The 57,671-nt window shown below is 53.4% G+C and carries 50 protein-coding genes and 1 tRNA gene (2 of these 51 cut by a window edge); 26 read left to right on the forward strand and 25 right to left on the reverse strand.

Annotation, left to right across the window (positions count from 1 at the left end; all coding sequences use genetic code 11):
• Positions 1 to 605, reverse strand: the 5' portion of a protein-coding gene (locus tag QQM41_RS09205; RefSeq protein WP_339076943.1) for a hypothetical protein. The gene continues 58 nt to the left of window position 1, outside the view; only the first 605 of its 663 coding nucleotides appear in the window; the start codon lies at positions 603 to 605; the stop codon falls past the left edge of the window.
• Between the two features lie 132 nt (positions 606 to 737).
• Between QQM41_RS09205 and QQM41_RS09210 the strand changes: the two genes are divergently transcribed.
• Positions 738 to 950, forward strand: coding sequence for a heavy-metal-associated domain-containing protein (locus tag QQM41_RS09210; protein ID WP_003623174.1), 213 nt, complete (start codon positions 738 to 740; stop codon positions 948 to 950).
• Between the two features lie 173 nt (positions 951 to 1,123).
• Positions 1,124 to 1,423, forward strand: a complete 300-nt coding sequence (locus QQM41_RS09215; protein ID WP_339076945.1) for a hypothetical protein — start codon at positions 1,124 to 1,126, stop codon at positions 1,421 to 1,423.
• A gap of 15 nt (positions 1,424 to 1,438) precedes the next feature.
• Here QQM41_RS09215 and QQM41_RS09220 read toward each other — a convergent pair whose 3' ends face one another.
• Positions 1,439 to 2,002 carry an HNH endonuclease gene (locus QQM41_RS09220; RefSeq protein WP_050818347.1) on the reverse strand — a complete coding sequence of 188 codons (564 nt, stop codon included), beginning with the start codon at positions 2,000 to 2,002 and terminating at the stop codon, positions 1,439 to 1,441.
• Between the two features lie 192 nt (positions 2,003 to 2,194).
• On the opposite strand from QQM41_RS09220, the gene gluQRS reads away from it, so the two are divergent.
• Genes gluQRS through QQM41_RS09235 form a run of 3 tightly spaced genes read left to right on the forward strand, consistent with a single transcriptional unit; the run spans position 2,195 to position 5,682 of the window.
• Positions 2,195 to 3,106: a tRNA glutamyl-Q(34) synthetase GluQRS gene (gluQRS, locus tag QQM41_RS09225; RefSeq protein ID WP_339076946.1), complete on the forward strand. Its 912-nt coding sequence runs from the start codon at positions 2,195 to 2,197 to the stop codon at positions 3,104 to 3,106.
• Between the two features lie 8 nt (positions 3,107 to 3,114).
• Positions 3,115 to 4,473, forward strand: coding sequence for a pyridoxal phosphate-dependent aminotransferase (locus QQM41_RS09230; protein WP_003623165.1), 1,359 nt, complete (start codon positions 3,115 to 3,117; stop codon positions 4,471 to 4,473).
• Between the two features lie 3 nt (positions 4,474 to 4,476).
• Positions 4,477 to 5,682, forward strand: a complete 1,206-nt coding sequence (locus tag QQM41_RS09235) for a pyridoxal phosphate-dependent aminotransferase (RefSeq protein ID WP_050818345.1) — start codon at positions 4,477 to 4,479, stop codon at positions 5,680 to 5,682.
• Positions 5,683 to 5,733: 51 nt separating this feature from the next.
• Here QQM41_RS09235 and QQM41_RS09240 read toward each other — a convergent pair whose 3' ends face one another.
• On the reverse strand, positions 5,734 to 6,768 hold the full coding sequence (locus QQM41_RS09240; protein ID WP_339076947.1) for an ABC transporter substrate-binding protein: 1,035 nt from the start codon (positions 6,766 to 6,768) through the stop codon (positions 5,734 to 5,736).
• Positions 6,769 to 6,889: 121 nt separating this feature from the next.
• Between QQM41_RS09240 and QQM41_RS09245 the strand changes: the two genes are divergently transcribed.
• A tRNA-Asn gene (locus QQM41_RS09245) sits at positions 6,890 to 6,965 on the forward strand.
• A gap of 114 nt (positions 6,966 to 7,079) precedes the next feature.
• On the opposite strand, the gene QQM41_RS09250 is transcribed toward QQM41_RS09245, so the two are convergent.
• Positions 7,080 to 7,436 carry a RidA family protein gene (locus QQM41_RS09250; protein ID WP_128105726.1) on the reverse strand — a complete coding sequence of 119 codons (357 nt, stop codon included), beginning with the start codon at positions 7,434 to 7,436 and terminating at the stop codon, positions 7,080 to 7,082.
• A 45-nt stretch (positions 7,437 to 7,481) separates the two neighbouring features.
• Positions 7,482 to 8,321: a pantoate--beta-alanine ligase gene (gene panC, locus QQM41_RS09255; protein WP_339076948.1), complete on the reverse strand. Its 840-nt coding sequence runs from the start codon at positions 8,319 to 8,321 to the stop codon at positions 7,482 to 7,484.
• A 205-nt stretch (positions 8,322 to 8,526) separates the two neighbouring features.
• Between panC and dnaE the strand changes: the two genes are divergently transcribed.
• From dnaE to parC, 9 genes are all read left to right on the forward strand, one after another.
• Positions 8,527 to 11,946: a DNA polymerase III subunit alpha gene (dnaE, locus tag QQM41_RS09260; RefSeq protein ID WP_339076949.1), complete on the forward strand. Its 3,420-nt coding sequence runs from the start codon at positions 8,527 to 8,529 to the stop codon at positions 11,944 to 11,946.
• A 2-nt stretch (positions 11,947 to 11,948) separates the two neighbouring features.
• The gene (locus tag QQM41_RS09265) at positions 11,949 to 13,334 is read left to right on the forward strand and encodes an anthranilate synthase component I family protein (RefSeq protein WP_339076950.1); all 1,386 of its coding nucleotides are present in this window, start codon (positions 11,949 to 11,951) and stop codon (positions 13,332 to 13,334) included.
• Positions 13,331 to 14,131 (forward strand): aminotransferase class IV, encoded by an 801-nt coding sequence (locus QQM41_RS09270; protein WP_339076951.1) that lies wholly within the window; start codon positions 13,331 to 13,333, stop codon positions 14,129 to 14,131. Before QQM41_RS09265 ends, QQM41_RS09270 begins: the two co-directional genes overlap by 4 nt.
• Before the next feature lie 71 nt (positions 14,132 to 14,202).
• Positions 14,203 to 14,598 carry a hypothetical protein gene (locus QQM41_RS09275; protein WP_128105721.1) on the forward strand — a complete coding sequence of 132 codons (396 nt, stop codon included), beginning with the start codon at positions 14,203 to 14,205 and terminating at the stop codon, positions 14,596 to 14,598.
• Between the two features lie 309 nt (positions 14,599 to 14,907).
• Positions 14,908 to 16,035, forward strand: coding sequence for an aromatic ring-hydroxylating dioxygenase subunit alpha (locus QQM41_RS09280; RefSeq protein ID WP_050818336.1), 1,128 nt, complete (start codon positions 14,908 to 14,910; stop codon positions 16,033 to 16,035).
• Positions 16,036 to 16,202: 167 nt separating this feature from the next.
• Positions 16,203 to 17,009: a 30S ribosomal protein S2 gene (gene rpsB / locus QQM41_RS09285; protein ID WP_050818335.1), complete on the forward strand. Its 807-nt coding sequence runs from the start codon at positions 16,203 to 16,205 to the stop codon at positions 17,007 to 17,009.
• A 134-nt stretch (positions 17,010 to 17,143) separates the two neighbouring features.
• Positions 17,144 to 18,049, forward strand: a complete 906-nt coding sequence (gene tsf, locus QQM41_RS09290) for a translation elongation factor Ts (protein ID WP_050818334.1) — start codon at positions 17,144 to 17,146, stop codon at positions 18,047 to 18,049.
• Between the two features lie 15 nt (positions 18,050 to 18,064).
• Entirely contained in the window at positions 18,065 to 18,856 is a 792-nt protein-coding gene (gene recO, locus QQM41_RS09295) for a DNA repair protein RecO (protein ID WP_339076952.1), read from the forward strand.
• 78 nt (positions 18,857 to 18,934) lie between these two features.
• A complete protein-coding gene (parC, locus tag QQM41_RS09300; protein ID WP_050818332.1) occupies positions 18,935 to 21,139 on the forward strand; it encodes a DNA topoisomerase IV subunit A in 2,205 nt (734 codons plus the stop codon).
• Between the two features lie 10 nt (positions 21,140 to 21,149).
• On the opposite strand, the gene QQM41_RS09305 is transcribed toward parC, so the two are convergent.
• From QQM41_RS09305 to QQM41_RS09315, 3 genes are all read right to left on the reverse strand, one after another.
• Entirely contained in the window at positions 21,150 to 21,923 is a 774-nt protein-coding gene (locus QQM41_RS09305) for an arginyltransferase (RefSeq protein ID WP_339076953.1), read from the reverse strand.
• 74 nt (positions 21,924 to 21,997) lie between these two features.
• Entirely contained in the window at positions 21,998 to 23,002 is a 1,005-nt protein-coding gene (gene hemB / locus QQM41_RS09310; protein WP_339076954.1) for a porphobilinogen synthase, read from the reverse strand.
• Between the two features lie 116 nt (positions 23,003 to 23,118).
• The gene (locus QQM41_RS09315) at positions 23,119 to 24,600 is read right to left on the reverse strand and encodes an amino acid permease (protein WP_339076955.1); all 1,482 of its coding nucleotides are present in this window, start codon (positions 24,598 to 24,600) and stop codon (positions 23,119 to 23,121) included.
• 181 nt (positions 24,601 to 24,781) lie between these two features.
• Between QQM41_RS09315 and glyA the strand changes: the two genes are divergently transcribed.
• Complete coding sequence (gene glyA, locus QQM41_RS09320; protein ID WP_339076956.1) at positions 24,782 to 26,074, forward strand: serine hydroxymethyltransferase; 1,293 nt, start codon at positions 24,782 to 24,784, stop codon at positions 26,072 to 26,074.
• A 46-nt stretch (positions 26,075 to 26,120) separates the two neighbouring features.
• Here glyA and QQM41_RS09325 read toward each other — a convergent pair whose 3' ends face one another.
• The gene (locus QQM41_RS09325) at positions 26,121 to 27,173 is read right to left on the reverse strand and encodes a succinylglutamate desuccinylase/aspartoacylase family protein (protein ID WP_408874560.1); all 1,053 of its coding nucleotides are present in this window, start codon (positions 27,171 to 27,173) and stop codon (positions 26,121 to 26,123) included.
• 164 nt (positions 27,174 to 27,337) lie between these two features.
• Between QQM41_RS09325 and QQM41_RS09330 the strand changes: the two genes are divergently transcribed.
• A complete protein-coding gene (locus QQM41_RS09330) occupies positions 27,338 to 28,546 on the forward strand; it encodes a glycosyltransferase family 4 protein (protein ID WP_339076958.1) in 1,209 nt (402 codons plus the stop codon).
• A gap of 15 nt (positions 28,547 to 28,561) precedes the next feature.
• Positions 28,562 to 29,671, forward strand: a complete 1,110-nt coding sequence (locus QQM41_RS09335; RefSeq protein ID WP_339076959.1) for a glycosyltransferase — start codon at positions 28,562 to 28,564, stop codon at positions 29,669 to 29,671.
• Here QQM41_RS09335 and QQM41_RS09340 read toward each other — a convergent pair.
• Positions 29,622 to 30,824 carry a DEAD/DEAH box helicase gene (locus QQM41_RS09340; RefSeq protein WP_339076960.1) on the reverse strand — a complete coding sequence of 401 codons (1,203 nt, stop codon included), beginning with the start codon at positions 30,822 to 30,824 and terminating at the stop codon, positions 29,622 to 29,624. The two genes, QQM41_RS09335 and QQM41_RS09340, sit on opposite strands and share 50 nt — an antisense overlap.
• 129 nt (positions 30,825 to 30,953) lie before the next feature.
• On the opposite strand from QQM41_RS09340, the gene QQM41_RS09345 reads away from it, so the two are divergent.
• Positions 30,954 to 31,985, forward strand: a complete 1,032-nt coding sequence (locus QQM41_RS09345; RefSeq protein WP_339076961.1) for a mitochondrial fission ELM1 family protein — start codon at positions 30,954 to 30,956, stop codon at positions 31,983 to 31,985.
• A gap of 23 nt (positions 31,986 to 32,008) precedes the next feature.
• Here the strand turns inward: QQM41_RS09345 and QQM41_RS09350 are convergent, their stop codons facing one another.
• Both QQM41_RS09350 and serB read right to left on the reverse strand, forming a co-directional pair.
• Entirely contained in the window at positions 32,009 to 32,203 is a 195-nt protein-coding gene (locus tag QQM41_RS09350) for a hypothetical protein (RefSeq protein WP_003623125.1), read from the reverse strand.
• Positions 32,204 to 32,239: 36 nt separating this feature from the next.
• Positions 32,240 to 33,130 (reverse strand): phosphoserine phosphatase SerB, encoded by an 891-nt coding sequence (gene serB, locus QQM41_RS09355; RefSeq protein ID WP_339076962.1) that lies wholly within the window; start codon positions 33,128 to 33,130, stop codon positions 32,240 to 32,242.
• 30 nt (positions 33,131 to 33,160) lie between these two features.
• Here serB and miaA point away from each other — a divergent pair, with 30 nt between their 5' ends.
• The 4 genes from miaA (at position 33,161) to ilvC (ending at position 37,704) form a co-directional block, all read left to right on the forward strand.
• Entirely contained in the window at positions 33,161 to 34,174 is a 1,014-nt protein-coding gene (gene miaA, locus QQM41_RS09360) for a tRNA (adenosine(37)-N6)-dimethylallyltransferase MiaA (protein WP_408874561.1), read from the forward strand.
• Between the two features lie 14 nt (positions 34,175 to 34,188).
• Complete coding sequence (ilvB, locus tag QQM41_RS09365; RefSeq protein ID WP_196332571.1) at positions 34,189 to 36,039, forward strand: biosynthetic-type acetolactate synthase large subunit; 1,851 nt, start codon at positions 34,189 to 34,191, stop codon at positions 36,037 to 36,039.
• Positions 36,040 to 36,106: 67 nt separating this feature from the next.
• The gene (gene ilvN / locus QQM41_RS09370) at positions 36,107 to 36,625 is read left to right on the forward strand and encodes an acetolactate synthase small subunit (RefSeq protein ID WP_003623117.1); all 519 of its coding nucleotides are present in this window, start codon (positions 36,107 to 36,109) and stop codon (positions 36,623 to 36,625) included.
• 59 nt (positions 36,626 to 36,684) lie between these two features.
• Entirely contained in the window at positions 36,685 to 37,704 is a 1,020-nt protein-coding gene (gene ilvC, locus QQM41_RS09375; protein ID WP_035362122.1) for a ketol-acid reductoisomerase, read from the forward strand.
• A gap of 83 nt (positions 37,705 to 37,787) precedes the next feature.
• Here the strand turns inward: ilvC and QQM41_RS09380 are convergent, their stop codons facing one another.
• Genes QQM41_RS09380 through QQM41_RS09390 form a run of 3 tightly spaced genes read right to left on the reverse strand, consistent with a single transcriptional unit; the run spans position 37,788 to position 40,995 of the window.
• Complete coding sequence (locus QQM41_RS09380; protein ID WP_339076963.1) at positions 37,788 to 38,783, reverse strand: copper resistance protein B; 996 nt, start codon at positions 38,781 to 38,783, stop codon at positions 37,788 to 37,790.
• Positions 38,780 to 40,525: a copper resistance system multicopper oxidase gene (locus QQM41_RS09385; RefSeq protein ID WP_339076964.1), complete on the reverse strand. Its 1,746-nt coding sequence runs from the start codon at positions 40,523 to 40,525 to the stop codon at positions 38,780 to 38,782. The genes QQM41_RS09380 and QQM41_RS09385 overlap by 4 nt, the downstream gene beginning before the upstream one ends.
• 44 nt (positions 40,526 to 40,569) lie before the next feature.
• Positions 40,570 to 40,995 (reverse strand): hypothetical protein, encoded by a 426-nt coding sequence (locus QQM41_RS09390; RefSeq protein WP_339076965.1) that lies wholly within the window; start codon positions 40,993 to 40,995, stop codon positions 40,570 to 40,572.
• A 123-nt stretch (positions 40,996 to 41,118) separates the two neighbouring features.
• Here QQM41_RS09390 and QQM41_RS09395 point away from each other — a divergent pair, with 123 nt between their 5' ends.
• Entirely contained in the window at positions 41,119 to 43,491 is a 2,373-nt protein-coding gene (locus QQM41_RS09395; RefSeq protein WP_339076966.1) for a heavy metal translocating P-type ATPase, read from the forward strand.
• A 5-nt stretch (positions 43,492 to 43,496) separates the two neighbouring features.
• Here the strand turns inward: QQM41_RS09395 and QQM41_RS09400 are convergent, their stop codons facing one another.
• The 6 genes from QQM41_RS09400 to QQM41_RS09425 all read right to left on the reverse strand — a co-directional run bounded on the left by QQM41_RS09400 (position 43,497) and on the right by QQM41_RS09425 (position 49,985).
• Positions 43,497 to 44,801, reverse strand: a complete 1,305-nt coding sequence (locus QQM41_RS09400; RefSeq protein WP_339076967.1) for a lipoprotein pyruvate-formate lyase — start codon at positions 44,799 to 44,801, stop codon at positions 43,497 to 43,499.
• Between the two features lie 33 nt (positions 44,802 to 44,834).
• A complete protein-coding gene (locus tag QQM41_RS09405; protein ID WP_339076968.1) occupies positions 44,835 to 45,464 on the reverse strand; it encodes a nicotinamidase in 630 nt (209 codons plus the stop codon).
• A 12-nt stretch (positions 45,465 to 45,476) separates the two neighbouring features.
• Complete coding sequence (gltX, locus tag QQM41_RS09410) at positions 45,477 to 46,805, reverse strand: glutamate--tRNA ligase (protein WP_339076969.1); 1,329 nt, start codon at positions 46,803 to 46,805, stop codon at positions 45,477 to 45,479.
• A gap of 56 nt (positions 46,806 to 46,861) precedes the next feature.
• A complete protein-coding gene (locus tag QQM41_RS09415) occupies positions 46,862 to 47,281 on the reverse strand; it encodes a hypothetical protein (protein WP_339076970.1) in 420 nt (139 codons plus the stop codon).
• Positions 47,278 to 48,525, reverse strand: a complete 1,248-nt coding sequence (locus tag QQM41_RS09420) for a nicotinate phosphoribosyltransferase (RefSeq protein WP_080986698.1) — start codon at positions 48,523 to 48,525, stop codon at positions 47,278 to 47,280. The genes QQM41_RS09415 and QQM41_RS09420 overlap by 4 nt, the downstream gene beginning before the upstream one ends.
• A gap of 80 nt (positions 48,526 to 48,605) precedes the next feature.
• Entirely contained in the window at positions 48,606 to 49,985 is a 1,380-nt protein-coding gene (locus QQM41_RS09425; protein ID WP_050818311.1) for a class II 3-deoxy-7-phosphoheptulonate synthase, read from the reverse strand.
• Between the two features lie 291 nt (positions 49,986 to 50,276).
• Between QQM41_RS09425 and QQM41_RS09430 the strand changes: the two genes are divergently transcribed.
• Positions 50,277 to 50,681: a hypothetical protein gene (locus tag QQM41_RS09430; protein ID WP_003623098.1), complete on the forward strand. Its 405-nt coding sequence runs from the start codon at positions 50,277 to 50,279 to the stop codon at positions 50,679 to 50,681.
• Here QQM41_RS09430 and QQM41_RS09435 read toward each other — a convergent pair.
• Positions 50,678 to 51,277 carry a YigZ family protein gene (locus QQM41_RS09435; protein WP_339076971.1) on the reverse strand — a complete coding sequence of 200 codons (600 nt, stop codon included), beginning with the start codon at positions 51,275 to 51,277 and terminating at the stop codon, positions 50,678 to 50,680. The genes QQM41_RS09430 and QQM41_RS09435 overlap by 4 nt on opposite strands.
• Before the next feature lie 172 nt (positions 51,278 to 51,449).
• Between QQM41_RS09435 and QQM41_RS09440 the strand changes: the two genes are divergently transcribed.
• Positions 51,450 to 51,908: a hypothetical protein gene (locus tag QQM41_RS09440; RefSeq protein ID WP_087651874.1), complete on the forward strand. Its 459-nt coding sequence runs from the start codon at positions 51,450 to 51,452 to the stop codon at positions 51,906 to 51,908.
• Positions 51,909 to 51,958: 50 nt separating this feature from the next.
• Here QQM41_RS09440 and QQM41_RS09445 read toward each other — a convergent pair whose 3' ends face one another.
• The 3 genes from QQM41_RS09445 to ligA form a co-directional block, all read right to left on the reverse strand.
• Positions 51,959 to 52,783 carry a pyruvate, water dikinase regulatory protein gene (locus tag QQM41_RS09445; RefSeq protein ID WP_050818308.1) on the reverse strand — a complete coding sequence of 275 codons (825 nt, stop codon included), beginning with the start codon at positions 52,781 to 52,783 and terminating at the stop codon, positions 51,959 to 51,961.
• Positions 52,784 to 52,833: 50 nt separating this feature from the next.
• Positions 52,834 to 55,509 carry a pyruvate, phosphate dikinase gene (gene ppdK / locus QQM41_RS09450; RefSeq protein ID WP_339076972.1) on the reverse strand — a complete coding sequence of 892 codons (2,676 nt, stop codon included), beginning with the start codon at positions 55,507 to 55,509 and terminating at the stop codon, positions 52,834 to 52,836.
• 223 nt (positions 55,510 to 55,732) lie between these two features.
• On the reverse strand, positions 55,733 to 57,671 hold the 3' portion of the coding sequence (ligA, locus tag QQM41_RS09455; RefSeq protein ID WP_408874562.1) for an NAD-dependent DNA ligase LigA. Its footprint extends 149 nt past the window's final position; 1,939 of the gene's 2,088 nt are visible here — the last part of the coding sequence; its start codon lies off the right edge, out of view; the stop codon is at positions 55,733 to 55,735.

Genomic DNA, 57,671 nt, shown 5'->3' on the forward strand with positions numbered 1-57,671 from the left:
ACCACACAAAAGGCTTGCCCTGTTTGCGTGCGCAACACCGCCATATGGCGGAAGAGATAGGGTGGCAGGTCAATAGGTCGGTCAGAACCTGCAGGTATTCCATTCCGCTCCCAGTGTTCAGGAAGAGGGAACCACAAGCTTTCCCGTTTGATGAGTTGGCGGGAAAAGTTAAGGGCCGCCACAACAAGTCCAAAGGGCTTATCTGTTGTGTTCAGCTGTGTAGCCATTTCCGGAGATAATCTTGCCGGAACGTACCAGTTTTCGGCTTCTGAAAAAACCTTCCCATGTGCGGTAAGCTGTACTTTCCTGTAATGCACATCCTCTGTTTGCGTATCAGAAGCGCCCAATAGCGTTTTCAGCAGGAATGGCGGGCAAGGCATACTGCCTTCTGTTTGGCGGTGGGCATGTAAGTTGTTATCCGGCGCCAGATTGTAAGTATTTATCCACTGTTCCAGCACACGTGTGGCGCTGGGGTTGGCAAGCAGTCTGTTTTCCAGTTTTTCTATAAGTGTTGCCAGCATCAGGCGGTGGAGCGGCGTATCCCGCCACTGAGTTGAGGTGTTGTGCATTTTGCTGGGGCCAGAAGGCGCGGAAAGGCTGCTCATGCACGCAATATAGCATGAGAATGCAGGATGGCAGACTGCCTATATGCTTATTCCGTCTGGGCCAGAGCTGCGCTATAAGGCGCGCAACGTATGATGCGGCGTAAATATGTTATTTAAGAAAGGTACAGATAAATGACCCAAACCACAGCAAGCTTTATGGTGGATGGTATGTCGTGCGATGGCTGTGTGTCTGCTATCAAGCGCGCCCTTGCTGCTATTGATGGTGTAGAAGCCACAGATGTTAATCTGGCAACGCGTGAAGTGAAAGTAACGTATGATCCAACTCGGGCTGGCGTTTCTTCCCTGCAGAACGCAATCCGTGGCGCAGGCTACGAAGTAAGCTAAAAGCGGATCTTGGTATTAAAGCCGGTTCTGCCATGCGGCTGGCAGACAGGGGGCGTGATGTTCCCTGTCTAGCTGAGGTAGGTAGAAACTGGCAGTATGCATATTTCCGAATGACACATCAGCGCGGCCAGCAGCCGCTGCAAGATATGCTGAAGCAAGGTGGCTGATCCGTTATGCAGATGAAAAATACATTACGCCTTGGGTTTGTAGCGGTAGGCCTAGCCCTGCTGGGTGGCTGCTCTTCCGAGGTTGGGCGTCTGCCATTGGTTGATACGGATATTACCTGCCTGCGCAAGCAAATGGCCAGGCCGATGTATCTTAGCTTTCCGCTTGCGGCCAATACATGCCAGCGTATGACCAACCACGGCTTTATGTTTGGTGAGAAAAACGCAAAGCCGATTCCGCTAAACCTGAAAGATGCCCCGGATCTTCAGAAACTGGCGGATGAATACGGCTACAGCTATACGCGCTGAAAAGCGGCTGCCTGATCAGTTTTCCAGTTCAGTGTCCCAATACAGATAATCGCGCCAGCTCTCATGCAGGTAGTTAGGCGGAAAGGCACGCCCGTTTTCCTGCAACTGCCAGGATGAGGGGCGTTCTGGCCGATGCCGCGGCAACATGCCAATAACATGCGGAAGGTGCGAACCTTTGCGCAGATTGCAGCAACCGCATGCGGTTACAATATTTTCCCAGCTTGTTTTGCCACCTTTGCAACGTGGGATAACGTGATCAAACGTGAGTTCCTGCGTAGGGTGGCGTTCACCACAATACTGGCAGGAAAAGTTATCACGCAGAAAAACATTAAAGCGGGTGAAGGCTGGCTTACGTGCTGCTGGAATATAATCTTTTAAGGCAATCACACTGGGGAGGCGGATAGTATGATGCGGAGAATGAACTTCGGTATCGTATTCACTCAGCACAGAAACCCGATCCAGCCACACAGCTTTAATGGCATCCTGCCATGCCCATAGGGAAAGAGGGTAGTAGGAGAGAGGCCGGAAATCTGCATTGAGAACCAATGCAGGAAAGTTGAGGGTACTACCGTCAGGCAAGACTTGTCTCCTCGGCTTATCTTCGAGGGCGCATCTTTCTGCGATCGTAAAACTCGGAGCCGATTGCCTGCAAAAGGTGCGTCGTCGAGGTAATTACTGCATGCAGTATTGCAGAGGTTCTGGAGGGAGGCAACAAAACGGCTGTCTGTTTGGCGCCTCTTTTTAGATTTTAGTAATAGTTTCACGAAAAACATGAACAATTTATTACATAATAGTCAAACAAACCCTGAGGGATGGGTTACACGCTTTGCGCCTAGCCCCACGGGCTTTCTGCATCTGGGGCATGTGGCTTCGGCTTTGTATGGCTGGCAAAAGGCGCAGCCGGATGGAGAATGGTTTGTGCGGCTGGAGGACATTGATATCCAACGCTGCAAACCTGCATTTATTCCCGCCATTCTGGAAGATCTGGAATGGTTGGGGTTGCACTCTGGGCGGCCCGTTTTAAGGCAATCAGCCAATATGCCAGCGTATCAGGTTACGTTGGCAACATTGAATGCAATGGGGGTGCTGTATCCCTGCTTTTGCACGCGGTCTGATATCATGCGTGAAAGTGCTGCCATATTCTCAGCACCTCATACGGCTCCAGATGGTAGTTTGTGTTACCCCGGAACGTGTCGCCATCTTTCAGGTCAAGAACGGCAGGATCGTATTAGCCAAGGGCAGCCCCACGTGCTGCGGCTGGATATGGGTAAAGCCTTGCAATGGGTGCATCAGCACACACAAGGCGCACCATTAACGTATCAGGATCAAGAGCGCGGAACAGTTATGTGTCATCCTGAATTGTTTGGGGATGTGGTTCTTGCACGCAAGGATATTCCCGCATCCTACCATCTCTGCGTGACGCATGATGATGCAGCCCAAGGTGTTACGCTGGTAACGCGAGGGGAAGATTTACGGCCAGCAACAGATCTGCATCGGGTATTGCAAACACTTATGGGGTGGAGCGTGCCGGCATACAGTTTTCACCCTCTATTGTGTAACGCAGAAGGGCGCAGATTGGCCAAGCGGGATGGGGCATTGGCTGTGCGCGCTATGCGTGAAGCAGGCCTTTCGGCGGAAGATGTGCGTTGCAAAGCGGGTTTCCCTCATATTTTTGAGAGATAAACCCTGAATTGCGTACAAAAAACGCGGCGTATGAGAAATCTCCGGTTCCGCCAGAGGCCGAACAGGATTACTGTGCCGCCCCAGAACCAAATGTCTGTTTCTGGGGCATGGGTGATGTCCTGGTTATTGGCATGAAAAACATAGTGTCGGAAAGTAAGAGAACCATGAGCATTGTTGCTGACCGCATGAACAGGATCAGCCCGAGCCAGACGATTGTCATTTCGACACGGGCCCGCGCACTCAAAGCCGAAGGCCGGAACATCATCAGCCTTTCTGCCGGTGAGCCAGATTTTCGCACGCCCGAAAACATCTCCCGCGCAGCGGCCAAGGCCATTGAAAACGGCCAGACCCGTTATACCGATGTTGCTGGCACGCCAGAACTGCGTAAGGCCGTAGCAGAGCGCTTTAAGCTTGATAGTGGTCTGGATTACACGCCAGAGGAAGTTATTGTTTCCACTGGCGGCAAGCAGATTATCTATAATGCCATGATGTCCACCCTTAACCCGGGTGATGAGGCAATTATTCCCGCACCTTGCTGGGTTTCTTACCCTGATATTGTCACGCTGGCAGAAGGCACACCTGTTATTGTGCCCTGCAAACGTGAAAATGGTTTTCGGATTACGGCAGAACAGCTGGAAGCCGCTATTACACCACGCACAAAATGGTTTTTCCTGAATTCACCCTGTAACCCAACAGGTGTTGCCTATTCAGCCGAAGATCTGCGCCCGCTGTGTGATGTTCTGCTCCGCCACCCGCATGTGTGGATCTTTACAGACGATATCTACGCCAAGCTGGTTTACGATGGCTTCCGCCCCGCCACCTTTGTGGAAGTGGAGCCGCTGCTGCGTAGCCGCACCGTTACCATGAATGGCGTTTCCAAGGCGTATGCCATGACAGGCTGGCGTATTGGTTTTTCCGGCGCTCCGGTGGAACTGACAAAAGCCATGAACAAACTGCAGGGGCAGTCCACCTCCAACACCTGTTCCATCGCGCAGGCTGCGGCTGTGGAAGCACTCACCGGCCCGCAGGACTTTATTCAGGAAATGGTTGCCACCTATCAGGGGCGGCGTGACATGGTTGTTTCCATGCTGAATGAAGCCGAAGGGATGGAATGCGATATGCCACAAGGTGCATTCTATGTGTTCCCGTCGGTGGAAAAATGTTTGGGCAAAACATCTCCGGGCGGCAAAAAGCTGGAAACGGATGAAGATTTTGTAACAGCCCTTCTGGAAGAAGAAGGCGTTGCTGCCGTGCATGGTTCGGCCTTCATGTTCCCCGGCCATATCCGTATTTCCTATGCAACGGATACAGATAGCCTGCGCGAAGCCTGCACGCGTATTCAACGTTTTTGCAAAGGGCTGCTGTAAAATATGGCGCGGTCTTTTGCGAACAGACTAAAAGGTTTGCCTGCGCCTGCCACTATTGAAATGGCACGCCGTGCACGCGCTCTTAAGGCGGAGGGCAAGCCCGTTATCTCCCTTGCGTTGGGGGAGCCGGATTTTGCCACGCCGCCTGCCGTGGTGGAGGCAGCCCATCAGGCAGCCTTGGCCGGGCAGACCAAATATCCACCCGTAGATGGCACGCCTGCACTTAAGGCGGCCATTGCCCGCAAGTTCACGCGTGAAAACGGGCTGGATTACAAGCCGGAGGAGATTATGGTCTCCAACGGTGGCAAGCAGGTTATTTTTAATGCGTTCATGGCCACGCTGAATGCGGGTGATGAAGTGGTGGTGCCCACACCTTACTGGGTGAGCTATCCGCTTATTGCCCGTATGTTTGGTGGCACGCCTGTTTATGTTTCCTGCCGGGAGGAAGACGGCTTTCGCCTGAAGGCAGATGAACTGGCAAAAGTGCTAACACCCCGCACGCGTTGGGTGGTGCTGAACTTCCCCAATAACCCAACAGGTGGTGTGTGCTCAGCGGATGATCTGCGCGCTATTGCGGAAGTGCTACGGCAGTATCCAGATATCTGGATACTTTCAGATGAGATTTACGAACATCTGGTGTTTGATGGTGCAAAATCAGCATCCATCGCGGCGGTTGCGCCTGATCTGAAAGACCGCACCATTACCCTTAACGGTGTTTCCAAAGCGTATGCCATGACAGGCTGGCGCGTTGGTTTTGCGGGTGGCCCGGCAGATCTTATTGCCACCATGCGGGGTGTTCAGGGTAATGCCACGTCTGGTGTGTGTTCCATAGCGCAGGCAGCTGCTGCTGCTGCCTTGGATGGCCCGGCAGATCTGGTGCAGGAAATGGTGGCAACATATGGCCGCCGCCGCCGGATGGTGGTGGAAGCCTTGCGCGCTATTCCGGGCTTTACCTGTGCTATGCCAGATGGTGCGTTTTATGCGTATCCGGGTGTTGCTGGGTGCCTTGGCCGCACGACAGCAGCGGGCAAACGGCTGGAAACAGACCATGACTTTGCATTGGCCTTGCTGGAAGAGGCTTTTGTAGCCACCGTGCCGGGAAGCGCCTTTGGGCATTCACCTTATTTGCGCCTGTCCTGCGCAACGGCAGATGAAACACTGCAAGAGGCCTGCCAGCGTATTGCTCAGTTTGTAGAAGGCTTGCAGTAAGGCTTTTAAGTAAAAACGCAGGCTTATTTGAGAATAAGTCCTGCGTTTTTACTATTCTTTTAAAACGTTGCGGGCATAATGATGTGCAAGTGCCGTGCTGTCTTCCGTTTCCGGTAGCAGCCCTACCAGTTGCAGTTCATCACAATACTGCGCCAGTTGATCGCGTAATGATTTGCCAATAACAGGCCGGATAGCTGGTTCGCTGTGTAGCATTGCGCGTATGCTGGCTGCAGAAAGATCCGAAACATCTGGGGCAATCAGGGTTGCGGCATCATCACGGTGGGTGTCTGTCCATCGGGCAGCATCACGCAGGGCCAGCACAAGGGCAATGGCAGCATCCGGGTCATCTTGCAGCACAGAGCTGGAGGCACCAAGCACCATGCTTGTGCGCTCGGCATAATGGCCTGTGTTGCTGCCAGCCAGTTCAATAAACAGATCAGGGAATGATTGGAGCAGCCACCAAGCCTGATAATCATGCGCGACAACAGCATCAATTCTTTGGTTGCGCGCGGCATCATCAATTTGCGGAAGCGGCAAGTCCAGCCAGTTGATGCGGTTCATGGCGTCCAATCCCTTGCGACGCATCATGATGGCAAAAAACAGCTTATCTGCCGCGTTCTGGTCCATAACGGCTACTGTGTGGCCCATAAGCTGGTCCAGCCGTGTAATATGGCTACTGCGGCGCACGAGCAGGCGGAAGTTGCCGGGCTGCACGCCAATCAGCAATTGCGCATTAAGCCCTGCATAAAGATGCCTGAGCCACGTAAGGGCAGGGGCTACGGCGTAGTGAATGTCACCTCTGGCCAGTGCATTAATGGTGTCTTCTCCATTAATGGTGGCAAAGGGTAAATCTACATCCAGGCTATAATGCGCAAAAAACCCTTTTTGCGCGGCGACAGCCAATACGGGTGCCGATCCAGAATTGGGCCAACCTATTTTGATCTGCCGATAAGTGCCATCTGGCTGTTTGTGTGGATGATGTTTGCCACGCGTTGCCAGAAAGGTTCCTCCACCAATGGCGGCAATACCGCCCATGCCAGCAAGCAGGAGGTTACGACGTGTTTGGGAAGGACCTTGGGCGCTCATTTCTGTAGGTTTACTATGTCTTGCTGTGTCTGTCGCTTTATGAGTGATGGAGGGAATATGAAAAAAAATAAAAAAGGGGGTTTACGGCGCGATTTAGGTTAGCTATATGCTCCCTCGCTGGTCCCGAATAGCTCAGTTGGTAGAGCAAGCGACTGTTAATCGCTGGGTCGTAGGTTCGAGTCCTACTTCGGGAGCCAGCCTTAATTTCCTTCTAAAATTTATAAAATGCAGCAATGCTTTAGAGCATTTGTTTTGCGTGTAAGCTTGTGTCGTGAGCAGCTGTTAAAAAACAACTGCCCACCTAAACACAATTACGGCTGAGGCAATGCAGCAATACCGGTTAATTCCACCTTCCATGTGGGGTCGGCCAGTTTGGCTTCTACCGTTGCGCGGGCTGGTTTGTTGTTTCTGTCTAGCCACGCATCCCATGCACGGTTCATGCCAGCCATATCATTCATGTCAGCCAAAAAGATCTGAACAGAAATAAGATGGCTTTTATCTGTGCCTGCTTCAGCCAATAAGGCATCTACTTGCCGTAGAATATCAGCCATTTGGCCTTCAGCATCCAACGAGGAATCGTCGGCAATCTGGCCAGCTAGATAAACAAGGCCATTATGAACAACGGCGCCTGTCAGACGTTCTTCAGGGGCAAGGCGTTTAATGCTCATGATTTTGGGCTCTTTGCTGTTGTGAATAGAGTGTTGCGGAAAGTGTTAGGCAAACGGCATATTATCAATAAGCCGAATGCTCCCTAGGCTGGCAGCCACAAACAGGCGCGTATCTTTGCCTGCAATAGGGGCGGGTGCCAGATTTTCCGCATGGCGGAGTTCCAGATAATGGACGTAAAAGCCCGCTTTCTTCAATGTCTCACGGCATGTGTCTAAGCTGCTTTCTACGCTTGTACCATTCTTCATGGCTGCAAGGCATGCAGCCAGGGCTTGGGGTAGCAGAGCGGCCTGTTGGCGTTGTTCTGGGGTAAGCCTGCGGTTGCGGGATGAAAGCGCCAACCCGTCTGTTTCCCGCAAGGTCGGCACGGGCAGTATATCTACTGGTAAATCCAGATCCTGCACCATGCGTTTGATGAGGCAGAGCTGCTGGTAGTCTTTTTCACCAAAAGCCGCGATATTGGCGCGTGTTTGTAAAAACAGCTTGGTAACCACTGTGGCAACGCCATCAAAATGGCCGGGTCTGTCTCTTCCACACAGCATGTTGTCCAGCCCGGAAACACTTATGCGGGTTGCAAAGCCGGGTGGGTACATCTGACTTTCATCTGGCGCATAAAGCACATCCACTTTGCCAGTCTTGCGTAACAAGGAGGCATCGTCTTCCAGCCCACGTGGGTAATGCTGGAAATCACTGGTGTTATTGAATTGAATGGGGTTTACAAAAATGGATACAATCCGACGAGAGGCTTTGCCATCCAGCGCATTAATGAGTGAAAGATGGCCTGCATGAAGTGCGCCCATAGTTGGCACAAATCCAATAGTTTGACCCTCTTTCTGCCAACTGGAACTTAAAGCTGCCAGTTCTGCTTTGGTTTTTATAATCTGCATAATGGAAGTCCTGAACGGTCAGTAATTTTGCAAGCCGGAACACAGCGCCAAGCTTTGTTAGGCTGTAATGTATCGTTGAAACTGTCTTACTGCCAGAACTGACCAGAAAGCCTTCTGGGGAGGGTCTCTTTTATGCATATCCAGGCACGCCAAAACAGAGCTTTTAGACAGAGTGAAAAGGCCCAAGTCTGTGCTATAAAGGCGCATGTCTTACGCTGATTTCGTCCACCTTCGTGTTCATTCTGCCTATTCGCTCAGCCAAGGGGCCATTCGCGTGCCCGATATTGTGGGGCTAGCGAAGGAAATGCATATGCCTGCTGTGGGCATTGCTGATTCAGGTAATTTGTTCGGGGCGTTGGAATTTTCTCAGTATTGTACAAAAAGCGGCATCCAACCCATTATTGGCAGCCAGATTGGCCTGCCTGCGCGTAATGACAAACCCGGCTCTCCAGCTGAACCTGTTGTGCTTCTGGCGCAGAACGAGGCAGGGTTGGCTAATCTCCAGTTTCTTTCTTCAGCCGGGTTTCAGAACTCAGATCCGGCAGATCCTTTTGTCTCGCTAGACCTGCTGTGTGAAAAAGCAGAGGGGCTGCTGCTGCTAACCGGTGGCACACGTGGGCCACTGTTCCAGATGCTGGCGGAAGGGCAAACGGAAGACGCTGAAAAATGGCTGTCCCGTGTGCATGAGGCATTTGGTGACAGGCTGATTGTAGAACTGCACCGGCATGGTCTGGCTATTGAAAAAGCCGTGGAACCGGGCGTGCTCACATTGGCAGATCGGTTCGGGCTGCCTTTGGTGGCCACCAATGAATGCTTTTTTCCTACGCCAGAAATGTACGAAGCGCAGGATGCTCTGTTGTGCATTGCCCAAGGGCGCACCATGGCAGAAAAAGATCGCTTCCGCGTTACGCCGGAACATTGGTTCAAGCCGCCGGAAATGATGCGCGCACTTTTTGCCGATCTGCCAGATGCGTGTGACAACACATTGGAAATTGCGCGCCGTTGCGCCATTAAAGTAGAAACCCGCAAACCACTTCTGCCTGTTTGCCCCAAGGTAAGAGAAGGCGCGACAGAAGATGAAACCCTGCGCGCCATGGCGTGGGAAGGGTTGGAACGCCGCATGTCCGGCATGAAGCTGGATGCCGAAACCGTAGAAAAATACAAGGAACGTTTGCGTTTCGAGCTGGATATTATCTCCAAGATGGGGTTCCCCGGTTACTTCATGATCGTGGCGGACTTTATCCAGTGGGCCAAGGCGCATGGCATTCCGGTTGGGCCGGGCCGTGGTTCTGGTGCGGGGTCCTTGGCCGCGTGGGCGCTTACCATTACGGATATTGACCCTATTCCGTTCAATCTGCTGTTCGAACGTTTTCTAAACCCAGAACGCGTTTCCATGCCTGACTTTGATATCGATTTCTGTCAGGATCGGCGAGACGAAGTAATTGCCTATGTGCGGCGTGAATATGGGGCAGATCGCGTTGCGCAGATTATTACCTTCGGTAAGCTGCAAGCGCGTGCTGCTGTGCGCGATGTTGGGCGCGTGCTGGGCCTGCCATACGGTATGGTTAACCGTGTGGCAGAGCTTATTCCCAACAACCCCGCTAAGCCGGTTACTCTGAAGGAAGCTATTGCAGGCGAGCCTAAGCTGCAGGAAATGCGTGATAATGATGAGGCCCTGCGCAGATTGCTGGAAATTGCCCAGCAGCTAGAAGGGCTTTTCCGTCATGCCAGTACGCATGCGGCGGGTGTGGTTATTGGGGATAGGCCGCTTGTGCAGCTTGTACCGCTGTACCGAGACCCCAAAAGTGATACGCTGGTTACCCAGTATAACATGAAGTTTGTTGAGCAGGCGGGCCTCGTCAAGTTTGACTTTCTTGGCTTAACAACACTTACCATTCTCAAACGGGGTGTCGATTTTATACGCCGCATGGGTAAGGATGTGGATATCAGCCACATACCGTTGGATGACCCCAAAACGTATGAAATGCTGGGGCGGGGTGATACCGCCGGCGTGTTCCAGTTTGAAGGCGCGGGCATGCGCGATGTTCTCAAACAGATGCGCCCCACCCGAATAGAAGATCTTATTGCTGCTGTGGCGCTGTATCGCCCTGGCCCAATGGCCAACATTCCCGATTACTGCCGCAGAAAACACGGTGAGGCCTGGGAACCCCCGCACGAGGAAATCCGTGATATTCTTGAAGAGACCTATGGCATCATGGTCTATCAGGAACAGGTTATGCAGATTGCCCAGAAAATGGCTGGCTACAGTCTGGGTGGCGCAGATTTGCTACGCCGAGCCATGGGTAAAAAGATCCGTTCAGAAATGGATCACCAGCGCGAAATCTTTACAGAAGGCGCAACCAAACGCGGGATTGACCGTGATAAAGCCGTTGAGGTGTTTGACCTCATGGCCAAGTTTGCAGACTATGGTTTTAATAAATCCCATGCTGCAGCTTACGCTTTTGTTTCCTACCAAACAGCATGGATGAAGGCTAACCACCCGGTAGCCTTTTTGGCAGCCTGTATGTCTCTGGCGCGAGAGCGTACAGAAAAACTTGCCGCTTTGCGGCAGGAAGCAGAGCGCATGCACATTGCTGTTTTGCCGCCGAATATCAATAAATCAGAAGCTGATTTCTCGGTAGAAAAACAACCAGATGGCACATATGCCATCCGTTATGCGCTGGCTGCCATTAAAAAGGTTGGCTATGGTGCAATGGAAGCACTGGTAGATGCAAGGGGAGAAAAACCCTTTAAAAATCTGGCAGATTTTGCAATCCGTATTGACCCGAAGCACATCAACCGGATGCAGTTGGAAAATCTGGCAAAAGCTGGTGCGTTTGAATGTATTGATAAAAACCGGGCACGCGTTTTCAGGTCCGCAGATGTTATCTTGCGGCGGGCGCATAGCCAGGCACAGGAGGCTGCTTCTGGCCAGATTGGGTTGTTTGGCGGACCGGGTGAAGTTGAGCCCTTGCGGTTAGTGGAAGGCCATGATTGGCCAGAGTTTGAACGTCTGGCGATGGAGGCCGAAGCTATTGGCTTCCATATGACAGCCCACCCGCTGGATGCATATGGTTCGGTACTGCGTCGTCTGGGTGTTACGCGCACATCGCAGTTGTTAACTGCGGCGGAGCTTGGCGGCGGGCGTGTTAAAATTGCTGGCTGTGTAGTGGATAAAAAGGAGCGTCCCACACGCACGGGTAACAAAATGGCATGGGTGCGCCTTTCCGATGCATCTGGCGGCTGCGAAGTAACTGTTTTTTCGGAAGTGCTGACGCGTGTGCGCGATATTCTGGTGGCGGGCACGGCTATTCTCGTAACAGCTGATTTAAAGCTGGAAGGAGAAGCCCTACGCCTTACCGCGACAGATATTGTGGATTTGGAAGCCGCCGCCGCGCAAGGGCAAAGCGAAATGCGTGTTTGGTTGGAAAAGCCAGATGCCTTGCCAGATTTACAAGCTATTCTGGAACCACAAAAGGGCGGGGCAGGACGGATTGTTCTGCTGCCAGGTGTTGCAGATAGTTGTGATGTAGAAGTGCGGTTGCGCGGACGCTATAAGGTTACGCCCGTGTTGGGGCAAAGGCTGCGCACGCTTTCTGGTGTTTCACGGGTGGAACAGGTCTGACATTGGTTCAGATAAGGGAATTGCAATGGAAGAACCCTGATGCCGTTTTATCGGTATGGGGCAATCAGCCGTGGTGTGCTTTTCTGGATAGTGGCGGAAAGATAGACAATCGGAGCCGATGGCAGATTTTTTGCCATAGGCCATGTCATACGGTGGTGGCTTGGCCTCATGAAATAGAAGTGGACGGTACAAAACAACCTTTTGTTTCATCTGGTCATGTTTTTGAAACCCTGCGTGTTTTTCATGATGAATTAAAAGAAGATGCGGATAGAGTGCACCTGCAAGATATTCCATTCTGGGGTGGTCTTGTTGGATTTGCCAGTTATCAAACGGGAATGATGCTGGAGGGCGTTTTATCTCGGCATAAAGATCAAAATACGCCCTTATTGGCAGCGGGCGTGTATGATCATGCTTTTATTTGGGATCGCTTTGAAAAACGTGTGTTTCTTGCAGGAACGTCAAAATTCTTTGCAGATTCTGCACATGTAGCGCAGTTGATAAGTGAGTGGCATAAGCTTCCTGAGCATGTTGCACTATGTAAGATACGTACAACCACGCAGTTTGTGGCAGATCAAGGCCGTCATGCTTATTGTCAGAGCATTGCACAAACGCGGGACTATATTGCCGCAGGAGATATTTTTCAGGCGAATATAACGTGTCGGCATACAGCGGAAATAGATGAATCTCTGCCAAGTGTTGAGGTGTATCGTGCATTGCGGCAACAAATACCGGCACCTTTTGCTGCGTATTTGTCATGCGGGCCAGATTTTGCGTTACTTTCTGCCTCTCCAGAAAGGTTTTTGAAAGTGGACGCGAATGGTTGTGTATCATCGCGGCCTATCAAGGGCACGGCACCACGTGGGCAAACGCCGGAAGAAGATGCTTTTTGGCGTAAAACGCTTCTACATGATGAAAAAGAACGCGCCGAAAACCTGATGATAGTTGATCTTATGCGGCATGATATTGGCCGCATGGCGCAAATAGGCAGCGTGTGTGTGCCAGACTTGTTGGAGGTGGAGCAGTTTCCGCATGTGCATCATCTGGTTTCAGAGGTTCGCGGAAAGTTGCTGCCTAACAAAGATGTTTTTGATCTTTTAAAAGTAACCTTGCCGCCGGGCTCTGTAACAGGGGCCCCCAAATATCGGGCGATGCAGATTATAGATGAGTTGGAAGCCTCAACTCGTGGTGCATATTGTGGCACGGTGTTTTGTATTGGGGCAGATGGCAGTATGGATAGTTCCGTGATTATCCGTAGTTTGGAACGCTTTAAAAATTGCCTGAGCATTGGTGTTGGCGGTGGTGTAACCATTCTGTCTGATCCAGAAAAAGAATATGAAGAAATGCGTCTGAAATTTGCGCCGTTTCAGAGGTTCTGGGGGCAGGAATGAGTGTTGTTTGGTTAAACGGAAAAATATACCCCGCTGAACAGGCCACTATCAGCCCTCTGGATCGGGGCGTGACATTAGGAGACGGGTTATTCGAAACTCTGCGGGTTAAAAACAAAACGGTTTTGCATTTTATATGGCATTATCAGCGTCTTTGTAATGGTGCATGGGTTTTGGATATGCCTGTGCCAACACAAGACGATGCTTTGCAGGCTGTGCAAGAGTTTTTGGCACAAGCAGGGTTTGAGAATGGTTCTATTAGGTTGACTGTCACACGTGGGGTCGCGCCACGCGGTTTGTTGCCACCAGAATACTGCAAACCAACGGTTTTTATAACAGGAACTGCGGGCAATTTTAGAGAGCAGTCTGTGCGTATGTGTGTGAGCACTCTGGTGCGACGGGATGAGTGCTCGCCACTTTCTCGCATTAAGTCGTTAAGTTATTTGCCTGGAGTTGTGGCAAGGCAGGAAGCCGACCGTAAAGGGTGTGATGATGCTTTTTTGCTGAATATGCAGGGGCATATAGCAGAAAGCACAATCAGTAATGTTGTTGTGCAAACAGAAGAAGGGCTCATAACGCCTCCAGTTACAGAAGGTGTTTTGCCGGGGATTGCGCGCAGGCTGTTGCTGGATGCAGGAGTGGTGCAGGAGCGTGTGGTCACTTACACAGATATTGTAAAAGCGCAGGGTGTTTATTTAACCAACAGTCTTTCCTTGCGTGTTGTGGCGCATTTGGATGGAAAGCAGATTGCATATCATCCAGAATCTTACCGAAAAATAAGGGATATTCTGGGAAAATAAAATTTTGCAACTCTTCCAAATTGTTGGCGTTGGAAAACGGGATACATCATTTTATTCCAAAGGAGTGTCCCATGCAGAAAATTTTCACTTCCATGCTGCTTGGTGCGTCTTTAAGCGTGATGCCGGCATTGGCTATGGCTCAAGATAATAGTGGCACGCCACCTACAGCAGAGGGTGCAGCCTCCCAACAGGGGCAGCCTCCATCAAAGGCAGCGGTAGGGCCAAATGGTGAGCATGTTGATCCATCTAAAAAGCTGTGGAGCAATCCGCGCACGGTAGATGAGCAACCAGGTACGCAACCGCCTTCGAACGATGGAAAACACCCAGCCCACCCGGTTAAAGAATATCATCCGCACCATAGCCAGCACGACAAAAAAAATGGGGTTATGGAAAGCCCAAGTGAAACAATCCCCGGTAACAATCAGCCGTCTTCTACGCATTTGCAGGAAAATCACGCACCACAATAATGCAATGAAGGCCAGATATCCTGTTAGGCATGTGGCTTGGCAGGATAGGACCGTTGCGGCCAGTGCACAGCTTGGTTGGCTGTTTGCATCTGGGCGCAGCGTGTAAAATCGGCTAGCCTTCCCACCCATGTGATGGCGCGGCAGGGCTGAGCAAAAAGCAGCTTCAATATCTTGAAGGCGTCATCCCCGCCCATGTTTGCTCTGATGGTTCCGTAATTCGGCACTGGAGAGCACGTGGGCATAGGCATGTTTTTAAGGTGATGTTGTTCCTGCTGCATCGGCCTTGTTGGATTCTGAAAGGGTGACGTCATGCTGGTGGAAGAGGCCAAGGGCAAACAGGCGGACGGTTCGAATACGCCGCATTATGATCTTCGGCAGATCGATTGTGATCCTAATTTCTGGTACCCTGTGGCGTGGTCGCATAAAGTGCGCCCCGGCAAAGCATTTGCCGCACGCTATGCAGGGCACCCCATTGCACTTATTCGCCCTGAATATGGGCCTGTCTATGCGCTGGAAGACCGTTGCGCACATCGGCAGGTGCCGCTGAGCAAAGGGGTTGTGGATGATAAGGGCTGCGTAAAATGCTGCTACCACGGTTGGGCATTTGATCGCGCCGGCAAGTGCGTGACCGTACCTTATTTGAATAAAGAAGGAGTGGGGCGCCCGGTTAAATCCTACCCTTGCCGTGAAAAAAGCGGCCTGATCTTTATCTTCCCCGGTGATCCGGCTTTGGCAGATAAGGTTCCCGTGCCTGATGTGGCGCAAGTGGGTAACCCGGAATACAAAACCCGCATGTTCAGCCCACGCCTGAAATGCCACTATACCTTCATGCATGAAAACTTGATGGACATGAACCATCAGTTCCTGCACCGGCGGCAGATGGGTTCCATTACGGCCCGTTTTTTGGGGCAGGACAAGGGTGATGACTTCCTGGAAGCACGCTACAGCTTTGCCCGTAAAGGTGGCAATCAGCCGCTTGCGGAAGCCCTGATTTTTGGCAAACACCATGATTTTGAAGGCCGCGAACAGCCGGTTGAAGAAGTTGTGTCCATCCGCACCACCTATCCGTATCAGACTCTGCAGATCCACGATAAGGATGGTGATCTGATTATGGATCTGTGGACATCCTATGTGCCGCTGGGCGAAACGCAGCAGGTTACACAGGCATTTGGTCTGCTTTCCGTTAAAAAACCCAAATGGAACTTCCTGCTCAATCTGGCATGGCCTGCACTGGGTATTTTCACACACCGCATCTTTGAAGAAGATCGTGAAATTGTGGAAATGGAACAGAACGCATGGCGCGAACTGGGTGGGGACCACAACGTTGAAGTGTTCCCTGTTGTAAAGTCACTTCGTGCTCTGCTGGCACGTAGCGGCGTGCCCAACAAATACGCGCATCCGGTGGAAACAGCCTCCCAGTCAGAAGACGCAGCTTAATAAAGAGCGTTTTTTGTCTTGTCCGGGCGCAAAAAAACGGCCATAAGAGCCGCGCTCGGTCAAGGCCGGGAGCATAACGCACGCGAGGAAAACACCATCTGGTGCTCTGTTCTGTCTGGCAGGGTAACCCCTCGCGGAGGAATAACCAGAAAGGTAGGAATACGCTTATGGCGATGCCTGATTTTACCCTTCGTCAGCTTCTGGAAGCTGGTGTTCACTTTGGTCACCACACCCGTCGCTGGAACCCGCGCATGGCGCCGTACCTGTTCGGTGTGCGCAACCAGGTTCATATCATTGATCTGCAGCAGACCGTTGGCCTGCTTGATCGCGCTCTGCAGGCTATCCGCAACACTGTTGCCGGTGGTGGCCGCGTTCTGTTTGTTGGCACCAAGCGTGCTGCGCAGGATCCGATCGCAGAAGCTGCACGTCGCTGCGGTCAGTATTACGTCAACCACCGCTGGCTTGGCGGTATGCTGACAAACTGGAAGACCATTCAGGGTTCCATCAAGCGCCTGCGTGGCATTGAAGAAACGCTGGACGGCGCAACAGCTGGTCTGACCAAGAAAGAAATTCTGGACATGACCCGCCAGCGCGACAAGCTGGAACGCTCTTTGGGCGGGATCAAGGAAATGGGTGGCCTGCCGGACATCCTGTTCGTGATCGACACCAACAAGGAAAAGCTGGCTATTGAAGAAGCCAACAAGCTGGGTATCCCGGTTGTGGCCATTCTGGACAGCAACTCCGATCCGCGTGGCGTAACCTTCCCGATTCCGGGTAACGATGATGCCATCCGCGCTATCGGCCTGTATTGTGATCTGGTTTCTTCCGCTGTTCTGGACGGTATTTCCGCAGAACTGGGTGCTTCCGGTCAGGATATCGGCGCTGCTGAAGAACTGCCTGTTGAGCCTGCTCTTGAAGCTGCTCCGGCAGCTGCTGCCCCTGCAGCAGAAGCTCCAGCACCGGCTGCAAGCTAACGGAATACACAAACAGCCCGGTTATCATGCCGGGCTGTTTTTTCCTGCATGAATGCCTGCATTGGCAGGCCATGGAATATTCCGGTTCGCGCCCCTGAGTGGGCGCGTTCGGGTTTTTTAAGGAGTATGGAATTATGGCGGCAATTACAGCTGCACTGGTCAAGGATCTGCGCGAAAAAACCGGCGCAGGCATGATGGACTGCAAAAAAGCACTGAACGAAGCCAACGGTGATATTGAAGCCGCTATTGATTGGCTGCGCACCAAGGGCCTTGCTGCTGCGGCAAAAAAATCTGGCCGTGTTGCTGCTGAAGGTCTGGTAGGCGTTGCTTCTGCAGACAAAGTGGCTGCGATGGTTGAAGTGAATGCCGAAACCGACTTTGTGGCTCGTAACGAATCCTTCCAGAACTTTGTGGAATCCGTTGCTAAAGTTGCGCTGAAGGTTGGTGAAGATCTGGAAGCCATTAAGGCTGCCACGCTTGAAACCGGTCGCACAGTTGCTGATGAGCTGACGCATCTGGTTGCAACCATTGGTGAAAACATGACCCTGCGCCGGGCTCGTGTGTTCACTGTGCCGTCTGGCGTTGTGGCAACCTATGTGCATGGTGCGCTGCGCCCCGGTCTGGGTAAGATTGGTGTTCTGGCCGCCGTTGAAGCTCCGACAGCTGATGAAGCTATCGAACAGCTTGGCCGTCAGGTTGGTATGCATGTTGCTGCCACACGTCCTTCTGCTCTGGATGTTTCCAGCCTTGATCCGGCAGAAGTTGAACGTGAACGCGCAGTGCTGATCGAACAGTCCCGCGCTTCCGGCAAGCCAGAAGCTATCATCGAAAAGATGGTCGAAGGCCGTATCCGTAAGTTCTACGAAGAAGTTGTGCTTCTGGAACAGGTATGGGTACATGATGGTGAAACCCGCGTGAAAGACGTGCTGAAGAAAGCTGGCGTTAAGCTGGTTGGCTTTGACCGCTTCCAGCTGGGTGAAGGCATTGAAAAAGAAGCTGATGACTTTGCGGCTGAAGTTGCAAAGGTTGCTGGCGTCTAAGGTCGGGCTTTCCGAATGACGGACAAGGGCGGGACTTCCTATCAAAAGGAGGCTCCCGCCCTTGTGCTTTTTGCGGGTGTGCAGGGTGAAACCAGTGCACGCGTGCATGTTCTTACAGAAGATTACGGCCCCTTAAGGGGCATTGCCTATGGCGGAGCCAGTAAAGCAGGCCGCGCCCTATGGCAGCCGGGCAATGTTGTTAAAACAAGCCTCCATAAACGCAGCGCTGCTGCATCATTACAAATTTCAGGCGAATTACTTTACGCCTGTGCCGCACGGCTGTTGGATGCTCCATTAGCATTAGGCATGTTGCAATCAGTTTGCGTATTGGCAGATGTAACCCTGCCAGAAGCTGATCCTTGCCCCTTCCTTTTTGCAGAAACAGTGCGTTTGCTTACCTTTTTGGGGTATGATCCTGTTGTTGCAGAACGTGAAGGTATGCCCCACGTTGTGCGGTGGGAAATGGCATTGCTGGCAACGTTAGGCTTTGGGCTGGATCTATCAGCTTGTGCCGTTACCGGTAGCACAGAAAATTTGCATTATGTTTCACCACGCACAGGTCGCGCAGTTAGCGAAGAAGGTGCGGGAGAATGGAAAGATCGGCTCTTGCCGCTTCCATCTTTTTTGCGGGATACAGAACAAACCGGTAATGCGGCAGATTGGCTGGAAGGTTTGCGCTTAACAGGCCACTTTTTGGCGCGGGATGCCTTTGGCCAACGCCATTTGCCGTTACCTGCAGCACGCCAACGGCTGTATGATAGGCTGGAAATGCGTATTCTGGCAGACCAAACACCAATAACCGAGTAGCGCAAGACTGGCACAACCGATACGAGGGCTGTATGTCTTGTTTCTAATGGATCATGCACAGCTTTCCAGGGATGGCAGATGAGCGAAACCGCAGGACATATTGAGGAAACAAAACTGGCGGAGGCGCTGAGTGAGCGTTATCTGGCCTATGCGCTTTCCACCATCATGTCCCGCTCTTTGCCGGATGTGCGGGATGGGCTTAAGCCGGTGCACAGGCGCTTGGTTTATGCCATGCATCAGCTCCGGCTAGATCCGGCTTCCGGCTTCAAAAAATGCGCCCGCGTGGTGGGTGATGTTATCGGTAAGTTTCACCCGCATGGTGATGCTTCGGTGTACGAAGCTCTGGTGCGGTTGGCGCAGGATTTTGCCGCACGGTACCCGCTGGTAGAAGGGCAGGGGAACTTCGGTTCTGTTGATGGTGATAACCCGGCCGCCATGCGGTACACGGAAGCTCGTCTGACAGAAGTTGCCGTGGCCCTGTTGGATGGCATTGAAGATGATGCCGTAGATTTCCGCCCCACCTATGATGGTGAGGAGCAGGAACCGGTTGTTCTGCCATCGGCCTTTCCCAATCTGCTTGCCAATGGTGCGGCAGGTATTGCTGTGGGTATGGCAACCAGCATTCCGCCCCATAATGCCGCAGAAGTATGCGCTGCTGCTGCCCTGCTGGTGCGCAAGCCCTCGGCTACCACGCAGGAGCTGCTAGAGCTTATGCCGGGGCCGGATTTTCCAACCGGTGGCCTGATTGTTGAAGATTCGGATGCCATTTTGCAGGCCTACGAAACCGGGCGCGGTAGCTTTAGGATGCGTGCGCGGTGGGAGGTTGAGCAAGGCCGTTTTGGCACATGGCATATTGTGGTGACGCAAATTCCGTATCAGGTGCAGAAATCGCGCCTGATCGAGCAGATTGCGGATTTGCTAGATCAGAAAAAACTGCCTCTGCTGGGGGATATCCGTGATGAAAGTACGGATGAAATTCGCCTGATTCTGGAGCCCAAAACACGTGGCATAGAACCAGAAGTGCTGATGGAAACGCTGTTCCGTGCCACACCGCTGGAAAGTCGCTTTGGCCTGAACATGAATGTGCTGGGGGCGGATCGCTCACCCGGTGTCATGGGGCTTAAACAGGTTATTCAGGCATGGCTGGACCATCGGCATGAGGTGCTGGAACGCCGCAGCCGCCATAGACTGACAGCTGTAGAGCGGCGGCTGGAAATTCTTTCGGGTTTTCTGGCTGTCTACCTGAATCTGGATGAGGTTATCCGCATTATCCGTGAAGAGGATGATGCCAAGGCCAGCTTGATAGCCACGTTCAAGCTGACAGACTTGCAGGCAGAATCCGTGCTCAACATGCGGTTGCGGAGTTTGCGCCGGCTTGAGGAAATGGAAATTCGCAAGGAGCATGACGCACTTTCTGCTGAGAAAGCAGCATTGATGGCGTTGCTTGATAGCGAAAAACAGCGCTGGAAAACAATCGAGCGCGAACTCACCGGTATGATCAAGGCCTTTGGAAAAGGCCGTTTGGGTGAGCGTAGAAGCACCATTCTTTCTGCGCCCAAGCCAGTTGATATTTCCGTGGTGGAAGAAGTGGAGCGTGAACCGCTCACCATGATCCTTTCTCAAAAAGGTTGGGTGCGTGCGGTTAAGGGCCACAATGTTGATCTGGAAAACCAGAAGTTTAAGGAAGGAGATGCCCTTAAGCTGGCCATTCCTTGCCAGACTACAGATCGGTTGTGTTTCTTTGCAACAGATGGGCGCGCTTACACCGTAAAAGGGGCGGACCTGCCACGAGGCCGTGGAGATGGGCAGCCTATCCGCCTGTTGATTGATCTTTCCAATGATGAGGATCTTCTGGCCGTTTTCCCCATAGAAGATGGAAAACGCCGCTTGGTGGCCTCAAGCGCTGGGCGCGGCATGCTTGTGGATGATGAAACTTTGGTGGCGGAAAAACGCTCTGGCCGGCAGGTTCTGAACCTGAAGGAAGGTGAGTTTGCCCGTGTATGCGTGCCAGCAGAGGGAGACCACGTTGCTGTTGTGGGGGATAACCGGCGGTTCCTGATTTTCCCATTGGAGCAGTTGCCCGTCATGACACGAGGCCTCGGTGTTGCTCTGCAAAAATACTCAGATGGAGGATTACGTCAGGCTGTGGTGTTTACTGCGGCGGATGGATTGCTCTGGCCGGGTACTGCGCGTGTGCGTCAGTTTGCTGATTTGCAGGATTGGGTCAGCCGTCGTGCCGCAGTTGGCAAGGTTGCACCGCCTTGGGCTGCTAAAAAAGCTTAAGCGTAGCCGTTTAAAACAGGGGGCCTTCCGGAAACGGATGGGCCCTTTCTGTTTGAGGGAGCTGGTTGAGATCCAATTTTTGCCATGTGCCGTGGCGCAGAATTTCTGCGGGCTGGAAGCGTTCTTTATACGCCATTTTGGGGCTGCCTGGTACCCAATATCCCAGATATAGATATGGCAGCTCCATTTGCACTGCCAATTCAGCCAAGGAAAGAATGGCAAAACTGCCAAGCGAACGCTGTGGGCAGTCTGGTTCATAAAAGCTGTAAACGGCAGAAAGCCCATCTTCCAGAACATCAATCAGGCTGGCAGCCATTAACGTGGAATCTGGTGCTCGAAACTCTATAAGCCGTGTATCTACAGGTGTTTCTTCCACCATAATTCGGTAATCATGCATGGACATGCCCGCCATTTCACCATCTGAATGGCGGCTGTCCAGATACCTTCGGAAAAGCGCGTATTGCTCATCTGTTGCAGTGGGGGGCAGGAGGCTGCGCGTAAGGTCTGCATTGCGCCGTACAGCGCGCTTTTGTGTCCGATTAGGTGTAAGGCGCCTGACAGGCAAGCGAATGGGAATACAGGCAGAGCAGCCATCGCAAATAGGCGCATAAGCCAAGGTATGGCTACGCCTGAAACCTGCATGTGAAAGGCGGCTATGTAGGAAATTGGCCTCTGGAGTTGCCAGATCCACCAGTATTTTACGTTCAATACGGTTGGGCAGATACGGACAGGCACCGGGGGGAGCGGTATAGAAGAAGTGTGGCCTGTCTTGCGATGACGTCATGGGGAGAAGTTATCCCGCAACAAAATTATGGGCCAGAAAACTCTGGCCCATATGCCGTGATATTGACCAAAAACTTATTGGCCAAAAGATGCCCGGATACGTTCTGCGGCTTCAATAGCAAAGTAAGTTAAAATGCCATTGGCTCCGGCACGGCGGAAGGCCAGAAGGCTTTCCATAACGGCGCGTTCATGGTCAAGCCAGCCATTGCGGATGGCCGCCATCAGCATCGCATATTCACCAGATACCTGATAGGCAAAGGTGGGCACGTGGAATTCATCTTTCACACGGCGGATGATATCCAGATACGGCAGGCCGGGTTTGACCATCACCATGTCTGCACCTTCAGCAATGTCCATTTCCACTTCGCGCAGGGCTTCATCGCTGTTGGCGGGGTCCATCTGATAGGTTTTTTTATCACCTTTCAGCATACCGCCAGAGCCCAGAGCATCACGGAATGGGCCATAAAAGGCACTGGCGTATTTGGCCGCGTAGGACATGATACGGGTGTTGATCAGCCCGCTCTTATCCAGATCACGCCGAATAGCTTCAATACGGCCATCCATCATGTCTGACGGGGCAATAATGTCCACACCAGCAGCAGCCTGATTAACAGCCTGCTGGGAAAGAATGGTTACGGATGGATCATTCACCACGTAGCCATTTTCAATCAGGCCATCGTGGCCGTGGCTGGTGTAAGGGTCTAGCGCCACGTCACCAATCAGCCCAACTTCCGGAAATTCCTTTTTAAGCAGGCGGGCAGCCCGGCACATCAGGTTATCCGGGTTCGTGGCTTCTGTGCCGTTCTCATCCCGCGCTTCTGTGGGCGTGATGGGAAAAAGAGCCAAAGCCGGAATGCCCAGCTTTGCGGCGGGCTCAACATGTGCGGCCAGCTTGTCTAGCGTCACACGGTGTACGCCAGGCATGGAGGACACCTCGGTAACCGTGTTGGTGCCTTCCATAAAAAAGATAGGCCAGATCAGATTGTTGATGCCCAACGTATTTTCAGCAACCAAACGGCGCGTGAAATCATCAATCCGGTTGCGCCGGGGGCGAGCCAGAGGAAAACGGCCAGCCATCATGGGCAGGATCTCCTTGCTGCTGCCTGCGGGCGTAGTGGGGCACTAAAAAGAACCCCAACCACGGCGGGCGGGACAGGCGGGTGAATGCTGCCCAGAAGTATGCGCGCCTGTGCGCTTTATGCAACCCTGTCTGGCGGAATGCTGGGTCGCGCTAATGCGCTGTGGTAACGGCCATAGGTTAGGTAAATCACCATTCCTATCGCCAGCCACACAATCAGCCGGATCCATGTCAGCTCATCAAGTGAGACCATGACAGTGCCGCAAGTGAGAATACCCAGAACAGGAATGATGTCTCCGCCGGGAACCCGAAAAGCGCGTGGGTGATCAGGCGCTTTGCGGCGCAGGATCATCACGCCAGCACAGACCAGAATAAAGGCCAGAAGCGTGCCGATGGATGTCATGTGCCCTAACTCAGAAATGGGCAGAAACGCGCTGAGCAGACAGATAATGACCATGAAAAAGACGTTGGACATCCACGGTGTCTGATATTTTGGGTGTGTGGCGCTGAACATGGGGGGCAGAAGGCCATCGCGGGACATGGCAAAAAACACGCGGCTCTGGCCCAAAAGCATGCCCATGAGCACGGATGTAAACCCGCAGATAATGCCAATTTTAATGGCCAGTTGTAGCCATGGATAGGGCGTGCGGTTAATGGCTGTAGCCACTGGCGCGGCATCACCCAGCATGTCTTTGTAATTGACCAGACCGGTCATTACAAAAGAGAAGCAGACATAAGCCAGAGCACAAATCAGCAGGCTACCCAGAATGCCAATGGGCATATCACGCGCCGGATTTTTGGTTTCCTGCGCGGTGGTGGAAACGGCATCAAAACCGATATAGGCAAAAAAGATGGTGCCCGCAGCGCGCATAATGCCAGACCAGCCATACTGCCCAAATGTGCCCGTGTTTTGTGGAATAAAGGGGTGATAATTGGCCGGATTAATGTAGTGGATGCCAAAGCCGATAAACGCTGCAATCACCAGCAGTTTGATAACCACCACAACGGCGTTCACCATAGCGGATTGCGAGATCCCGCGGATCAGGATCCATGAAACCAGACAGGTAATAAAAACTGCGGGCAGGTTCATTAACCCGGAGACCATGCTGCCATCGGGCATCTGTACGGTTTCAAAGGGTGAAGCCGTAAGCCTCGGGGGCAGCACTATGCCCCACGAATCCAATAATGATACCACATACCGGGACCAACTGACCGCAACAGTGGCCGCACCCACGGCGTATTCCAGCACCAGATCCCAGCCAATAATCCATGCCATCATTTCCCCTAGTGTGACATACGCATAGGTGTAGGCGCTGCCCGCAATAGGTATCATGCTGGCCAGTTCACTATAGCACAGCCCGGCAAAGCCACAGGCAATGGCTGCAATAAAAAAGGAAAGAACCACAGCAGGACCGGCATTTTCAGAAGCAGCAATGCCGGTAAGAGAAAACAGGCCTGCCCCGATTGTGGCACCAACACCCAATGCCACAAGGCTTCCCGGCCCCAGAACACGCTTAAGCCCAGGTGCTGCCTGTAGCTTGTCCAGCGGCAAACATCGCGTAAATGCCGATGTTACAGAGGGGGCAGACTTCTGCTCCATATATTTTTCTCCTGTCCGGGCCGCACGGAAAGCGGTAAGAAGCCTCCAACGGTCTTTTTTTCTATAAACAGGCCAGCAGCACATCCTGGCAAGATGTGTTTCAAACGTAACGAATGAACACCGCCAGCCGCCCGGCAAATATGCTGGTGAACATATTGTCTGATTTTGAGGGAACACCTGAATGAGCCACACGGATCTGGATCGCTTTTTCCATGCGTCTCTAGCCCAGACTGATCCGGATGTTGCAGCCGCCATTGAAGGCGAGCTGAAGCGTCAGCAGGAAGGCATTGAACTGATAGCCAGTGAGAACATGGCGTCTGAAGCCGTGCTTCAGGCTCAGGGCAGCGTGCTAACCAACAAATACGCCGAAGGTTACCCCGGCCGCCGCTATTACGGTGGCTGTGTGGAAGTGGACAAGGTTGAAAACCTTGCCATTGACCGCGTGAAAACCCTGTTTGGTGCCGCATTTGCCAACGTGCAGCCGCATTCTGGAGCCAACGCCAACCAGGCCGCGTTTATGGCTATGGGCAAGCCGGGTGATACGGTGCTGGGCATGAGCCTTGCTGCCGGTGGCCACCTTACCCACGGTGCTGCCCCTAACTATTCCGGCAAATGGTTTAATTCCGTGCAGTACGGTGTGCGTCAGCAGGACGGCATGCTGGACTATGAGGAAATGGAACGGCTGGCGCGTGAGCACAAACCTTCCATTATTGTGGCTGGTGGCTCTGCTTATCCGCGTATCATTGATTTTGCCCGCTTCCGCCGCATTGCGGATGAAGTTGGTGCCTTCCTGATGGTGGATATGGCGCATTTTGCTGGCCTTGTGGCTGCTGGCCTGTACCCGAACCCGCTGGAACACGCGCATATTGTCACCTCCACCACGCATAAAACCCTGCGTGGCCCACGTGGCGGCCTGATCCTGACCAATGACGAAGCATTGGCCAAAAAAATCAACTCCGCTGTGTTCCCTGGTTTGCAGGGTGGCCCGCTCATGCACGTTATTGCCGGTAAGGCTGTGGCGTTTGGTGAAGCCCTCCGTCCAGAGTTTAAGGAATACCAGAAAGCTGTGCAGAAAAATGCAGCCGTTCTGGCCGAAGTTCTGGTGGAACGTGGGTTTGATATTGTTACCGGCGGTACGGATTCACACCTGATTCTGGTTGATCTGCGCCCCAAAAAGGTAACAGGTAAAGCTGCAGAACAGGCTCTGGAACGCGCCGGTATTACAGCCAATAAAAACGCCATTCCGTTTGACCCGGAAAAGCCAGCCATCACTTCTGGTGTGCGTCTGGGTAGCCCGGCAGCAACGGCACGCGGCTTCCGTGAGGAAGAGTTCCGCCAGGTTGGTGAAATGATTGACGAAGTTCTGACAGCTCTGGCCGCTTCTGGCGGTGAGGGTAACAGCGAAGTTGAAAACGCTGTGCACGAACGCGTTAAGGCTCTGTGCGCTAAGTTCCCTATCTATAGCCGTGCATAATATTTAAGCCTTTTTAGGCTCTCAGAACGGGCATGTAGGCTTAGGCTTACATGCCCGTTTTGCTGTTAAGGCGCTTTGCAAGCCTTACGGCTGTATGCCCGCGGCGGGGGCGCAAATTGGGCATAACCAAGATACAGTTGTTGTAGGGCGTGCGAATTTCATCCTGCCCATCAAAAGCAATAACAGTGCCTGCTTTGCGGATAACACTGCCACTCGTAAACGGCTGCACAAAAACAAAACGAGATGTCAGCGCTTGCACGCAGTCTGTCACAACAGCTTGCCTTACAGAATCTGAAGGTGTTGCTGGTATTGGGGCGGAGGGCAGGGTGCCAGTTTGTGTTAGAAATAAGCGGGTGCTGAGCAAGGCCTGCTGTGCGGCATCTTTTTGCCAGTGTTGCCCTGCTTCTAGCAGGCAGGCGCGTGTATATGAATGCGGTGTATTAAAGCGTGTATAATCAATAAGCCTTAATCCATCTTCATGCCCACCATCCTGAACAACAGCAGGAGGGTTGGTTTGTGCGCCGGATACACAGCAAGCAAGATCTCGGCTGTTTTCGGCCATGCTGCATAGGAAAAGAGGTTGCGCGGGCCACAGCATGGTGTGGATATCCAAAAGAATATCTACCGTTTCCAGCACAGGTAGCACTTCACGCACGCGTTGCATTTCAACCGATGTATGTGCCGAGCAAATTAACTCAGGCCGCCACAATCGGTTCATATCTTCATCTATAAAGCGGGATAATGTGGGGCGGGCAGGGTTAAAGGTTTTGTAAGCGGCCAGATTAAGAAAAATCAGGCTCAACCTTCCATGTAACGGGCGCAATGGCTGCATAAGAAGCTGTTGCAGAGCGTAGGCTCCGGCATATTCGTTGCCATGCATAAGGGCTGTAACAGCCACATGCGGGCCGGGGCGGCGGCTTTCAAAATGATGCACACCTTGAATGCCACAGTTTCCTGCAATCCATGGGCTAATATCTGGTGGCGGGTATTCAATGCGCACGGCAGGCAAGGCTGGGGGAGAAGGCGGGAGTAAGGCAGAAACAGCCCGAAACCGAAAAGCACTCTCAGGCCGCACATGCCGCTTGGATGCGCAACTCATAATCCCCTCTCCAGACGCCATGCTGGCAAGGGTATCTCGGCGTGTATGAGGGAATGAAGGAAGGAACAGCACCGCATGGGCAAAAGTATGCGGTGGGTTGTGCGGGCCTGCAATCCCTGCTTTGTCTCAACTTTCTTCTTATTTTCAGGTGACGGATAGCACGAGTGACATCTTCCCTTCATCCTCTCCATCACTTGTGGCGTCTGTTTCCTGTAGCTCAAAGGCGGCGTTTATTGGCCAAGGCTACGGCTTTGCTTGCCCCTAAAGCGGTTCATCCCACGCCGATTGCTGATGCAAATGTGATTATTGGAGGAGAGCTTGCCCGGGGTTCCGGCTTGGGTGAGGGGGCCAGATTGCTTTTGCGAGGTCTGCTTTCTCAAGGCGTAAGTGTAAAAGGGGTAGAGGCTGGTCTTTTACAATCGCAGGGGAAAGAGGGGCTGGATTCTGTTTTTGCAGATCCAAAAGCGGCTTTGGTGCTGCATGTAAATGCACCACAAATACCAGCGGCTCTTTTGCGCCTGGGCCGAAAGCATGTGCTCGGGCGCCGTATTGTGGGCTATTGGGTGTGGGAGCTACCGGTTATCTCGCCAGAATGGCATGCTGGCGTGCCATGCGTGCATGAAATCTGGACACCTTCGCATTTCAGTGCGTGCGCGCTGGAACCTCTTATGCCTGGCCGAATCAAGGTTGTGCCCTATCCGTTGGCGTGTGTGCCTCCGCAGCCCTCCAAATTGGATCGTCAGGCTTTTGGATGGCCAGAGGATGCTGTGGTGGTGTTGGTTTCCTTTAGTCTTGCATCCAGTTTTGAGCGCAAGAACCCTTTGGCGGCTATAGTAGCGTTTCGGCAGGCATTTGGAGACAGGAAAGACCGCCTGTTGGTAATGAAAATATCTGGCTCGGATCATTATGCGGCAGATATGCAGCGCCTGAAGGATGCGGCAGGTGGCGCACAGAACATCCGTTTTGAAAACCGTATGCTGCCAATGCCCGATGTGTACGCCATGACAAAGCAGGCTGATATTGTGCTTTCCCTACACCGGAGCGAAGGGTTTGGGCTGGTACCTGCAGAAGCCATGCTTCTGGAACGCCCTGTTATCGCCACAGATTGGTCTGCTACGTCAGAATTCTTAACATCAGAATGTGGTTGGCCAATTTCTTACAAACTTGTAACAGCTACAGATACGCGGGGTGTGTATCAGGTACCTCAAGCTGTGTGGGCAGAGGCAGATATTGGGTGCGCAGTAGAAGCATTGCAAACTCTTGCAGATGATGCCAACAAGCGCCGCCAGCTTGGGCAGGCTGCTGGTAAGGCGGCATTGCGGGCCTTTGGGCCAACTCCTTTACTGAATGCAGTAGCTGCATTGCAGAAGTAGATTAGGAAAAATGGTTTGAGCGGCATGCGGGTATTTGTCTGGCAGTGGGGGCGCAAAGGGGCCGGCCCGCGTATTGCTGCAGAACTTGCCAAAGCCCTGAACGCATTGCCAGACACGTCTGCTGTTCTTTCCCTCTCCTCTGGGGCGGAGGTGCTACAGGCCGAGCCTGACCTTCATAATGATGTACCGGTACGTACGTACAAAAGCCTTTCCAGCTTTTTTATGCGCTTGTTGCAGGCTCCGCGTATGGTGCACGCACTTGGCCGCATGTTACGTGCTGTTCGGCCTGATGTTGCCATATGCGCCATGCCAGGGCCGCTTGATCTGATTATGGTGGCAGCTTTGCGTAAAGCTGGTGTGCCTGTTGTGGTGCTGGTGCATGATGCCGCAACTCATCCTGGTGATGGTTTTGTTGGGCAGATGTTTTTGCAGCGCCTGCTGGTGTGGTTTGCTGATATTCCGGTTACATTAAGCCGTCATGTAGCGGCCCAGCTTGAAAAACAATGGTGTATGCGTGGGCGGCGTGCGCTGGTGGCTTTTCATCCACCTTTTGCGTTTGTTGCGCCAGAAGGGCAGCAAACGGCCCCCTTTGCGCATAAAGGGCCGGTTCGGCTGCTGTTTTTTGGCAGATTGCTGTCTTACAAAGGTCTGGATCTGCTGGCGCAAGCTCTTACAGCTATAGGGAAGCAAGGCGATTATATCTGCCAGATTGCAGGTAAAGGGCCCCATAGCGCAGAACTGGAACAGCTTGCAGGTTTACCGAATGTGCAGATTGAAAACACATGGGTGCCAGAAACAAAAGTCAGCCAGCTTCTGGCATGGGCGGATGCGCTGGTGCTGCCTTACAGAGAGGCCACGCAAAGTGGTGTAGGGGCAGCCGCCCTTGCCGCCGGGCGTTGGGTAATTTCAACAGATGTGAGTGGTCTGGCAGAACAGTTTGCCGGGCAACCCAATGTGTTGTTCTGCAAGCCAGAAGCCCAAAGCATTGCAGCAACACTTACAGCATTTGTAAAAGATAAGCCTGCTGCCACACCAAATACGCAAGGTAAGCGGGAGGCTGAGCAGGCATGGCAGATTATGGCCGAACAGATTTTGAACGGCGTGAGGCAGTTTGAGGCTGGCTAGGTGCAGGAAGAGCCTGCTCGGCGTTGATAATCCGCAGTTTTACATGAGCGCCAACCTCAATTTGCCGGAGGCTTTTACGGTCATCCATTGTGCATAGTGTAAGGGCGGATCCTTTTTCTCCGCCACGGCCCGTGCGCCCGATACGGTGCAAATAGGTTTCTGGCTGATCTGGCACATCGTAATTGATAACCTGCTTTACAGAAGGCACATCCAAGCCGCGTGCCGCAACATCTGTAGCAACAAGAATAAAGAGCCGCCCGGATTCAAAACTGGCAACCGTGCTGGTGCGCTTATCCTGCGCAATATCTCCATGCAAAGGAGCGGCGGCAAGCCGAGCTTTTTTAAGCAGAGCGGCAAGCTGATCTGCCTCTGCTTTTGTGCGCACAAACACAATGCTGCGCATTTTGGGCGCGCGGCTGAAAAATTCCTTAATAAAGCCCGGTTTCTGAGCGGGATCTAAAAACAACGCCGCTTGGCGGATGGGGCCGCGCTTTTGGGGGGCTTGTTCAATGCTGATTTCAACCGGCTTATGCAGCAGGTTCAAAAGCGTGCTTTTAAGGCTTTCGGGCTGCGTAGCAGAAAGCACCAGTGTTTGCCGCATGGACGGCAGATAGGAGAGCAGTGTTTCTGTATCTTCCTGAAATTCGGGAGAAAACAGACGGTCCCCTTCATCCAGAACCAGATATCCGCATTCTGAAAGATCGCAAATCCGGTTAGAAACAAAGTCCAGCAGGCGTCCGGGTGTTGCAATCAGAATGCGTCGGCCAGTGGCTTGCGCAAGAAAATGCTCCTGCTCTGCGCGGTCAGAGCCACCAAACAGCGGTACGAGGGTAACAGGCGTTTGCTTCTGGCCTTTTTTGCTTTCGCCTAAGCAGGCGCGAAAAACCTTTTCTACCTGCAAAACCAGTTCACGCGTGGGCACAAGAACCAGCACAAAACGTGGCTTGCGAGATTTCAGCAGCTTCTGGCTAAGCGGCAAGGCATAGGCAGCCGTTTTGCCGGTGCCCGTGGGCGCACGCACTAATACATCTCTGCCATCCAGAATGGCCGGAATAGTAGCCTCTTGCACTGGAGTAGGGGCAGCCATGCCCGCCTGCTGCGCATATGCGCATAATGCTGGATCTAGGCCCAGATCATGGAAACTGCCGGACATCGTGTTGCCTTTCTCCTTATCTGGAATGCGCAAACACGCCTTGCACGCTTTCCGTTCCAGCGGCAAGGAGAGAAAGACACGGGGGTGCTTTTCAGCACTCTCCCTTGCGCAACAGAGGAATAACGCATCATGGCGCGTGCAGATTACGCCGGAACCCCAGAGGGTTCAAATATGTCGTCTTGCGGAACGCAGGCGGGCGTTGCTGCCTTTGTTGTGGGGGAAGATTTTGCTGGTATGCGGTCTCAAGCTCTGGGGCTTGTAGCACGTGCAGGGTGGAATGGCACTTTTCACCCCATATGCCCCAGTAAACTGGCCCGTATTATGCTGCGTGGGCCGCGTTGGATTGGTAAGCCCTTTTTACGCGGGAGCGATGGGGCTGATCTGGAAGAATGTCCGGCTTTTGCACACTCCTCTGTTGTGGTGAGTGTTGGTGGTAAAGGTGGAGAAGTTGGTGCTGGTTTGCGCGGTTCACACCGGCCTGTGGTGCAAATTCAGAACCCTCGTAAAAATCTCTCGCGGTTTGATCTGATTGTTGCCTGTCGGCACGATGATATTGCTGGCCCAAACGTGTTGCTTGGCCGCACAGCATTGCACGGGCTTACGCCCGAAGCCTTGGAACAGGCGCGCGCGCAATGGAAACCGCAATTTGCAGAACTGCCACGCCCTCTTATTGCCGCTTTGGTTGGAGGCTCTAACGGGCGTTTTCATTTTGGAGAGGCAGAAGCCCATCGCCTTGGGCAGGTTTTGGTGGAAACACTCAAGGCGGAAGGGGGCAGCTTGGTTGTCACACCCTCTCGTCGTACAAGCCCGGCAGCCATGAAGGTGCTGACAGATATTGTAGAAAAAGCAGGTGGTCATGTTTGGAATGGGGAAGGGGAAAACCCCTATGAAGGACTGATTGCCTGTGCAGATAATCTGATTGTCACGATTGACAGTGTTTCGATGATATCAGAAGCGGTTGCCGGGTGTGCGCCAGTTACCATCTATCCGTTGCCGGGGCGTTCACGCCGGATTAGTGATTTTATAGAAGAGTTGGAACTGGCTGGGCGCGTGCATGTGTTGGAAGATACAGAAACGCGCCTTCCGGCCCCGTGGTTGGCGTTACCGTTAGATGATACGCCCTATATTATTGCGGAACTGCACAAACGGCTTGGTTTTTAACCACGCCATTTGTGCCGCGCATTTTAAATCCAGATAGATCCAAGCAGGATAAGCGTGCCCACAATAAGTGCGGCAACATGGCGCATAACGTGCTCTGGCGTATCTGGTGGCAGGTTGAGGTAAAAGACAAAGCAGTAAGCTACCAGCCCACACCCAACAATCACGCAGATTGTACGGACGATGGGGTAAGTTGAAATATCACGCGGATCAAACTGCATAATCTTTTCCTTACGCCGTCATGCCAAATCTAATGTTTAGTCCCTGATAAATGCAGAAGCGGGATACCCTTGTGCAAACAGAGCCGTGCGGAGGGATGTATGGTTGATCTGGGCTGCAATTTCCTTGCGCACAACCGGTTTGGCATAAAAAGCCATACCTAGCCCGGCCTTACGCAGCATGGGTAGGTCATTTGCACCATCACCAATAGCCAGCGTGGCTTCTGTGGGCAGGTTGTGTGTAGCTGTCAGCTTTTCCAGTAGGCTCAGCTTTGCATCTGGGCCCAGAATAGGCTGGCCGGTTGCGCCTGTCAGGCAATCTTCTGCATCAAAAAGGAGCGTGTTGGCGTGGTTTTCATCAAATCCGCACAGCGCCGCAACCTTGGAGGTAAAAAAGGTAAAACCACCAGAAACCAGCGCCGTGTAAGCGCCGTGGGCATGCATGGTCTGCACCAGTTCGCGCGCGCCAGAGTTCAGTTTGACGTCCTTCCACGCTTTTTCCAGTAAGGAAGCTGGGAGCCCCTTCAACAGGGCCACGCGTTCACGTAGGGATGTCGCAAAATCCAGCTCACCATTCATGGAGCGTGCGGTAATAGCGGCTATTTTTTCACCAATACCGGCATGGGTTGCCACATCATCCAATGTTTCATTGGCAACAATGGTGCTGTCCATATCAGAAACCAGCAGTTTTTTGCGGCGCGTGGCTGTATGTGTCAGCACCGTATCTACGGGCAGGGTGTTCAGCGCTTCCCGCACGGCTGGCAGTTTGGTGGCTGCATTTTCCGGGCAAGGAATATCAACAGCTTCCCCGGCAGAAAGCACAGTGGCTTCTGCATTGGTGGCAAGAATGTCGCGCACCAGTGCAATGGTGGCGCTATCAAGGGTGGTTGCCTCACGCTGGGCAACAAGGGTCAGAACAAGGCTCGTCATGGCAAAGGGGTGTGTGGCAGGAATGCAGGCATGAGGCAAGCAGAACACCATATGGGCAGACTTGCGGATGCTTCCGCCAACCTGCCCGCAGCACTTATTGTGGCCGGGCCAACCTGTTCCGGCAAATCCGCTTTGGCGCTGGCATTGGCCCGCAGATTGAATGGCGAGATTATTAATGCCGATTCCATGCAGGTTTATAAGGACCTGCATATTTTAACGGCACGCCCCAGTGTGGAGGACGAACAGCTTGTGCCACACCGGCTGTATGGTGTGCTGCCAGCAGAAGAAAAAGGCAGTGTTGCTTGGTGGCGAGAGCAGGCTTTGGGCTGCATGCAGCAGGCATGGGCGCAAAACCGTTTGCCCATTTTATGTGGCGGCACAGGCATGTACTTGCATGCCCTTACAAATGGCTTGGCCATTATCCCGGATACTGGGGAGGAGGCCCGGCAGGAGGCCCGCCAGAGTGTGGCACAGTACGGCGCACCTGCTTTGCACGCCCGACTGATGGAAGTGGACCCTGAAACAGCCAGCCGCCTGAGGCCCGTGGATTCCCAACGTGTTTCACGCGCGTGGGAAGTCTGGCGTGGCACAGGGCATGGGCTGACATGGTGGCATAAGCAGCCCGGTTTGCCGCCCGCTGCCTGCCGGTTTGTAGCTGTTCGCCTAAACCCTGAACGTGCGGAACTGCGGGCACGCATTGCCGCAAGGTTTGAGACCATGCTGCGCAATGGTTCTGTGGCAGAGGTGCAGGCGTTACTAGCCCGAAAACTGGATACCACCCTGCCAGCCATGCGCGCACACGGTGTGCCAGAGCTTTCTGCCATGCTGCGTGGAGAGATAACCGAGCAAGAAGCCACGCAACGGGCTGTGCAGGCCACAGGGCGTTATACCAAGCGGCAGGCAACGTGGTTTGCGCACCACAGTTTGGCAAAAAAGGGCTTGGAATGCACAGTTGATGCATCTTTTTCTGATTTTGCGCAATTTTCGGAAAGAAAATACGAAGAAATTGTATCTTTCGTTCTCTCTGGGATTGACGCTGCCTGATTCGAGGCCTAAAGATGCGGCCTGTCCCATTTCCGGGAAGAGAGGATGACATGACACTCAAAGCTGCTTCGGCACCATCAGACGCACGGAACACACCAGCTCTTTCTGGTGCGGAAGTCCTTATGCGCGCGCTGGCTGAGCAGGGTGTGGAGGTTATTTTCGGATACCCGGGCGGGGCGGTCCTGCCCATTTATGATGCCCTGTTTAAGCAAAACCAGATTCGCCACGTGCTGGTAAGGCACGAGCAGGCGGCTGTTCATGCAGCAGAGGCTTATGCGCGTTCTACCGGCAAGGTAGGGGTTGTGCTGGTTACCAGTGGTCCGGGTGCTACAAACGCCGTAACTGGCTTGCTGGACGCCATGATGGATTCCATCCCGCTGGTGTGTCTGTCCGGGCAGGTGCCTACAAGCCTGATTGGCTATGATGCGTTTCAGGAAGCAGATACCACCGGCATTACGCGGCCTGTTACCAAATACAATTATCTGGTGCGTAAGCCCGAAGATCTGGCGCCAACAGTGCATGAGGCCTTTGCCATTGCACGTTCTGGCCGCCCCGGTCCGGTGCTGATCGATCTGCCTAAAAACATCACCGTGGGTGATGCGCCATACATGGGCGCTCAGGACATTGCACCCCGTACGGAAAGAACACAGGCCAAGCCGGATAAAGATGCTGTGGCCCGCGCCGTAAAGGCCATGAAAAATGCCAAGCGCCCGCTGTTTTATACGGGTGGCGGCATTATCAATTCTGGCCCCCAGGCCAGTGAAGCCTTGCGCAAACTGGTGAAGATGACGGGCTTTCCCATCACCTCTACGCTGATGGGCCTTGGGGCTTATCCGGGCACCGATTCCCAGTTCTTGGGCATGTTGGGGATGCACGGCACCTACGAAGCCAATCTGGCCACGCATGATTGCGATGTGCTGATTGCGCTGGGCAGCCGGTTTGATGACCGTGTGACCGGGCGCGTGGATGCGTTTTCTCCTACATCCTTCAAAATCCATGCGGATATTGATCCGGCCCAGATCAACAAGATCATCCATGTAGATGAAGCCATTATTGGTGATGTGGGTGAAACCATCGCCATGATGATTGAGGAATGGGAAAAAGAACCCGCCTACACCCATCAGAAAGAACTGGCGGAATGGTGGAGCCGGATTGATGCATGGCGTGCGCTGGATTGCCTGCGCTTTACGCAGGATCAGGCGCCAGATGCGGTTATCAAGCCCCAGCAGGCTATTCGCCGTATTTACGAACTGGCGCGTGAAACCGGGCGGGATACCTATGTTTCAACCGAAGTCGGGCAGCATCAGATGTGGGCTGCGCAGTTCTTCCGGTTTGATCATCCCAACCGCTGGCTCACATCTGGTGGTCTGGGCACCATGGGCTATGGCTTGCCAGCAGCCGTTGGTGCGCAGATTGCACACCCCGATGCACTGGTGATGGATATTGCCGGTGAAGCTTCCACCCTGATGAACATTCAGGAACTGGGCACCATTGCGCAGTATCGCCTGCCGGTAAAAATCTTCATCATCAACAACCACTATATGGGCATGGTGCGCCAGTGGCAGGAGCTGCTGCATGGCTCTCGGTATTCTGAAAGCTACAGCGATGCGCTGCCAGATTTTGTAAAGCTGGCAGAAAGCTTCCACGGCACGGGCCTGCGGGTTACGCAGTTGAGCCAGTTGGATGATACCATCCGGCAGGCACTGGCGCATGATGGGCCGGTAATTGTGGATATCTGTGTGGCGGAAGGTGAAAACTGCTTCCCCATGATTCCCTCTGGCGCCGCCCATAATGAAATGATTTTGGGGCCAGATCAGGAAGAAAGCGGAGCCAAGATTACCAAAGAAGGGCAGATGCTGGTCTGAGGCCGGTTGGGGCTTTCCCCCGAGAGGTTTCTTTCTTCTTCCAGTCTGATTTCAGGATACACTGACAATGCAGCAGGAAAATTCCGGTTCTGCCGTTATCTCTCTTTTGGTGGATAATGAAAGCGGCGCTCTGGCCCGTATTGTGGAGCTGTTTTCTGGCCGTGGATACAATATCCAGAGCCTGACAGTGGCCCCGGTTGATGAAAACCAGACCACATCCCGCGTGAATGTGGTGACAACCGGCACACCCTCCGCCATTCGCCAGATACGTGCCCAGATTGCGCGTGTAGTGCCCGTATCCCGCGTTGTGGACCTTACGGCAGAAGGCCCATATGTGGCGCGAGAAATGGCGCTGGTGAAAGTGGTTTCCTCTGGCGAACCACGCACGGAGGCCCTGCGGATTGCGCAGGCATTCCGTGCACGGGCGGTGGACACCACGGCGAGTTCTTTTGTGTTTGAACTGACTGGCTCTACAGAAAAGCTGGACAGTTTTATCGAGCTGATGCGTCCGCTTGGGCTGGCTGAGGTGTCGCGCACAGGCGTGGCCTCCATTTGCCGCGGGCCGCAGACAATTCAGAGCATCTGAAGTATGAGAAAAGCCGGAAAAGCTATTCCGGCTTGTTAAAAGGAGCAAAAACCATGGCAATGCGCGTGTATTACGACCGTGACGCCGATGTGAATCTGATTAAATCCAAAAAGGTTGCCATTATTGGTTATGGTAGCCAGGGCCATGCCCACGCTAACAACCTGAAGGACAGCGGCGTGAAAGAGGTCGTGATCGGCCTGCGCGAAAGCTCCTCAGCAGTTGAAAAAGCCAAGGCAGCTGGCTTCACCGTGATGACCCCAGACCAGGCTGCTGCATGGGCAGACGTGGTTATGGTGCTGACGCCAGATGAAGGCCAGGGCGCACTGTACAAAGAATCTCTGGAAAAGAACCTGAAGCAGGGTGCCGCTCTGGCATTTGCTCATGGTCTGTCCATCCACTTCCGCCTGATTGAAGCGCGCCCTGATCTGGACGTGTTCCTGATTGCACCAAAAGGCCCTGGCCACACCGTGCGTTCCGAATATCAGCGTGGCGGCGGCGTGCCCTGCCTGGTTGCTATTGCGCAGGATAAGTCCGGCAAGGCTCTGGACATTGCTCTGTCCTATGCTTCCGCCATTGGTGGTGGCCGTGCTGGCACGATCGAAACTTCCTTCAAGGAAGAAGTTGAAACCGATCTGTTTGGTGAACAGGCAGTTCTGTGCGGCGGTCTGGTTGAACTGATCCGCGCTGGCTTTGAAACGCTGGTTGAAGGTGGTTACGCACCGGAAATGGCATACTTTGAATGCCTGCACGAAATGAAGCTGATCGTGGATCTGATCTACGAAGGCGGCATTGCCAACATGAACTACTCCATCTCCAACACAGCTGAGTATGGTGAATACGTATCTGGCCCGCGCGTGATTACGCCGGAAACCAAAAAAGCCATGAAGGGTATCCTGACGGACATCCAGAACGGTACGTTCGTGCGTAACTTCGTGCTGGAAAACCAGTCCGGCAACGTGTTCTTCAAGGCCACACGTGCACGTAACGATGCCCACCAGATTGAAGCTGTTGGTGAAAAACTGCGTGGCATGATGCCGTGGATTGCAAAATCCCGTCTGGTTGACAAAACCAAGAACTAATTCAGTTCTGGCGTTAGCCGTAGCAAAAAGCCCTGCCACCAAATATGTGGCAGGGCTTTTTCTATTTAAGGGTTATCGCAATGTTAAAACCATGAGCGAATGCCAAAGGTAAAACGTAAATCCTCTGGTCCATTTTCTGCCATGCGGGTGTTGTTTCTGGCTATGCTGGCGGTGCTGCCATAATGCCCGGCATAGGTAACAGCAATATAAGGGGCAATCTGGCGTTTGAACTCATAGCGTAGGCGCAAACCTGCATCTATGTCAGAAAAACCTCGGCTTACACCGCGTTCCGGGTCTGCATGAGAATAGAAGTTCAACTCGGCCTGTGGCTGTAAAATCAGGCGGTTGGTAATCAGGAAGTCATAAGAGCCTTCCAGTTTGCCAGCTACACCAGTGTTGTTGAAATACGCCGTGGCAGAGACATCAAAAAAGTAAAGTGCCAGTCCTTGCACGCCCACCGCACCCCATGCACGAGTAGGGCCGCTATCTACATCCAGCCGAATACCAGCCTGCACATCAAAATAGGTGGAAATGGCCCGGTCATAGAAAAACTCATGATCACCATCTGAAAAATGGCGGTGGCCATCTAGAACGCCTTCAGACTTTACCCAGAACTTGTTGTAATCCGTGCCAAACCACGCTTGGCCAGAATACCTAAACAAGCTGTTGCCCGGTGTATATCGGCCTTCAAACTGCTCCAAGAGAGCATGGAAGTATGTATTGTGGTCCATAACCGGATGGATGTGCTGTACGTAATGTAATTTAGGCACGGGTGGCGGCGTTGCAGGCCACTGGGCACTGGGCGTTACGGGTGGGTAGGCAGAAGTGCTCACCTTAGTGCTTTTGTTGGGTGCAATGGTGTGGCCAGAATGCTGGGCCGGGTTTGAGCTTTGCTGGGGTTTAGGTTTTGGGGCAGGCATGTCCATGTCGCCCATATCCATATCATCCATGCCTTCCATACCTGCATGGTTCATGGAAGCTGCCTTGGCATGGGGCATAATTGCAGAAGCCATAAGCAGAGCGGACATACCCCACAGCAAAAAACGGGAAATGTATTGGCGGTTCAAACATGTTTTCATGACACCACCACCGTGCGGAACATGCCTAAATCCATGTGGTAAAGCAGGTGGCAGTGAAAAGCCCATAAACCCGGTGTATCGGCAGAAACCAGATAGCTCAGCTTTCCGCCCGGTTGCACAATAATGGTGTGTTTTACCGGGTTGTACAGGCCGTTCCCGTTTTCCAGTTCGCTCCACAAACCATGCAAATGGATGGGGTGCTCCATCATGGTGTCATTTATCAGGATAAAGCGCACCCGTTCACCCAAACGCAGAGGGATAGGCTCGGCTTCCGAGAACTTTTTGCCATCAAACCCCCAGATATAACGCTCCATGTTGCCGGTAAGATGCAACGTGATCTCGCGCGATGGCGGACGTTGATCTGTGGCGGGGTGGGTGGCGCGCAGATCTGCGTATGTCAGAACCCGTCGGCCGTTGTTTTGTAAGCCATCACCGGGGTCTGCCAGACGGTTGATCGGCATGGCGGCGCGGTTCTGGTTTTCTACATTCAAAGGCGGCACATGCGTTTTTGTGGCTTGGTGCATAGGCATGTCGTGCATATTCATGCCGCCCATATCGTGCCCTTCGTGCATGGCCATACCCATATCCACCATGGTGCGTACGGGCCGTTCATCCATGGGGGGAACAGGTGCGCTCATGCCGGAATGAGGGGCAAGCGTGCCGCGGGCATAACCCGTTCTATCCTCACTTTGGGCAAAAATGGTGTAGGCTTGGTTGCCTTGAGGCTGCACAATGCAATCATACGTTTCAGCCACACCAATACGGAATTCATCTACCCGCACGGGTTCAACATTATTTCCATCCGCCTGAATGATATCCATCTGTAAACCGGGAATACGGATATCGTAAAAGGTCATGGCGGAAGCGTTGATAAACCGCAGCCTGATGCGTTCACCGGGTTTAAAAATACCGGTCCAGTTGGCAGCAGGGGCGCAGCCGTTCATCAGATAGGTGTAGATAATGCCGCTTACGTCTGAAATATCCGTAGCGGACATGTTCATGCCAGCCCACTGCATGCGGTCTTTTAGTGTCGGCCAAACGCCGGATTTCTTGGCATCATGAAAGAACGAGACAGCCGTGCGTTGCCGGAAATTATAGTAGTCATCCTGAAACTTCAGCTTGTTGATGATGGTATGAGGTGCCACATCAGACCAATCTGAAAGCAGGATGATGTAATCGCGGTCATAACTATTGGGGTCTGGCTCCTTGGGGTCAATCACAATGGCTCCATACAGCCCCATGGCTTCCTGCATGTTGGAGTGGCTGTGATACCAGTATGTGCCACTCTGTTTTACAGGAAAGCGATAGGTAAAGCGTGCGCCGGGTTCAATTCCGGCAAAGCTTAACCCCGGCACGCCATCCATATGTGCTGGGCACCGGATGCCATGCCAGTGGATGGAGGTTGTTTCGTCCAATGTATTATGGATGTTCAGGCGTAAATCATCGCCTTCACGCCATCGCAGGATAGGGCCGGGCACACCACCATTCATTGTGGGTACGCGCTGCGGTTTGTCTAAAATATTTACGTTCGCCCAGCCGATGGTCAGATCAAACGTGTTGCTGGCGTTTGGGGGTACAATCCCGGATGTGTGGGCAGAAGCAAAAGCTTGTTTGGGTGGCTTAAGGGCATACAGGGCTGCCAATGCGCTGCCGCCAGTTATAAACTGCCGACGAGACACATTTCTCCCTTTCAAAACAGGGCGAATATGCATGGGTATTGTCCATTCTGCATCATGCTGCACGCATATAAGAACGCGCAGACCGACTGATTAAAACGTATGAAAAATCAGGCGTTATGCAGTTTGGGTGGTCTGAGCAGGGGATCTGCTGTGTAATCTGGCAGGAATAGAACATTCCTGCGTAACCGATGCGCAGGCATTTGCCATGCGGCATCATGCGCAGGCGTATAAGGCAGAAGCGCAGAAAGGCCGGTTGCAAAGCAGTCTGGTTGGCAACAATGTTGTTGATGATGGTGTGTATGGGTTTGCAATGCACAATGGGCAGCATGTGCGGGTGCAGCATGATGTTCCATCGGCATGTTCATGGAAGCATGAGAATGGCACTCGGCAGATTGTAAGCCTGAGTGCCAGTGCGTCATGGCATGAGCAGATGCAAATATCTTGCCCGGCAAAAGCGCATGCAAGCCTATCAGCACTGCTACAAAAAGCAGGCCGCTCAGAATTTTTCTGAAAGGCAGGATGCGATCCATCATCTCGCCACCATATCTGCAATGTGTATATGAGAGCAAGAAAATGTCCTGCAAAGCAGGAAGTCGTATCATAGTGGTTTTCTGATGCGGTGCGCAGGCGTGGCAGTTACAGGCGGAGTAGGGTGAATGAGCCAGACAATCAGTTTCCCGGTAGAAGGGATGTCCTGCGCCGCATGCGCTGCCCGGCTGGAAAAAGTGCTGAACAGGCTGGAGGGTGTGCAGGCCTCTGTCAATTTTGCAACGGCCAAGGCACAGGTTGATCTGGGTGCAGGTGCAAGCAACGTAACGGATATATTGGACGCCGTTACCAAAGCCGGGTTTGGGGCGCAGACATCCAGCGTGGATCTGGCTTTGACAGGGCTTTCTTGTGCAGGTTGTGCCGGGCGTGTGGAAAAGGTGCTGAACGCCCTCCCATCTGTGCATGCAAACGTTAATCTGGCTACCGAGCGTGCACATGTTACTTTTGTTCCCGGCATAGTCACCGCGCAGGCGCTGATAGCTGCGGTAGAAAAAGCCGGATATGGCGCAAGTGTCTTCCAACAGAAAACAGCGGAAGAAGCCAAGCATCAGCGGCAGAAGGAATGGCGCACCGCACTAACAGGTTTTGTGCTGGCTGCGGTTTTAAGCCTGCCATTTCTGCTGGAAATGGTGGGTATGATGGTAGGCGCACACCATGCGGTTATGTTGCCGCTATGGGTGCAGCTTGTTTTGGCCACTGTGGTGCAGTTTTGGTGTGGCCGCTCCTTTTATGCGGGGGCATGGCACGCATTGCGCAGCGGTGCCGCCACCATGGATGTGCTGGTGGTTTTGGGCACCAGCATTGCCTATGGCTTCAGCGCGGTTGTGGTGCTGTTTGGGTTAGATCAGCCTGTTTATTTTGAGGCCAGCGCACTGGTGATTACGCTGGTATTGCTGGGCCGTTTGTTGGAGGCCCGCGCCAAGGCGCGCGCAGGTGCTGGTATGGAAAGCCTGCTGCGGCTTCAGCCCAGAACAGCACATGTTGAACGCGCCGGGCAGATAACCGATGAACCCGTAGAGCAGTTACAAGTGGGCAATGTGTTTCTGGTGCGCCCCGGTGAGAGTATTCCGGTAGATGGTGTGGTGCTTTCTGGCGCATCGGATGTGAATGAGGCCATGCTAACGGGTGAGAGCGTGCCTGTTGCCAAGCAAACGGGTGCCAACGTGTTTGCAGGCACATTAAACCAGACAGGAGCCCTGCGCGCCAAAGTAACCGGTATTGGCAGCCAGACAGTTCTGGCAGGCATTGTGCATATGGTAGAGCAGGCACAGGGCAGCAAAGCCAGTGTGCAGCGGCTGGCAGATAAGGTGGCATCTGTTTTTGTGCCGGTGGTGCTGGCGCTGGCTGTGCTGACATTTGCCACAGGCTGGTTGCTAACAGGTGTGTGGGACCAAAGCCTTGTTAACGCTATTTCCGTGCTGGTCATTGCGTGCCCGTGCTCTTTGGGGTTGGCTACTCCTACCGCCATTATGGTGGGCACGGGGTTGGGCGCACGTGCGGGTATCTTGTTCCGTAATGCAGATGCGCTGGAACAGACACGCAAACTCACAACGCTTGTGGTGGATAAAACAGGCACCTTAACCCAAGGGCAGCCCGCAGTTGTGGATGTTCAGGTGGCAGAGCATGTTTCTGCACATGATGCACTTGCCGTGGCATATGCGCTGGAAAGCCAATCCGAACATCCGTTAGCGCGTGCGGTTGTGAACTATGCACGTGCGCAGGATGTTACTGCGGCAGAAATATCTGGCTTTCAGGCTGTGCCAGGGCAGGGTGTTAGAGCAGAATATCAGGGCCACCCTATTGCGTTGGGTTCTCCTGCATATCTGGATACCTTGGGGTGCACGATCGATCATGATCTTACCCAAAGCTGGCAACAGCAGGGGCGCACGGTTGTGGGTGTGGCGCAGGGGCAAACGGTTTTGGCATGGTTTGCGCTGGCAGATCAGATCCGCCCAGAAGCGCAAGAAGCAGTAGCAGCCTTGCAGCAGCAGGGTTTGGATGTGGTGATGCTTACGGGGGACAACGCCCGTGTTGCGCAAGCCGTGGCCCAGCAGGTGGGCATAAAAACAGTTATTGCTGGCGTGCTGCCAGATGGCAAACAGGCTGAAATTCGTAAACTGAAAGAGCAGGGCAAGTGCGTGGGCATGGTGGGCGATGGTATTAATGATGCCCCGGCTCTAGCTTCTGCTGATGTTGGTTTTGCCATAGGTGCTGGGGCAGATATTGCCTTGGAAACGGCAGATGTTGTGCTAATGCGCAGCAACCTGCTGGCCTTGGTGGATGCGCTTTCCCTCTCACGCGCCACGGTTTCCAAAATATGGCAGAACCTGTTTTTCGCTTTTATTTACAATATTCTTGGTTTGCCTTTGGCAGCCCTTGGTAAGCTGGACCCGGTTTTGGCAGGGGCTGCCATGGCGATGAGTTCTGTTTCTGTTGTCAGCAATTCTCTATTGCTAAACCGGTGGAAGCCCAAATCCTGATCATATCAGGTGGGGAGGGAAGGATTGGTTTCCCCCAATAGAATACTGCCTTCTTCTGGCAACCATTCCCCTGTGTTTTCATCACGCCCTTGCAGGTAAAACTGCCGGGGCGCGGTGTCTGAGGCAGATTGTGCGGCCTTTTGCAAAAATTTCTGCATGGGGGCGGATTGTTTGCGGTTTATCAGACAGTTCAGCTTGCTGTCAGGAAAAGCTTCCAGCATATGCGCTGAGCAATCTTCTCCCGCAAAAATCATGAGCGGTGACATTTGCCGTTTTGCGACAAAGTATTTGTGAATAATGGCGGTTTTTCCCGCATCTGCCGGGAAGGGATAATGTGCGACCTCGGTGGAAAGCAGGATTTTTTTACGCTCGGCCAAACGTGCGCCAAAAACATGTTCACGCGGCAGGTTGTATCCATATTCAGCCGATGTGGCGAAAAGCGCCGTAATATCCTCCATGCCGGAGGTGCAGATAACCGGGTCTATCCCGTGTTCCTGCAAGATCTGGAACAGGTTGGCCATTTCCGGCGTAAGGCGCAGGGCTTGCACAACTTTGGCAGATACCGGGCCTGCCTTGCCGGGGCGTTCTGCCGGGCATTCCCATGTTTGTGTGGTTATGGAAGCCCCAAGGCACCATTCATTAGCCGCACGGCTAAGGGCTATAACGTCTGCTGCTGTCTGCCCTGCTACCAATCGTATCATCCAGCGTTGTGCGGCTTCTGGCCCATGTAGTGTGGCAACAGCCTGTTGGCAAAAGGCCATTCTGGCCCGAAAAGCTTGAAGAGTGACATCTTTTGCCAACACATCCCGCGGGAGTGGGTGGGGCATGTGCCCATAACGGGCGGCCAGAGCACGGTAATCCTCTATCAGATCATCCACCAGCACCGGGAAGGAAACAGGTTGCCCGGCCATATTAACAAATGGGGCCGGCAAGGGGTGCGCAAATGCATGCACGTGGATGAGATGCCGGAATTCATCTGCACGCATCAGAAAACTGAAGTGTTCCAGCATGTAGAGGAACAGCGTTTCCTGCGCATCGCCCACAATGGCTGTGTTGTTCCAGTCCACCACCACGTAGGGCCGGCGCTGCGGGTTGTAGGTGGAGGAATATTGCCCGTTGGCGTTGATAACGTTCTGAATGGCCTTATGCACATGCGGTGCCCATTTAAGGGTTTCCAGCATGGGCGGCTCGCGTTCCATCAGTTCAGGAATGGATGTTGCACGTGCAACAATGGGTGGTCCAGCCAGAGCAGAAATGCCCATACCAGCACAGCAAAGACCAAAACGACGGCGAGAAAGACTGTTACGCATAAAAACCTCTGGCTGGTTTGCGTAGGGTATGAATCAGCGCGTTAAGTAAGGTGTGTGTAATTGTAAACCAGAATACAGCAAAATACCTTTTGCCTGACAGGCCATTAAAGCGGGGGTAGGGTCAGCTTCTAGGCCTTGGGTGGCATCTGTAAGAAGCACGGTTGTATATCCGGCTTTTTGTGCATCTAGTGCTGTGGCCTGCACGCAGTATTCCAATGCCAAGCCACATACAAAAACACGTGTGATGCCATGCTGTTTTAAAACAGCATCAAGCAACTGGCCCGACTGTGTTTGAGCCCCAAAAGCAGAGTAACTATCCTGATCGGATTGTGCGCCTTTCAACAGGTGCAGGGTGCGTTCAGGCAGGTGTAAATCTTGGGGAAAGGCCGCTCCGTGTGTATTGGCTACACAATGCGGAGGCCACAGACCGTTCTGATGAGTGGTTTTGAAAGAAACATGATCGGATGGGTGCCAGTCCTGCGAGGTTACGATCAACCCAAAAGGTAAATGTGCCAATCTGTTAATAACAGGCACAATGGTATGACCTTTGGGCACAGGCAGGGCGCCATCTGGCAGAAAATCGTTCTGCACATCCACCACAATCAGCGCATCCGTTTTGCCCGGTATAAAGGCAGGAAGGGAAGGCGCTGATTGCAGAGGCATATGTGTTACTCTTTATGCAGAAGGAAGCAGCCGGGCCAAAGCGCGGGAGCGGCCAATTAACGGCAGAAGATCACGCAGTTCCGGCCCTTGTTCTTCCCCTGTCAGTGCCAAACGGAGGGGGTGAAACAGGGCTTTGCCAGAACGGCCCGTTTTTTCACGCACAGCGGTTGTCCATGCCTTCCATGTGGTTTCATTCCACGGTTCAGGCGGCAACAGGCTGGCGGCTTCTTTCAGGAAGTCATCTTCACCTTCCTGCACGGGGGGAATGATGTCTCCATCCGTTACATTATGCCACAGGCGGGCTTCTGAAAGCAGTTCGATATTCCCGCGAATAGCCAGCCAGAAGGCTTCGGTCGCGCCTTTAGGTAATCTGTCAGCCACATCTGCATAGGGTGTCTGGGCCAGCAGCTTATGGTTCATGGCCAGAAGCTGGCGGGTATCAAACCGTGCTGCAGAGCGGGAGATATGGGAGATATCGTATATCTTGGCCTGCTCATCAAACGGGAGCAGCACCGGATCATCCGAAGAGCCAAGGCGGGCAAGGTAGGAGATCAGCGCTGTTGCTTCTATGCCGTCCTGACGAAATGTGCGCAGTGAACACGCATCAAACCGTTTGGAAAGCTTGCCACCGTTTTCATCAAGCAGCAGCGGCAGATGTGCAAAACGGAAATGGTCAGGATGTGCGCCAAGGGCTTGGGCAATATCAATCTGCACACCCGTGTTGGTTACATGGTCTTCCCCACGGATAATGTGGGTAATGCCTGTTTCCAGATCATCCACAACAGAGGCCAGTGTGTACAGCACCGTGCCATCTGTGCGCACCAGAACGGGGTCTGAAACAGAAGGGAGTTTAACCTGGCAATCGCCCATCACCATATCGCGCCAGCGCACGATGGTGTTGGACAGCTTAAAGCGCCAATAGGGCACTTTACCATTTGCTTCTGCCTGCGCGCGCTGCTGGGGGGTCATTTTCAGCATGGCGCGGTCATAAACCGGGGCGCGGCGCTGGCGGATCTGTGTTTCGCGCTTGGCGGCCAGTTCCTGCTCGCTTTCAAAGCAGGGGTAAAGGTGGCCAGAAGCCTTCAGCTTCTCAATAGCTGCAGCGTAGCGGTCCAGCCGTTCTGTCTGCCGGAAGGTTTCATCCCACTGAATGCCCATCCAGTGCAGATCTTTCTGGATAGCTTCTACCAGCTCCTCGCGGGAGCGGCCGATGTCCGTATCATCAATACGGAGTTGGAATTGGCCACCGTGGCGGCGAGCGTAAAGGGCATTGGCAAGTGCCTGACGGGCATTGCCAACATGCAGGAGGCCGGTAGGGCTGGGAGCAAAACGGAGTTTCATGACAGAAGCTTATGGCGCGAATGAACAGGAAAGACCAGCCACAGCGTTATGCTGTGTTAGTGCTGGTGGCCGCCATTATCGGCATCGTCTGTCGTGCCGTAAAGGTCTGTCAGGTCTTCGTTATCTTCAACCAGCCGGCGCGGGTCCAGCGCGCGCCAGTCTCGTTCCATCGGTGTTGCGCGGTGGGCTGTAAAATCATCCAGCTCATTGGCGGAATGCCAGCCATCTTCACCTGCATCCAGCACAACGGCATCTTCACCAAAGCTGAACCACGTTGTCAGCACATCTTTGGCGCTGGCGCCGGGGGTGCGGCAGCGTTCTACACTGTCGCGCACATAGGCGCGGGCAAATGCGTTGGCGTGGGCCAGATCATGAAAAACGCCAACATCTTCCACAATGTTATCTTCCGCACAGCCAGAAAGATCCAGAATGCGAACTTTCCATGTTTTGTCTTCGGTATCGGTTTTTTCGGTCATGCCTGTTCGCCTTTGGTGGTTTTGCGGAAGGAGGGAAGAAGGAATTCCCGCCCGATTTTTACCCGTTCAACGCCGTTGTAGGAGACAATATCGGCTGTGGCGTAGGTTTCGTTCCACAGTTCAGGAATAAAGGAGCCTGTGCCAACAACATCAATAGGGGCGTGTGCATCCGCCATACAGGCGCATTTGGTTACGCCGAAGCCAGATGAGGCAATAATTTTAACGTGCGGAAAGCCTGCATGGTCCAGTTCTTCACGCATTTTCCAAATGGCTGCGGCAGAAACACCTGTGCCAATCAGGTAACGCAGTTCTTTATCAGACCGATAACGGCGCAGTGCCTCTGGCGCATGACGGTTGACCACCGCATAGGATTCCTGCGGGTTTAAACCCTGCATAAAGCGGCCGCCATGCGTATCCAGCCTGACAGCCAGTTTGCCTTCTGCCGCCAGTTTGGGGAAGCGATTGCAAACGGCCAGTGCGTCCGTAATTTCCTGCCCAAAGTAATCTACCAGCACCACGAGGTCAGTATGCGGGAATTCCGCATGGAACATTTCAGCCGCACGCACGGTAGAGCCCGCATAGCCAATTAAGGCATGAGGCATGGTGCCTGCGCCATGTGTGCCCCCAAAAAAGGGTGCTACGGCATCATTGGCTGTGCCTACAAACCCTATAGCCCCGTTTTCCTGCGCCTCACGCCCCCCAACAGAAGCCGCATATGCCATAAGCTCCTGCATTTCATACCCAGCGCAATGGCGGGCATCCATGGCCAAAAAGCGCGTATGGGGTAGGGAAAGCGCCATCTGGTAAGCGCGGTGGGCCGCAACACATGGGCTGCCGAGTTTTTGCAACAGCAGTGTTTCTAAATCCGCCAGATGGGTAAAGGAGCCTGTTACGTAAACCAGCGGCTCACCAGCACCCACCCATTCACCTTCTGGGTGCACCACATCCACGGTGTAGGGGGCTTGGCGCTGGGCCATAACGTTTTTCAGCCATTCCAGCATCAGCCCCGGAGCAGAAATAACCGGACGACGGATAAAGAAGGCGTATGTAACCTCACAATCTCCAAACCGGCTTACAATCTGACGGGTACGATTAAAGTAGGAATCTGTGCGCGCGCGAATTTCTGCATCGGAAAGCGGTGCTGCTGTGCGGGCGGAACAGACGCCAGCTGAAGGTTTGGAGAAGGAATGCGTCATCCTGATCTGCTCTTTCTGCCATTGGGGCTGCAGGGATGATGGGAACAACAGGGAGCAAGGTAAACCCCACCCCCCGGTTCTGTGATCAGCCTGAATGTTCAGGCTGAGTTCATAAAAGCGTGTTTGCCTTAGCGTTCGCTTTTGAGTTCTTCCGCAATCAGGAATGCCAGTTCCAAGGATTGTTCGGCATTCAGGCGCGGGTCACAGAAGGTTTCGTAACGGTTGCCCAGATCTTCTTCTGTCAGGCAATGCGCACCACCTACGCATTCCGTTACGTTCTGGCCTGTCATTTCCAGATGCACGCCACCAGCAGGTACGTTTTCTGCCGCACAGACAGCAAAGAACCCTTTTACTTCCTTCACGATGGAATCGAAGGAGCGGGTTTTGATTTTCTGCTGCGTGGATGTGGTGTTGCCGTGCATCGGGTCCGTCAGCCACGTTACAGTCTGCCCGGTCGCTTTTACGGCCCGCATAAGCGGGGGCAGTTTTTCTGTAATCTTATCTGCACCCATCCGAGAGATAAGCGTAATACGCCCGGCTTCGTTTTTCGGGTTCAGAATTTCTGTCAGCTTTTTAATGTCTTCCACGCTGGTGGTGGGGCCAACCTTAATGCCGATAGGGTTACGCACACCACGCAGGAACTCCACATGCGCGCCATCAGGCTGGCGGGTACGATCCCCAATCCACACAAAGTGGGCGGAGCAGTCGTACCATTCACCAGATGTCGAGTCGATGCGTGTCAGAGCCTGCTCATAAGGCAGCAGCAGCGCTTCGTGAGAGGTATAGAACTCTGTTTCATCAATCTGCGGGGCAGATGCGGCGTTCAGCCCACAGGCCTGCATGAATGCCAGCGTTTCCCCAATGCGTTCCGCCATCACGCGGTAACGGTTGGAAAGGGGAGAACGCTCCACAAAGCCCAGATTCCAGCGGTGCACCTGATGCAGGTTGGCATACCCACCGTGCGAGAACGCACGCAGCAGGTTCTGGATACCGGTGGACTGAAAATAGCCGGTTTCCATCCGTGCAGGATCAGGGATGCGGGATTCAGGCGTGAAGTCTGAACCGTTAATAATGTCACCCCGGTAAGATGGCAGGGTGACGCCATTTACGGTTTCCGTATCGGAAGAGCGCGGCTTGGCGAACTGGCCAGCCATACGGCCAATTTTAACAACCGGCACCTTGGCGCCAAATGTCAGCACCACGGCCATCTGCAACAGCACGCGGAAGGTATCGCGCACAATATTGGCTTTAAATTCACCAAAGCTTTCAGCGCATGCGCCGCCTTGCAGCACAAAGGCCTGCCCGGCAGCGGCCTGAGCCAGATGGTTGCGCAGGGTGCGCACTTCCCCAGCAAACACCAGCGGCGGATAGGAACTCAGCCGGTCTTCAACCGTTTTAAGCGCGGCCTGATCCGGATAACTGGGAATCTGCTTTACGGGAAACGAACGCCAGCTATCCGGCATCCAGGTCGCAGACGTCGGGTTGGGCTGGGTGAGCGTTGCACTCATAACGCGGTTCCTGTCAGTTTAAGGGTGGTCAGGTTAAAGGTTGAATAAAGAGACATAAAGCACCTTGCCCCCGCGTACGGATGCCAAGGGGAAGCCTTTATGTCTAAAACAGCGGCAATAGGCAAATCTGATCTTTATACCAAATGCGCGCGCCTGCCTTTAATGTATGGCGGGCATATGGCCGTTTGGTTTGGCATTTTGCCACGTTGGTGCAATATAGCACCAGCACAGCCCGGCTGGAACGGTTTTTCGGGCAGGGTAAATTTTCATTTTTTCGCGGGGTAACGCGCAATGGCGCAGCTGCGTAAACCGTTTGTAACGGTGCTTTCGGGCATATGTGTTGGTTTTGGCCTTATGGCTGGTATTTCTGCAGCTTATGCAGATCCGGCCCTGATGCCTGATGATAATGTTTCCTTTGCTGAAGGTTCTGGCAGCCTCGATTCCAATGGCCAGCAGAGCCAGTCTTCTGAAAAGAAGACTGTTCATGGGCATCGCAACCTGCCGCCGGGGTATCAGGATGCACCATCCATGGATTTCCAGCATGGCGCAGATCCAGATCATCTGGCCAAGGTGCATCGTGACTCGGTAACCGGTTCCGATATTTCCAAATACGGTTCTGCCTATCAGAGCAGTGGGCCGTTTGGTTCTGGGCAGGTCGGGGATTCTACCGGCAACGGGTGGGTTATCCCGCGCTAATTTTCTTCCACCACGCGTATCTGGGCCTGACCATTTGTCAGGTCTGTGATGCGTTGGGTGATACCTTCCTGCCATTCTACGGGCAACGTAAGAACGAACTGGGCACCCAGAGCATCAAATTCTGGCGTGTCGGCATCCACACCCCATTCAGGCAGACGAGACTGCAGCAGCCCGATAAGTGAAAACGGGCAATGAAAGCTCAGTTTGATACGGTCTATCAGCGGTTCTTTGGGGGCTTCCCGCAAACATTCTGCAGCAGTGCCCGCATAAGCGCGCACAAGGCCGCCAGCCCCAAGCTTGATGCCGCCAAACCAGCGCGACACCACAATGGCAACCCGATCAAGCTTTTGTGCAACAACAACTTGTAAAATTGGCCGCCCCGCAGTGCCCGATGGCTCTCCGGCATCATGGCAGCGGCAGTGCGGGCCAAACTGCCATGCCCAGCAATGATGTGTGGCATCTGGCCCTGCCGCAGCAATACGGCTGATAAAAGCTTCGGCCTCTTCTATGCTGTTTATGGGCGTAGCGCTGGCGAGAAAGCGGCTTTTTTTAATATCCCGTTCCAGAGTAAAGGGGCTGAGAAGCGTTTCGGTCATACGCTTGATGATACAGCCTGCCTAAAGCCCCGCAAACATGTATTCTGGCGGATATATACGCAGAATATCGCTGTTATGGCCTTATTAAGGATGTTTCTTTGGTAAACGGGCATGACAGGATGGTGAAAAACAGGCTTGCTCTGTTGGGTGTAGGATCGTTTTGTTCCAATATATGGGAACAATGGCCTTTCACTGCTGCCAGACCATATATCTGTTGGCAGTGAAGCAGAAAAAGGAAAGCAGCAGCATGATGCCTGTGTTGCGTAAGAAGTGGTTGGTTGTGGCAGGTATTTGCGCAGTTGCTCTGCCTGTCCTGAATATGCCTTCTGCCATGGCAGAAGAAGGGATGGGCGATGATGACGATGCAGAAACACATCGTCCCGCAGATATGCACAAGTTGGCAACCAAACCGCCATTGCCACGTGCCCATAAAGATTTCAGCAAATATCGCTACAAACCAGAGGGCGATAAAGTGCAGGAACAGCCCGATGCCAATCGGCTGTTATTCTGGACACAGGATGGCAAGCCAGATGGTTATGCACAGCGGCGTGGAAGCAGCATTATTTATTATAACGCACAAGGGCAGGCGATACGCATCCAACACCTGACCCCAGCAGAAATGGCTGAATAAAACGGGTTTCCTTCTTCTTTCTGGGTCATATCAGAAAGGAGAAGGTATTTTTACCCAGCGGAAATCAGATCCAGAATAGCAGCGGATGTTTCCTCAATAGACCGGCGGGTGACATCAATAACCGGCCAGTTATGGCGGCGGCATAAGCGGCGCGCCCAGTGCAGTTCTTCCTGCACCTTTTCCAGATCAATATAAGCGTAATCTGCTACCGGATCGATCTTGGCCTTGGATGGCACCATCTGAGACAGCCGATTACGGCGAATTTCAATCAGACGTTCTGGGTCTATTGTAAGGCCAATAACGGGTTTATCTGTTGTGAACAGATCCTGCGGTGGCTCAATGCCCATAACCAAGGGCACATTGGCGGCCTTTAGGCCCCGGTTTGCCAGATAGAAGCATGTAGGTGTTTTGGAAACGCGCGAAACACCAACCAGAATAACATCTGCTTCGTTCAGGCCCTTGGTTTCCTGCCCATCATCATGCGCCAGTACATAATGCATGGCTTCAATACGCTGGTAGTAGTTTTCATCCATGATGTACTGGCCACCCGGATGACGTGTCGCTTCTTCGCCCGTTTCTTCCGTTAAAAAGTGGAGGGCATTATCCAGCACGTCCAACAGTCTTACCTGTAGGCTTGCACAGCCAGCTTCCATATCAGCCTGCAAGGTCGGGTCTGTTAATGAAGACATCACAGGCCCACGGTCTAGCGCGATATGCCGCAAAACCCGACGGAGCTGAAGCTGCGTGCGAATAAGGTTCCAGTGGCGCAGATGCACCTCTGTATTGGGAAACTGCGCAATACAGGCGCGGGCAACAGAATCCAGCGTCTGGCCCGTTGCTTCGGAGACAAGGTGGAGCGTGATTTTTTTTTGCATGATCTGGATTTGAAAATGGCCGCCTCGGTGAGAGGCGGCCACCTTTTCGTTCAGGCTTTTACGGCCTTGTTATTTTTGGCAGCCAGTGCGGCCTGTGCTGCGGCCAATCTGGCAACGGGCACCCGGAAGGGGGAGCAGGAAACGTAATCCAGCCCAACTTCCTCAAAGAAGGAGATGGAAAGCGGATCGCCCCCGTGTTCACCACAAATGCCCAGTTTGATGTCAGGCTTGGTGGCGCGGCCTTTTTCAACACCCATACGCACCAGTGCGCCAACGCCTTCGCGGTCAATCGAAACAAACGGATCCTGCGGCAGCAACCCTTTTTCCACGTATTCTGGCAGGAAGGAGCCAGCATCATCGCGGGAAAGGCCAAGGGTGGTCTGTGTCAGATCGTTTGTGCCGAAGGAGAAGAAGTCTGCACTCTGTGCAATCTGGTCTGCCGTAATGGCTGCGCGTGGCAGCTCAATCATGGTGCCGATCTTGTAAGACAGCTCAGCTTTGCGTTCAGCAAGAACGTCAGCAATGGCGGTTTCACAGGTTTTACGCACCAGATCCAGCTCAGCTTTTGTGCCAATCAGCGGAATCATGATTTCCGGGGCAACAGGCTTGCCTGTTTCCTTAGCGATATCAAGAGCCGCTTCTGCAATGGCACGTACCTGCATGGCGTAGATTTCGGGGTATGTAATACCCAGACGGCAGCCACGGTGGCCCAGCATTGGGTTGGCTTCAGATAGCGCAGAACGGCGGGCCCGCAGGGTTTCAACATCCTGCCCAAGCGCTTTGGCAACTTCTTCCAGCTCTGCTTCACCATGCGGCAGGAATTCGTGCAGCGGCGGATCAAGCAGACGAATGGTAACAGGCAGCCCCGCCATAATGCGGAACAGTTCTGTAAAGTCACTCCGCTGGAAGGGCAGAAGCGCGTTAATGGCCTTGGCGCGTGTGGCTTTGTCATCCGCCATGATCATCTGGCGCACATGGCCAATCCGATCCGGGCCAAAGAACATGTGCTCTGTGCGGCACAGACCAATACCTTCAGCCCCAAAACGACGGGCTGTTGCCGCATCTTCTGGTGTTTCAGCATTGGCGCGCACACCAAGGCGACGGATGGAATCGGCCCACCCCATAAGGGTTGCAAAGTCACCAGAGAGTGTTGGCGGAATGGTGGGAACACGGCCTTTGTAAACAGCACCCGTGCCGCCATCCAGCGTTAGCCAGTCACCTGCTTTGAGCGTATGACCATCCACTGTCATGGTCTGGGCTTTGTAATCCACAGTAATGCTGCCAGCACCGGCTACGCACACGCGGCCCATGCCACGGGCCACCACGGCTGCGTGGGATGTCATGCCGCCGCGTGTTGTCAGCACACCGCGAGCAGCGTGCATGCCGTGCACGTCTTCTGGAGAGGTTTCAACTCGCACCAGAATAACATCTTCACCTTTGGCAGCACGGTCTTCCACGTCCTCGGCAGAGAACGCGATCACGCCTGTTGCCGCCCCCGGAGAAGCGGGAAGGCCGCGGGGTAGAAGCTGACGTTCTGCCTTGGGGTCCAGCACAGGGTGCAGGAGCTGATCAAGAGATGCAGGCGGCACGCGGTTAACGGCTTCTTCCTGTGTGATCAGGTTTTCCTTGGCCATATCAATGGCAATGCGCAGAGCGGCGGCGGCTGTGCGTTTGCCCGAACGAGTCTGGAGCAGGTACAGCTTGTTGGCCTGCACCGTGAACTCAATGTCCTGCATATCGCGGTAGTGGCGTTCCAGCAGATCGCGCACTTTCAGCAGTTCCTGATACGCGTTGGGTAGGGCCTTTTCCATAGGCACCTGGCCTTCAGCCGCACGGGATGCAGCCATGGGCTGTGGTGTGCGGATACCGGCCACAACGTCTTCACCCTGCGCGTTAATCAGGTATTCACCGTAGAAAATGTTTTCACCGGTGGAAGGATCACGCGTGAAGCAGACACCGGTGGCACAATCATCACCCATGTTGCCGAACACCATGGACTGCACGTTAACAGCCGTGCCCCAGCTTGCCGGAATATCATGCAGCTTGCGGTAGGTGTTGGCGCGTGGGTTCATCCATGAGCCAAACACGGCTCCAATGGCGCCCCAAAGCTGTTCCTTCGGGCTTTCAGGAAAGGCGGTGCCGGTTTCCTGCAGAACAATCTGTTTGTAGCCTTTAACGACTTCCTGCCATTCTTCAGCGCTCAGAGACGTATCGTCATCTTTGCCGATGGCACGCTTGATCTGCTCAAGCAGATCTTCAAAGCGGTGGTGGGCAACACCCAGCACAACAGAGCCGTACATCTGAATGAAGCGGCGGTAGCTATCCCATGCAAACCGGGCATCACCGGATGATTTTACAAGCCCTTCAACGGTGCTGTCATTCAGCCCCAGATTGAGAACTGTATCCATCATGCCGGGCATGGAAACACGTGCGCCAGAACGGACAGAAACAAGCAGGGGGGCATTGGCATCGCCAAAGCGCAGGCCCATGGCTTTTTCAACCAGACCCATAGCTTCTTCAAGCTGGGATTCCAGCTCAGCCGGGTATTTCCGTCCGTTTTCGTAGAACGCCGTGCAGACTTCAGTGGTAATGGTAAATCCGGGGGGGACGGGCAGGCCGATATTGGCCATTTCTGCCAGATTGGCTCCCTTACCGCCGAGGAGATTGCGCATCCCGGCGTTGCCTTCGCTCTGGCCTGCGCCGAAACTGTAGATCCACTTGGTCATGTGCCGTTCACTTCATTCCTGCATACAGTAAAGCCAAAAGCCCCGACCGAGGGGAGGAAAAGGAGATAACGGGGCGATAGGCTGGCCTGCGTGCTATTTTTATTCTTGGTTTTGGACGACTTTGGTAATCCATCCCTTCGTTGGAAGGTAGCATGGCGCAGTTTTGCTGGGTGGGCAATCTCTCTTTTGTATCAGAATACAAAAAAACGTGTGCAACGCCCTGTTATTCCTGCTCAGAGCAAAAAGCGTTCCATTCAGCCTCATCCATGGTCTGGAGGCCAAGTTCCACAGCCTTTTTAGCTTTCGAGCCAGCTTTTTCCCCCAGAACAACCAGATCTGTCTTTTTGGATACAGAATCTGAAACCTTGGCGCCCATCCGTTCTGCCGTTGCTTTGGCTTCTGGCCGTGTCATGGTGTGCAGGGTGCCGGTAAACACAATGGTTTTGCCAGCCAATGCGCCTTCGGATGCCGCAGTTTCTTCCGTTATGGTTAAGTTGGCGCGCAAATCTGCCAATGTTTGCAGGTTATGTTCTTCTGCCACAAAGGCCACCAGATCTTCCGCCGTGGCTGTGCCTATGCCGGTAATGGAGCCCAGTTCCAGCCGAGCATCAGACCCGATAATGGCGGCAGCCTGCATTTGGCTAAACCAGTTTTCATACGTGCCGTAATGGCGTGCCAGCAGGCGGGCATTGCTGGCGCCAATGCGGCGGATGCCCAGCGCATAAATAAAGCGAGAAAGGGAAATGGTGCGGCGGCTCTCTATAGCTTGCAACAGCTTTTGCACTGATTGCTCGCCCCATCCATCGCGCTTTTCTATGTCTGCCGCGTGTTCATGCAGACGGAAAATATCGCCCGGGGTTAAAATCAGGCCGATATCATGAAATTCACGAATGCTGCGGTCTCCCAAGCCTTCAATGTCAAACGCTTGGCGGGAAACAAAGTGGATAAGCCGTTCTACAACCTGCGCAGGGCAGGTGAGCCCCCCCGTGCAACGGCGCACAGCTTCTCCTTCTGGCCGAATAGCCGCTGCCCCACAAACAGGGCAGTGATCGGGGAAGTGATACGGTGCCTGCCGAGGCGTGGCATCTGAAGAAGGTGCAACACCCAACACTTGCGGGATAACATCCCCCGCACGCTGGATGAAAACCATATCACCGGGGCGGACATCCTTGCGCGCAATTTCATCTTCGTTATGCAAGGTGGCGCGCATAACCAGCACGCCGCCAACATTTACGGGTTCTAAATGCGCAACGGGAGTGAGAGCGCCTGTGCGGCCAACCTGAATTTCTATCTCTTTCAGGCGTGTGATGGCCTGTTCCGCCGGAAACTTCCACGCAATGGCCCAACGTGGCGCGCGGCCAGCAAAACCCAAGCGTTCCTGCAGGGCCAAATCATCAATTTTGTAAACAACGCCATCAATATCGTAGGCAAGTTCAGCCCGGCTCTGGCTGACTTCCGCAAAAAAGGCCTCGGCATCTTCCACGCCTTTAATCTGGCGGGAAAGCGGATTAACCGGAAAACCCCATGCTTTGAGTTGTTCCAGATATGCCCAATGGCTGCGGCTGATTTTTTCTGAGCAAAAGCCAAGCGCATAGGCAAACAAGGATAGCGGGCGTTGCGCCGTAATTTTGGGGTCTAGCTGTCGCAGGGAACCTGCAGCTGCGTTGCGTGGGTTGGCGAACAACCGCTTGTTTACTGCTTCCTGCGCTGCGTTGAGTTCCAGAAAGTGTTTTTTGGAAAGGAAAACCTCACCACGAATTTCGATCAGATCGGGATAGGAGCCGGAAAGACGTAACGGCAAATCCTTCAGCGTACGCAAATTGGCGGTAACGTCTTCCCCCTCAGTGCCATCCCCACGGGTGGTGCCACGCACAAAACGACCTTTTTCGTAGGTCAGGCTGATGGAAAGACCATCAATTTTGGGTTCACCTACAAAGATCAGTTGTTCCGTTGCTTCTTGATCCAGCCCCAAAAAGCGGGTGGCGCGGCTGATAAAGCCTTCAAAATCTTCCCGGTCAAACACGTTGTCTAGTGAAAGCATGGGCACAAGGTGGATGTGCTTGCCAAACGCTGTATCCGGTGCGGCACCTACGGCTTGGGCTGCGCTGTTTTTTGGTTCGGCCTCTGGGTACTGGGCTACAATGGCATCATACCGCCGGCGC

The sequence above is a fragment of the Acetobacter sp. AC2005 genome (assembly GCF_037901235.1).
In the GTDB taxonomy this organism is placed as follows: Bacteria; Pseudomonadota; Alphaproteobacteria; order Acetobacterales; family Acetobacteraceae; genus Acetobacter; species Acetobacter oryzoeni.

Excerpts from the sequence above, each read along its gene's own strand:
- QQM41_RS09210 (WP_003623174.1), top strand. The coding sequence starts at position 738 with ATGACCCAAACCACAGCAAGCTTTATGGTGGATGGTATGTCGTGCGAT.
- QQM41_RS09215 (WP_339076945.1), top strand. The coding sequence starts at position 1,124 with ATGCAGATGAAAAATACATTACGCCTTGGGTTTGTAGCGGTAGGCCTA.
- gluQRS (WP_339076946.1), top strand. The coding sequence starts at position 2,195 with ATGAACAATTTATTACATAATAGTCAAACAAACCCTGAGGGATGGGTT.
- QQM41_RS09235 (WP_050818345.1), top strand. The coding sequence starts at position 4,477 with ATGGCGCGGTCTTTTGCGAACAGACTAAAAGGTTTGCCTGCGCCTGCC.
- QQM41_RS09240 (WP_339076947.1), bottom strand. The coding sequence starts at position 6,768 with ATGAGCGCCCAAGGTCCTTCCCAAACACGTCGTAACCTCCTGCTTGCT.
- QQM41_RS09250 (WP_128105726.1), bottom strand. The coding sequence starts at position 7,436 with ATGAGCATTAAACGCCTTGCCCCTGAAGAACGTCTGACAGGCGCCGTT.
- panC (WP_339076948.1), bottom strand. The coding sequence starts at position 8,321 with ATGCAGATTATAAAAACCAAAGCAGAACTGGCAGCTTTAAGTTCCAGT.
- dnaE (WP_339076949.1), top strand. The coding sequence starts at position 8,527 with ATGTCTTACGCTGATTTCGTCCACCTTCGTGTTCATTCTGCCTATTCG.
- QQM41_RS09270 (WP_339076951.1), top strand. The coding sequence starts at position 13,331 with ATGAGTGTTGTTTGGTTAAACGGAAAAATATACCCCGCTGAACAGGCC.
- QQM41_RS09275 (WP_128105721.1), top strand. The coding sequence starts at position 14,203 with ATGCAGAAAATTTTCACTTCCATGCTGCTTGGTGCGTCTTTAAGCGTG.
- QQM41_RS09280 (WP_050818336.1), top strand. The coding sequence starts at position 14,908 with ATGCTGGTGGAAGAGGCCAAGGGCAAACAGGCGGACGGTTCGAATACG.
- rpsB (WP_050818335.1), top strand. The coding sequence starts at position 16,203 with ATGGCGATGCCTGATTTTACCCTTCGTCAGCTTCTGGAAGCTGGTGTT.
- tsf (WP_050818334.1), top strand. The coding sequence starts at position 17,144 with ATGGCGGCAATTACAGCTGCACTGGTCAAGGATCTGCGCGAAAAAACC.
- recO (WP_339076952.1), top strand. The coding sequence starts at position 18,065 with ATGACGGACAAGGGCGGGACTTCCTATCAAAAGGAGGCTCCCGCCCTT.
- parC (WP_050818332.1), top strand. The coding sequence starts at position 18,935 with ATGAGCGAAACCGCAGGACATATTGAGGAAACAAAACTGGCGGAGGCG.
- QQM41_RS09305 (WP_339076953.1), bottom strand. The coding sequence starts at position 21,923 with ATGACGTCATCGCAAGACAGGCCACACTTCTTCTATACCGCTCCCCCC.
- hemB (WP_339076954.1), bottom strand. The coding sequence starts at position 23,002 with ATGATGGCTGGCCGTTTTCCTCTGGCTCGCCCCCGGCGCAACCGGATT.
- QQM41_RS09315 (WP_339076955.1), bottom strand. The coding sequence starts at position 24,600 with ATGGAGCAGAAGTCTGCCCCCTCTGTAACATCGGCATTTACGCGATGT.
- glyA (WP_339076956.1), top strand. The coding sequence starts at position 24,782 with ATGAGCCACACGGATCTGGATCGCTTTTTCCATGCGTCTCTAGCCCAG.
- QQM41_RS09325 (WP_408874560.1), bottom strand. The coding sequence starts at position 27,173 with ATGAGTTGCGCATCCAAGCGGCATGTGCGGCCTGAGAGTGCTTTTCGG.
- QQM41_RS09340 (WP_339076960.1), bottom strand. The coding sequence starts at position 30,824 with ATGTCCGGCAGTTTCCATGATCTGGGCCTAGATCCAGCATTATGCGCA.
- QQM41_RS09345 (WP_339076961.1), top strand. The coding sequence starts at position 30,954 with ATGGCGCGTGCAGATTACGCCGGAACCCCAGAGGGTTCAAATATGTCG.
- QQM41_RS09350 (WP_003623125.1), bottom strand. The coding sequence starts at position 32,203 with ATGCAGTTTGATCCGCGTGATATTTCAACTTACCCCATCGTCCGTACA.
- serB (WP_339076962.1), bottom strand. The coding sequence starts at position 33,130 with ATGACGAGCCTTGTTCTGACCCTTGTTGCCCAGCGTGAGGCAACCACC.
- miaA (WP_408874561.1), top strand. The coding sequence starts at position 33,161 with ATGAGGCAAGCAGAACACCATATGGGCAGACTTGCGGATGCTTCCGCC.
- ilvB (WP_196332571.1), top strand. The coding sequence starts at position 34,189 with ATGCGGCCTGTCCCATTTCCGGGAAGAGAGGATGACATGACACTCAAA.
- ilvN (WP_003623117.1), top strand. The coding sequence starts at position 36,107 with ATGCAGCAGGAAAATTCCGGTTCTGCCGTTATCTCTCTTTTGGTGGAT.
- ilvC (WP_035362122.1), top strand. The coding sequence starts at position 36,685 with ATGCGCGTGTATTACGACCGTGACGCCGATGTGAATCTGATTAAATCC.
- QQM41_RS09380 (WP_339076963.1), bottom strand. The coding sequence starts at position 38,783 with ATGAAAACATGTTTGAACCGCCAATACATTTCCCGTTTTTTGCTGTGG.
- QQM41_RS09390 (WP_339076965.1), bottom strand. The coding sequence starts at position 40,995 with ATGATGGATCGCATCCTGCCTTTCAGAAAAATTCTGAGCGGCCTGCTT.
- QQM41_RS09395 (WP_339076966.1), top strand. The coding sequence starts at position 41,119 with ATGAGCCAGACAATCAGTTTCCCGGTAGAAGGGATGTCCTGCGCCGCA.
- QQM41_RS09400 (WP_339076967.1), bottom strand. The coding sequence starts at position 44,801 with ATGCGTAACAGTCTTTCTCGCCGTCGTTTTGGTCTTTGCTGTGCTGGT.
- QQM41_RS09405 (WP_339076968.1), bottom strand. The coding sequence starts at position 45,464 with ATGCCTCTGCAATCAGCGCCTTCCCTTCCTGCCTTTATACCGGGCAAA.
- gltX (WP_339076969.1), bottom strand. The coding sequence starts at position 46,805 with ATGAAACTCCGTTTTGCTCCCAGCCCTACCGGCCTCCTGCATGTTGGC.
- QQM41_RS09415 (WP_339076970.1), bottom strand. The coding sequence starts at position 47,281 with ATGACCGAAAAAACCGATACCGAAGACAAAACATGGAAAGTTCGCATT.
- QQM41_RS09425 (WP_050818311.1), bottom strand. The coding sequence starts at position 49,985 with ATGAGTGCAACGCTCACCCAGCCCAACCCGACGTCTGCGACCTGGATG.
- QQM41_RS09430 (WP_003623098.1), top strand. The coding sequence starts at position 50,277 with ATGGCGCAGCTGCGTAAACCGTTTGTAACGGTGCTTTCGGGCATATGT.
- QQM41_RS09435 (WP_339076971.1), bottom strand. The coding sequence starts at position 51,277 with ATGACCGAAACGCTTCTCAGCCCCTTTACTCTGGAACGGGATATTAAA.
- QQM41_RS09440 (WP_087651874.1), top strand. The coding sequence starts at position 51,450 with ATGGGAACAATGGCCTTTCACTGCTGCCAGACCATATATCTGTTGGCA.
- QQM41_RS09445 (WP_050818308.1), bottom strand. The coding sequence starts at position 52,783 with ATGCAAAAAAAAATCACGCTCCACCTTGTCTCCGAAGCAACGGGCCAG.
- ppdK (WP_339076972.1), bottom strand. The coding sequence starts at position 55,509 with ATGACCAAGTGGATCTACAGTTTCGGCGCAGGCCAGAGCGAAGGCAAC.